The organism is Corynebacterium tuscaniense DNF00037 (genome assembly GCF_000759055.1).
GTDB classification, from domain to species: domain Bacteria; phylum Actinomycetota; class Actinomycetes; order Mycobacteriales; family Mycobacteriaceae; genus Corynebacterium; species Corynebacterium tuscaniense.
The window spans coordinates 1-54894 of sequence record NZ_JRNG01000018.1 but is presented as its reverse complement, the minus strand read 5'-3'; the positions used below and the strand labels follow the sequence as shown (position 1 = coordinate 54894).

The following is a 54894-nucleotide window of genomic DNA, read 5'->3' as shown; positions in this document are numbered from 1 at the left end:
GGGCGAATGTCATTGCGTGCCATGAGCTAGATCTTCTCCCCTCGGGCGCGGATCGCTGCAACGACGGATTCGATGCCGTCGCGGTCAATGATCTTGAGCCCCTTCGTGGATACGTTCAACGTGATGTTGCGGCCCTCAGAGGGCAGGTAAAACTTCCGCTTCTGCACGTTGGGGTTCCAACGGCGCGAGTGGCGGCGGTGCGAGTGGGACACGGTTTTGCCGAAAGACGGCTTCTTTCCCGTGACCTGGCAATGTGCCGACATGGTTACTTCTTTCTCCTAGCCGCTTCTAGTCGTGGGGACTGTAGATAGACGCCGCACTCGTTGCTGGTTAAAGGCCTAGAAGTGAGGATGGCCTGGTGGCTCGAGGGCGCCAGAAGTCACCGGTTGACTAAAGCGTTTACGTGTACTTCGACAACAGCGAGAGTAAACACTACACGCGCAAGGTCTCTTTTCATAATCGCTGCCTCGCTTACCGACGAGCCACTGGATCAGCCTAAGAAGCTGAGCGCAGCCAGCGGCAGTCCGACTGCGAACGGCGCAAGAACGGCTCCCCTCACAACCACTGTTCTCCAGGGGATGTCAATGCCGTTTCGGCGGAGCTGGTCATGCCACAGCAGAGTGGCGAGCGATGACCACGGCGTGACGATTGGCCCACAGTTGACACCTATTAATAGGGCGTTAATATGCTGCGGAGTCGGTGCCGACGGCTCAAGGAGGAGGAATGCCGGAATATTATTGAGGGCGTTGGCGGCTACTGCGCCCACCACCGAGAGTGTCGCCGGTCCGGCATCGAAGATGAGACGACCGTCGGCGAGAACGAGCACTGCGGCGACGCCGAACGACAATGCTGCCGCGAGTGCGAGTGAATCCCATGGAACGAGCGAGAGCGCCTCACGGAAATCCGGCTTCGTGAAAATAAGTAGAACAGCTGCCGCTACCGTGCTGACCAACCAGTACGGCAGCGGGGACACTAGCGCCGGCGGAAGCAGTGCTAGCACGATCAGGGATATCCTCAGCAGTGGGGAAGTGTCCACCCTGATCTCCGTATCCTGCAGCTTCGGTTCCGAGGGTGCGAATCGGTAAACCACCCAGGAAGCGACGACTGCGACCGTGATGGCTGCTACGGCCGGCACGGCAGTAGACCCGTACGGGTGGGCGAGCAAGTTGGTCAGGTTCGACACTGGAAGAGCGAGCGAACCGAGGTTCGCTATCCACACCACCGCGAACGACACGGGCACGACCTTCAGTCTGTTCCTGCGCGCGAGCGCCACCGCCATGGGCGTGATCATGATCGCGGTTGTGTCCAACGAGAGAAAGACAGTCGACACAATGGCGATGACGACAATCCCGAACCACAACGCCCACTTAGATTTCAATCGTTTTTCCATGGCCTGCGCGATTGCGTCGAATGCGCAGGCTCGGGCCGCCAGGTTGACCACTACGGACATTCCTGCGACGAAAAGTAGCACGGGCGCGAGCCGCAGCGCGGTGGTTTTCAACTCTTCTGGAGCCGCCGCAGCCAAGTAGAGAATGCCCGCCGCGAGCACTAGGGAGAGGCCGATCCGCGATTTCGGGAATGTATCCATCACCTGTACTATGTATCAAGTTGTCTGATCAGGCGTATTTGCCCTGCTCGGATGAAGGACCATTTTCGAACCCAACTCAGGCACGATCCGGTGAAAGCATTCCCGGAACCGACCTGAAGTATCAATCCTGAGGGAAACGAAGAGATGAAGAAAGATATCCACCCTGATTACCACCCGGTGATCTTCCAGGACGCAGGTACTGGCCACCAGTTCCTGACCCGTTCTACCGCAACCTCCGGCCGCACTGCCCAGTGGGAAGACGGCAATGAGTACCCGCTCATCGTCGTTGATGTGACCAGTGAGTCGCACCCCTTCTGGACCGGCGCACAGCGTGTCATGGACACCGCCGGCCGTGTTGAGAAGTTCAACCGCCGCTTTGGTGGGATGGCCCGCCGTAAGAAGAAGTCCGACAGCTAAAACCGCCTACTGATCCGGTCAAAGGAGGAGAAACACCATGGCAACCCCGAAGTTTCGTAAGTCCCGCTCGAATACGCACCACCGCCGTTCGCAGTGGAAGGCAGACAATGCCGCTCTGCAGGAAGTGAAGATCGACGGCCAGACCGTGCGCATCCCGCGTCGCCTGGTCAAGGCAGCTCAGGCTGGTCTGATCGACGTCGAGCAGTTCTAAACACGCTACGCGTTTAGTTGCCGCCGGAATACTTCCGGCGGCTATTTTTTATGTTTTTTACGGATTTTCACACGATTTGGGGGGACAAAGACAAGATTCTTTGGAGCCTATGGTCATAATAGGTGCATGAAAATTCTGGTCGTCGATGATGAGCAGGCGGTACGTGAGTCTCTCCGTCGCTCTTTACAATTCAATGGGTATGACGTGTTCCAAGCGCGCGATGGAGTAGAAGCTCTCGCTGTGATCAATCAGGAGCGGCCCGATCTGACAATCCTTGATGTGATGATGCCTAAGCTAGACGGGCTGGGTGTGTGCAGGGAGCTCCGCTCTACCGGTTACGACAGGCCGATTCTGATGCTTACGGCGCGCGACGGCGTTTCCGACCGCGTGGCTGGGTTGGACGCTGGGGCGGATGATTACCTGCCCAAACCCTTTGCTTTGGAAGAGCTTCTCGCGCGTGTTCGCTCGTTGCTGCGCCGCGCCCGGGCTGATGCGATTGCACAGACGGGCAGTGCAGCCACTGATCTTCAGTTCCAGGATCTGTACCTTGATGTGGCCACCCGTGATGTTCGTCGGGGTGACCGCCATATTTCCCTCACTCGTACCGAGTTCGCATTGTTGCAACTCCTTATGCAAAACCCCCGCCAGGTTTTGACGCGTCAGCGGATTCTGGAAGAAGTCTGGGGCCATGATTTCCCATCCTCCGGCAATGCACTTGAGGTGTACATCGGATACCTGCGCCGTAAGACTGAGGCAGGCGGTGAAATCCGCCTCATTCACACCGTGCGTGGCGTGGGCTACGTGCTACGGGAGACTGCCCCGTGATCCTGAGGGCGCTGAGTAGCTACAGCACAACCAATGGCGGATGGGTGGATGCGCACCCTAAATCGTCGTTACGCGCGCGCGTAGCTGCATTTGCGGCCACCGGTGTGGCATTCGCGGTGGGCATGACCGCATTGCTGTCCTTCTTCGCGGTGTCCGGAACAATCAAGCAAAACGAACTGCTTGAGTTAGATGCCCGCACAGTTGCACTTATGCGGCAGGCGCGGGACATTATCGACGGTACAGAGGTCAACGTCGAGGATGCTAAAGAGGACCTGGAGGTAAATCTCCGCGAGCAGCGCATTGGGGAGCTGGTTACGCACTTCCGCATGGATAATCCCGGTTATCTTGTAGCGGTGTCGCCGGGGTTGCGCGAGCCTTTCATTGGTGATGCCTTGCCGATTGACAAGTTAGCGGGACCCGAGCAGGAACCAGATTGGTCGCACCTTGATTTCACAGGCGAGTGGGTGTCTGTCCTACGCTCCGACGAAGCGACCGTGGCTCTTGGGCGTAGCTCGCGCACGCTGTCCTTGATGGAGAACCGGCTTACAGCCACGTTGATGGGCATCGTGGGGTTGGGTACGTTTGTCGCTACGCTGACGGGTCTGCTCATTGCGCGGGTAACGGTCCGTCCCTTGGAGCGTCTCAGGAGGTCCATCGATGGCGTGGTGTCGACGGAAGAGATTGAACCCATCGAGGTAATTGGTAACGATGAGTACGGGCGCCTAACTGAATCCATCAACGAGATGATGGAAACTCTGAATGATTCACGCGTGCGTCAGTCCCAGCTCGTTGCTGATGCAGGCCATGAATTGCGTACGCCGTTGACATCAATGCGCACCAACATCGAGTTGCTCATGATGTTGCACCGCACAGGCCAGGTGGGCACGATGTCGTCGGAAGATTTGATGGACCTTGAAAACGATGTCATTGCGCAGATGCAGGAGATGTCCACCCTCATCGGTGATTTGGTAGATCTTGCCCGCGAAGGCGCGCCGGAGCAGGAGCTTCAGCCGGCGCGCTTGGATGAGATCATTGCGGACTCGCTTGAGCGTGTGAAGCGCCGCCGTCCGGATGTTGAATTCCGTGTGCGCCTTGATCCGTGGGTGATTAACGCGGATGTGCCGGCACTTTCGCGGGCGCCCGTGAACCTGCTGGACAACGCCGCAAAATGGTCGCCTCCGGGCGGCGTTGTGCGTGTGAGTTTACGTGCCGCACAGCGTCGTGCTGTGCTGATTATCGACGACTCGGGGCCAGGCATCCCGCCCGAAGAGCGCGAGAAGGTGTTTGAGCGTTTCTATCGTGCAGCGGAATCACGCGCTATGCCTGGTTCAGGGTTGGGTCTTGCCATCACACGGCAGGTGTTGGAACGCCACGGCGCATCCATTTCCGTCGATGAATCAGATGATGGGGGAACCCGCATCCGCATCATTTTCCCGGGCAACCGACCAACGGATGAGCCCTCACAGTAAGAGTTCAGCAAGTACTACGCTTAGCCCTGAAAGCGGACAAGAGACGACACAGCAAGGCGGAGGACAATTTTCCACCATGACTTCACCTGATTACCACGGCTACAACCTTCCGTATGGCACTCCGCAGCAGCCATATCTTGCTCCCGCCCCGCCAAAGCAGAAGAAAGGGCTTGGCGTTGGGGCAGCCGTGGCACTCGCTCTGGCCACTTCTTTAGTGGGTGGTGCAGCAGCCGGATATACCGCTGGAGTGCTGGCGGGATCCGGCAACCGACAGCAACCCTCTATTGGTGCCAGCAGTGAACAGAACGCGCTGGAAGCGCCAGTGATTTCCCGCAAGGAACCAGCGCCTGAAGGCTCGGTTGAACAGGTCGCTGCCGCGGTGTTGCCGGCGGTGGTGTCCATTGAACTGATCAGTGGTTCGCGGGTGATGTCCGAAGGATCTGGTTCCATTATCTCCGCCGATGGCAAGGTGCTCACGAACCATCACGTGGTAGCGGAAGCCGGGGCGGGCCAAGCTGAGCTCGTGGTGACGTTGAATGATGGGACGAAACACCGGGCATCCTTCATTGCTTCGGACGTGAACACGGATGTGGCTGTGATTCAGATAGAGGGGGTCAGTGATCTACCCGTAATTCAATTCGGTGATTCGGATTCGCTTGCGGTAGGCCAGTCCGTCGTGGCGGTTGGATCACCCCTTGGCTTGTCCGCAACAGTGACCACGGGCATCGTCTCCGCCCTCAACCGCCCGGTCCGCGCGGCCCAAGGTAGGGGGGAGAGCTCCCTCATGGACGGCATTCAAACAGACGCAGCTATCAACCCCGGTAACTCAGGTGGCCCTTTGGTGGACATGAATGGCCACCTCATTGGCATGAACTCTGTGATCGCCTCGCTCTCACAAGGTAACTCCGGTGAGGGCGGTTCTATCGGTTTGGGTTTTGCCATTCCTTCGAATTTTGCGCGCCGGGTTGCTGATCAGTTGATCAATGAAGGGCAGGCCCGTCAACCAATGATGGGAGTGCAAGTGGACATCCGCCATGTCTCTGACGGTGCACTGATCAGTGCGGTTCAGCCGGAGAGTCCCGCGGAGCAGGCAGGTTTGAAGGAAGGGGATGTTGTCGTGCGGATCAATGATCGTCCGATTGAGTCCTCTGACGCCCTCGTTGCTGCCACGCGCTCGTTCGATTTTGGGGAGACTGTCACCCTGGTTGTTCGTTCCGCTGGATCTGAAGAAACCAGAACGGTAGATGTGACCTTAAGTTCAGAGTAGATTTCTCTATCAGAACTATTAAACGTGCATCAGTAACAACTGGTGCACCCACAACGAGGAGCCCGCCATGTCCAACACACTCGACGCGCTTGACATCAGTGAGCCCGATGAGGAAGTCCTCCTTGCTGCAGAGGCGGAAGAAGGACTGCCGGTACAGCCGTGTGCGATCGCTGTGCTTGTCAGCGACCACAAGCAGGGTGGGGCGATTGATGAAGGCTCGGATCGTTTGGTCTACGAGCTCCTGCAGGAAATTGGTTTCAAAGTCGATGGCGTGGTCAGCGTGAAATCGAAGAAATCCGAGATCCGCAAGGTCATTGAAACCGCTGTTGTGGGTGGCGTGGATTTGGTGGTCACCGTTGGTGGCACCGGCGTGGGTCCGCGCGACAAAGTGCCGGAGGCTACTCGGGCTGTCATTGACCAGATGGTTCCCGGCGTCGCGCAAGCTGTGCGCTCCTCCGGTCAGGCCTGTGGTGCCGTGGACGCGTGTACCTCCCGTGGTATTTGCGGTGTGTCCGGTTCCACGGTGATTGTGAACCTAGCGCCATCCCGAGCTGCCATCCGCGACGGTGTGTCAACCATTGCATCGCTTGTTGCCCACCTCATCGAAGAGCTACGCAAGTACAGCGTGCAGTAAGCATCCGGCAGAGGAACCGAGGCTCATGAAAAAGCGGCGCCGCGTGCGGCGGCTTTCCAGCGCTACTGATTACGACAGAACAGCGGACCGCCCCAACCCCCACCAGGTGGAGCAGTCCGCTGATTGGGACGGTGCCCGTGTGGTCCAATTGGATGAAGACGGCCCGCCAGAACTAGCTGAACTGGATGACGCTGCCCGCTACCGCGAGGAACGCCCCCCGCACTACGGGGATTAGAGCTTCTTCGCCACTAGATCGTCCAACGGTTCCGCAGACAGCAAGTACGGTGCTACCTCGAAAACGGTGCGTGCACCAATTTCACCAGCCTGCTTCATACGCCATGCAGCGCGACCGTAGGCAACCTGCACGGCAGCGGTGAAATCAGGGTTGCGCTCCAACTCCAAGCCAAACTCAATCACGTGGCCGGAGGTGCCGGACTGGCCACGGGTGATCACCTGACCGCCGTGTGGCATGCCTTGGTGGTCGCGCTCAAACTCAGCCTCGGTGATGAACTCCACGATTGTCTCGTACGGTGCGAAGTAGTCCGGCATGGTCACGATGGTTTCGCGGATCTGCTCCTTCAGCTTCTCATCCTTCGCAGCATCACCCGTCTCCTCAGCTACCACGAAGCAGTGGCGTAGATGGCACTCATTACTCTTCAGGTCTGCGCCCTCACCACGCTTGACGGCCTCAACCGCCTCCGGGTTCGGCTTGGTGTACTGCACCCCTTTAAGCACACCGGGCACGCGCCGCACAGCATCAGAGTGTCCCTGCGACAGACCCGGACCCCAAAATGTCATCTGGTTGGCGCCCGGCAGCACCGCACCACCAAGCACACGGTTCAAAGAAAACAGGCCTGGATCCCAGCCAGTAGAAATCATCGCGATGTTGCCACCATCGCGTGCGGATGTATCCATCGCTGCGCGGTATGCCGGGATCTCATGGTGGTTGTCGTATGTGTCCACCGTGGTGAAATGCTTGGCCAATTCAGGGCCCTGTTCCGGCACATCGGTGGCACTTCCCAGGCAGACGAACAGTACGTCGACCTCGTCTTTATGCTCTTGTGCATCCCCCGCCGGCAACACACGCGCGTCCGTATCCAGGGAGTCACGGCGTGAGAACACGCCGACGAGTTCCATGTCGGGCTGCGCAGCAATAACTTGTTCAACACTGCGGCCCAGGTTGCCGTAGCCGATGATGGCGGTACGAATCATGCGGGGGAGTCCTTCCTACATAACGATGTGTGAATTATTTGTGCGTAATGATTCTTCCAGAAATTCACCGTCTGCCGGAGAAAATCTGTAAAAGGGGAGCAAAAACGGACCGCCCCAAGGAGTGGAGCGGCCCGCAAACGTTTCCCGTATTTCAGGGATTAGAGCTGGCGGGTGCCTTTCTGGTTAGCCAGCAGGTCGCGGATCTCGGCGAGCAGTTCCTGCTCGGTTGGAGCCGGGGCATCTTCGGTGACGCCCTTGCGGCGCTTCTGAGCCTCATCCAGCTTGTTCATCGGTGCGACGATGATGAAGTAGACCACTGCGGCGATGAGCAGGAAGTTAATCACAGCGGTGATGAGTGCACCGAAGTCAACGAAGGTTGCATCGTTGCCACTGATGATGTGGACGCCCAGGCCGGAGAAGTCTGCGCCACCGAGGGAGGCAATCAGCGGGTTGATGATGTTGTCAGAGAACGAGGTCACGATCGCGGTGAAAGCAGCACCGATCACAACACCGACTGCCAGGTCGATGACGTTGCCACGCATGATGAAATCTTTAAAGCCCTTAAGCATTCTCTCTCCTTGAGAAATTGGTAGGTAAAAAATAGGTGGGAATATTGTTCCCCCCAACGGCGAAAGAAATTACTACATTGTGGGCGACAAAGCTAGGTGAGGGCTGCGATTGGCGGTGACTAACCGCGGTGACGCCCGCCGGTAAGCACCACTGTTAGTGGCAAAGTCAGGGAAGATGCGGCAACGTTCTCCGCGTCTTCATTTCGCAAAAGCAGCAGTACACCGGTCTGTGCCTCACCGCTGCCCGCGGTGATGACAGTGCCGCCCGTGGCAATAGTCCGCGCCGTCACATCAGCCGCAGCATCTGCTGTTGTGACCACGGACACTTCATCACCGTGGTGCAGCATGGGCACGATGTCGGGTTCAGCAAGTTTCACGGGCACGAGGGTGAAAGCGCTGGGATCCTCCCCACGTGCTTGGGCCACGGAGCTCACAAGGTCAGGGCCCGTGATGCGCGTCGTGGTGAGTACCTCACCAGCAGAAGCCGCCGCAGCAATCACCTGCCCTTCAGCTTTCGTTCGGTCCGCCAGCGCATTATCGGGGACAAACTGCCTGGGCAGGGAACGCAGCTCCACATCATCGGCGTCAAGCACATCACCGGGTCCGACGTCTCGGGCGAATACAACCACCTGGGGGTCTCTGGTTGCTCGCCCACTTAAGGCAAGAAGAGCAGCACAGACAACAAGCAGGATGGCCATGACGCGTCGCAGAAGCAGGGACCTCCGGTAGCCGGGAGTGGAAAGAACGGAGAAGGATGAAAAAAAGGTAGAAAGTGCCATACTCTCTTTGACTGCTTCAGCACCCGGTTTGGTTCCCCGGGACCCCAAAAATTTTTAGCAAACCCCTAATCATGCCCCGCTAGGACGGGAAAGACACCACCCCAGAGGGCGTGACTGCGGTGTTAACTGGCTGATCATGGGGGTCAGCTGGCAAAGAATCGTGCACCTCATTGTCATAGACCAACGCGATGCGTGGCCGGTGGGGTGCGTAGAGGAGCGCGCGATCGTAGTAGCCAGCGCCCTGGCCAAGACGCACCCCAGTCCGGTCCACGCCTAAGGCCGGAACAATGATCACGTCACACGTGCTCAACACAGTCGAGGGCAGGCGCGGGCCAGTGGGCTCGGCAATGTCATAAAACTCACCGGGAGCCAACTCACCTGGTATGTACACCGCCCACTGCAGCTCGCCGCCAGCAAGCGTGACCGGCAGTAGAACCTCATAGCCTTCCTCCACCAGTGCAGGCAGCAGCGCCGTCCCACCCGGCTCAGTGGGCAATGGGGAATAGGCGGCAACGCGGTGGGGGGACAAGGTGCGCAGGTGGGTGAGAAGGTGGGTGACCAGGGGGACGTCGATAAGCATCTTTTGCTCAAGCGCCTCACGCGCACCACGCGTGGTGGCGCGAACAGCAGTCTTTGAATCCATGACATCCCTCTTTCCCTACACACCCAGCTGATTCCAGGTTTAGTGCCGTCTCACAGGTAGACTATCCATTCATGCGCAATTCCTCCTCGGCCCCCCAGGTGGGCGTGAAAACCGTTGTTGTTCCCGCAGCTGGAATGGGTACCCGGTTCCTGCCCGCCACAAAAACAGTGCCGAAAGAATTGCTGCCGGTGGTGGACACCCCCGGAATTGAGCTCATTGCGGAAGAGGCCGCCCAGCTCGGTGCACAGCGCCTTGCTGTTGTGACCGCGCCGGGTAAAGGCGAGGTGATGGAGCACTTTGGCAATTTTGATCACCTGAAAGAGACCTTGTGGGCGCGCGGCAAGGATGAGCAGGCGCGAAAGGTTGCTCGTGCGGCGGAGATCATTACCGCCCAGGCAGTCGTGCAAGAAGAACCACTCGGTCTTGGCCATGCGGTCGGCTGCGCTGAGGCGATCCTGGATGATGATGAGGATGCGGTGGCCGTCATGCTGCCGGATGACTTGGTTCTGCCCACCGGGGTCATGGAAAAGATGGTGGATGTGCGCGCCAAGCTTGGCGGCTCGGTGCTGTGTGCCTTTGTGGTCAGTCCGGAGGAAGTATTCAACTACGGCGTTTTTGATGTCCGCGAGGTGGATGCCGCTGAGGGTGTGGACCCGGAAAAGGTGAAGCGTGTGGTGGGCATGGTGGAGAAGCCGGAGCCGGAAGATGCGCCGTCCACGTTTGTTGCCACCGGCCGTTACTTGCTGGATCGTGGCATCTTTGATGCTTTACGCCGTATCACGCCTGGTAAGGGTGGGGAGCTACAGCTCACCGATGCGATTGAGCTGATGATCAGTGAAGGTCACCCGGTGCACGTGGTAGTGCACGACGGTAAGCGCCATGACCTGGGTAATCCAGCGGGCTACATTCCAGCCAATGTTGATTTTGGTCTGCGCCATGAGAAGTACGGCCCAGCCCTGTATAAGTCAATCAAGCAGATCCTGAAGGATTTCGAGTCGGAGAACCCGCACCTCGCCGGCACCGACTAAATTGACGTGTAATTAAGTTGACGTGTAATTGAAAGATTGTCAGCGGCCAGCGGAAGGGTGGCGGAATGCGCAGCGTTGAAGAGCAGTTAGACATCATTGTTGATGCCACGATGACGCCTTCACCGATCCGCATTGGCATCACCGATGCGCTGGGTCTTATGTGCGCGGAGGAAGTGCAGGCAACGCGCTCGCTGCCTGGATTTGCGCAGGCTGCCGTGGATGGTTATGCGGTGCGTGCGGTTGATGTGGGTGGTGCGCAGTCGCTGAGTAATCGTGCACCGGTTGAAAGCGATGACGCTCCAGCCCAGAGCGACCCTGATACGTCCCTGCCCGTGGTGGGTGAAGTGGCTGCTGGAAGTCAAAAACCGTTGCGCCTCCAACCCCGCCAGGCTGTGCGCGTGGCTACGGGGGCACCCCTGCCCACCTTGGCTGATGCAGTTTTGCCCCTTGAGTGGTCCGACCGTGGCCGCCGCCGCGTGACCCCGCACCGCCCAGTGCGTTCGGGTGATTTCATCCGCCGTGAAGGCGATGACATTCAACCGGGGGATATCGCGGTGCGTGCCGGCGCTGTTCTTGGCCCGGCACAGATCGGTCTCCTGGCTGCCGCCGGCCGCGACAAGGTGCTGGTGTATCCGCGTCCCCGCGTAACTGTCATGTCCTATGGCTTAGAACTGGTGGATATTGATAGGGATCCGGGGTTGGGCCAAGTCTTTGATGTTGGTTCCTATGCTGTGGCTGCAGCTGCAAAGGATGCGGGCGCGGATGTCACCCGCGTGGGCATCATTAATGCGGAGCCACGCCACCTGAAAGAGCAGATTGCGGTGCACGCGCAGAAGAGCGAGTTCCTCATCATCACCGGCGCCGTGGGCGGTTCCAGCGCCCGAGCTGTCCAAGAGGCACTGGGTGCGCTCGGCGATATTGATACCACGCGTGTGGCTATGCACCCCGGTTCTACCCAGGGTTTCGGCTTGGTGGGGGAGGATCGCATTCCTGCCTTCTTGTTGCCGTCAAATGCTGTGAGTGCTCTCGTGGTGTTTGAGGCGCTCATTCGGCCAGCCATCCGATCGTCGTTAGGCAAGCGCGTGCTCAATCGACGCATTGTGAAGGCGCGATCCATGAACCGCATTGAGTCCATTCCGGGCCGCCTGGGTTTTGTCCGCGCTCGCCTCATGCGCGATGCTCAAACGCGGGATTACCTCGTTGACAACATCGGTGGCGTTTCTGGCGGTCCGGCGCATTTGCTTGCTGGTTTGGCTGAGGCGAATGCGATGATCCGGATTCCCACGGACGTGGTGGAAGTGCGCCCGGGTGATGTCGTCGACGTGATGTTCTTGCAGCAACGGGCATAACCATGCTGAGTCTCATCGGTTGGGCGCACAGTGAAGCCCACCCGGGGTGGCCCAAGGCGACTCCGACAGTTTTTGTTCGTGGTGACGTTGGTGATGTACCGGTACGGCTTCGTCCGTTGAAACGTTCAGATGGTGCTGCTTGGTCGCGCATGCGTATCACCGACGAGGCGCTGTTAAGGCCTGTCGAACCCACTGTGCAGGGCACGTGGCGCGACGCTCATTCCCCGGAAGCCTGGCGTTCCAATTGGTTGAATCTGCGGCGCTGCGCCAATAGCGGCATGGTCGTGCCTTTGGCCATTGAGTATGGCGACCACTTCATCGGCCAAGTCACCTTGGGCAACATCCAGCATGGTGCCGTGGGGGAGTGCTGGATTGGATACTGGGTGTATTCCCGTTTTAGTGGCCGCGGCATTGCCACGGTGGCCTGCGCTCTGGGCGTTGATCATGCCTTCGCGCGCGTGGGCATGCACCGCGTCACGGCAACATACCTTCCTGATAATCCTGCCTCGGGGAAAGTTCTGGCCAATGCCGGTTTCCGTACGGAGGGATACCTCAAGGAAAATCTCCATATTGATGGGCGTTGGCGGGATCACCATTTTGTGGCGCAGAACATTGATGACCTGCCTGGCTCGGCGGTGGAGCGTTTAGCCGCGCAGGGCAGATTGTGGATCTAAGAAAAACTGGCGCGTGTCTCGGCGTGGGGCGGTCAACTTCAGCCGGTGGATGGTTAGTGTCGAGCTAGCAATTTTCGCAGTAAAGGAAAGGTCGTGGACCCATGTCAGGCAGCCTCAGCCTGATCATTGTTCTCATCGTGGTTGTGTGGGCGATTGTTCTCGCCCCGATGGTCTTGGGGGATTCCAAGCCCATCCGTCGTAGCGGTGAGGGCTTTGATGAGACCCGTGTCCTCCACGAGGGCGGCACCGCCGCGCTTCAAACTCGTCGCCGTCCGCGAGTGACGGCCGCAGACATTCACCACCACGATGAGGTGGATGACTATGAGGTCGTCGTTCCCGAAGAAGAAAGCACAGAAGCGGTGCTTATCGACGACTCATCGGCTACCCCTGCCTGGAAGAAACTTTTCATTCGTTCCAACATTGTCGATGCTGTCCCTGCTGAAGAACCTGTAGAAGACTCTTCGAAAGACCGTGCAAAAGAAAGGGCAGAAGAACCAGCAGAGGCTGTAGACGCAGGCGTTGAACTCGATACTGAGCTAGGTGAGGCCGAGGGTATCTCTGCGGAGTATGACTATGACGACTCCTACCTTGCCCCTGAAGATTTCGGCTACGCCACTGTGGTGAACATCCCGGAAGCGGAGTCAGTTTCTGAGGACACAGCAAAGGACTCGGTAGAGAGCGTCGTAGAAGACAAAACAGACGACGTGGTCGAAGATTTGGACGAGGCCACCCTCGCCCGCGCGAGCCGTGGCCGTGGCGGTTGGACACCAGATGCGGAGAAGCGTGCTCGCGCTGATCGTCTACGTCGCCGTGAGCGCACCATGCTAGGGCTGATTACCATCACTGGTGTTGCCTTCATTTATGCACTGATCACTGGTGGTTGGGCATGGTTGGCGCCACTCGCCGCCGGTGCTTTGTTGGTCTGGTACATGGCTGCTGTACGCAGTTTGGTCAATCAGGAGCGTGCACTGCGTGAGCGTCGCCTGCGCCAGCTGCGCCGCGCCCGACTGGGTGTTGTCTCCTCGGATGAGGGCGCACCGCTGCCAGCCCACATGCGTCGCCCCGGTGCAGTGATTGTGGAATTGGATGATGAGAGCGCGGACTTTGCCAACCTGCCAGAGTTCTCCGGGGATGGTTTTGATGTCCACGGCCCCGAACGCGTCCGCGAGAGCGCTTAAGCCAGTAACATCACGGGGTATGACTCAAACTAATACCTCCGATTCCACCGAGGCCACTGCTGGAACGAAGCCAACCGCAACGAATGACAACCCGGGCCCAACGGCCCTTCTGTGGGAGAAGTTCAGCGATTCCACTATCAAGCGTGGGTTGTTCTCTGCCCTGTACATGGTGAAGGCCCCGTACTTCCGCACAGTTATGCCGCGCGTGCGGGAAGCGGTTCCTGGCCGTTGTGTTGTGCGTTTAGGTAAGTGGTGGGGTGTGCAGAACCACATTGGCACCTTCCATGTGATTGCCGGTTTGAACGGCGCGGAAGCAGCGATGGGTCTGCTGTGTGAGGTCACCGTTCCAGATACGCACCGCTGGATTCCACGTGGTATGCGTGCGGATTACCCGAAGAAGTCCACTGGTGGCTTGACCGTCGCCGCCACTGCAGACTTCCCGGATTTTTCCACCATTACGCGTGAGACCGGCGGTCAGCTGGTCACCATCGACTGCCAGCTTGTCGACGATGCTGGCGTGGAACCCATCACCGCCGAGATCGACGTGTGGGTGACCGCTAAGAAGTGATGCCGGTGCATTGCAATAGCGCAAACACCGTCACTGGCCCCAGCATGGTGAAGCCCCGCACCTTCAGTGCCTTCACCAATTCCTTGGTGTCCTCCACTGATTGGGGCGTGGGCTCAAAAGACCACAAGAATTCCGCCAAGTCCGTTCCTTCGTCCCGCAGTGCCAGAGCAGCCTGGGCATTTGTGATCACGGCGTTGATTTTGCGGCGGTTGCGGATAATCGTGTCGTCGCTAAGCAATGCTTCAACATCCGCCTCACCCCACCTGGCGATTGTTTCGATACTGTTGTTGAAAATCGCGCGGCGCAGCGCATCACGCTTGCGCAGAATCAGATTCCAACTTAAACCTACGACGAAAACTTCTAGGCCGAGAAGCTCGAACATTTCCTTTTCCGTCGTGACAGGGTTCCCCCATTCTGTATCGAAATACTCCTGAACTAACGGCGTCATGTGTCGGGTCAGGGCTTGCTGCTGGTTGTCTTGATGAGTGTCTAGTTCAAAGTGTGAAAGTGTCATACTTACTTTGACTGCTGTAGGGGCCCATTTGGTTCCACGTTGTAGGCTGTTTTTTATGAATACCCACGCTGTGCGCGATGCTGCGCTGCTTATCGCACGTGTTGCCCTGGGTGTTATTTTCATCGCACGGGGATATCAGCATTGGGTCGGCGACGGTATGGCGCGAACAGTGGCGACATTCGCGCAAGCGGGAGTGCCACAACCGAAGCTTGCGGCATACACCGCAGCATCATTGGAGCTCGTCGGCGGGGCGTTGCTGATTATTGGGCTGCTCACCACCATCGTGGCCACGCTGTTGGCGCTGCTCGTGGCCGGTGCCGGCTATTTTGTGCACATGGATGCGGGCTTCTTCGCGGAACAAGGTGGCGTGGAATACCCGCTGGTTTTGGTTCTTCTCCTGCTTTTCATAGTTGTGTTTGGAGCAGGTCGGGCGAGTTTGGACAAGGTGCTGATCGATGATTAGCCACGCAGAGGTACAAGCAGCACTTTCAGCGCGTATCGACGGTGAAGACACCGGGCTGGACAATTCCGTCATTGATGCGCACTTGGACCATTGCGCCGAATGCTCGTCCTTCTGGGAGCGTTCCTTGGCATTGTCACGCTCCTTGAGCATTGTCGAAGCAGATGGCTCTATGGCGCCGCCGGATGACCTGTCGGACGTGATTTACGCTGGCGTGGAAACCGAATTTCACAAACTCGCCTCGCGCCGGCTCCTTGGGGTGAGCATTGGCCGCGTGATCCTTGCCATCCTGGCAGTGCTGTACATCTTGTGGGCAGGTCAGCTCGTCGCTGGTTCCGGTGCAGCGGAGTTGGACACTGAAGTGGCCAGCTTGCTCATCGGCTCGGCTGCCGTCCGCGTGGGCATCGCGGCAGCACTCCTGTTGGTGGCGTGGAAGCCCAACCAGATTCCGGGTGTTCTGCTCATCGTGGGAGCAATGTTCGGGTTTACCGTGGGCTTCGCTGTGTTGGATGCCGTGTCCGGTGACACCCCAGCACAGTGGCTGCACCTGGGCATGCTGTTATTCACCAGCGTCGCACTCGTATTCATGTGGGTTGCGGACCGTGGGCCATCCAACCCGTTGCGCACGCTCAGCGCTGGGCCACAGTAATTATCTCCAGCTCGGCAGCCACATGATCTGCGAGTAATAGCCATCGGGGATGACAAAGCCGTAAAGGATCGGGGAGAAGTACAAGAACATACCCACAGCCACGGCAAGGTATACCACTACAGCTAGTTGCCCCGACGTCATGCCGTAGCCGGCGAGCTTTCGCATCTGTGGCAGGGGCTTGCCACGCTGAGCAAGGTTCCCCAACGCCAGGGCGATGAGCACGATAGTGAAGGGCACCAGGGGAGCGGCGTAGAAGAAGTACATTTGGCGGTCAAACGCAGCCAGCCACGGCAGGAAGCCAGCGGCGAAACCGATGAGGGGCAGGATGACACGGCGGTCACCGCGGGAGATCCACATCCAGATCGCCCACAAGAGGATGGGCACGGTGAGCCACCAGATTGCCGGGGTGCCAAAGAGGTAAATCATCCGGCGGCATTCTTGGCCGCCCGCGCAATCGATGCCGGTAGAGGAGTAGTAGAGAATCGGCCGGGAAGCCACTAGCCAGGACCACGGTTTGGAATCCCAGGGGTGGGAGTGGCCGCCGGAGCTCGTCAACTCGGAGTGGAACCGCAGCACGGAGAAGTGGTAGTAGAACCAGCCGGCGATTGGTTCGGGCAGCTGGGTGAGCCAGGACCAGTCGGAGCCTTCGATGGTGCCGTCGGCAAGCGAATGCCTGTATACGGATGTCTCAGATGCGAACCAAGCGCGCCAAGACCAGACGTACAGCACCGCGGGGATGAGTACGATGGAGGCCAGCGCCGAGGGGACATCACGCAAAAGCGTGCCCGCAACCGGCTTGGCCACCCCGTAGCGGCGGCGCAGCCACAGGTCGTAGAAGGACGACAGCAGGCCAAAGAACGCGATGTAGTACAGGCCAGACCATTTCACAGACAGCGCTAATCCCAGCAATACACCCGTGGCAAAGCGCCACCAGCGGAAGCCCAGGCGAGGGCCGAAGGGACCGGATTCGGCGATGCGTCCGGTCACATACGCGTCGTGCAGACGCTGGTGCACTTGCCGCATGTCACCTGCCAGTGTCCACGCCGCCATGACGATGGGAAGCAAGATAAACACGTCGAGCATGCCGAAGCGGCCGATGACGAGCAAGACGCCGTCGACAAGCGCGAGAATGCCCGCAAACAAAGCGATCAACCAGGATTGCGACAAGCGTCGCGCAAGCAACATGGTGAACACAACCACCGCAGAACCGAAGAGTGCGGCGACGACACGCCACCCCAGCGGGGTATAGCCGTAAATCGCCTCACCGAGCGCCATCAACTGTTTGCCCAGCGGTGGGTGCACCACCAGGCCATAACCAGGGTTGGATTCAATTCCACCCAAAACCGGATTGAACGAGGAAACGAAAATGTCCCATGCCTGCGGCGCGTAGTGCTTCTCGTCGAAGACCGGGGTCCCCTTAGAATCCGCCATGGTCAGGCCCACAAACCGGGTGAACAGCGCAATGACGCCAATCACAACGGTGGTGATTGTGTCCCGGCGCGTCCACGACACGGTGACGGGGGCGGTGGGCGCGGGGGATTTAACGGCAAGACTCACGGCAGAACTCACGCTGGTGATCTTACTGCCCACCCTTAAGCTTGTTGCCATGGATGATTCGCTTGTTGCCTCGGGCATTCTTGTTGCAGCCACTCCGCTAGGCAATATTCGTGATGCCTCGCCGCGTCTCGTGGAAGCACTTGAGCGTGCAGATGTCATCGCCGCTGAGGACACGCGCCGGACCCGCTCGCTCGCCGTAGCGCTGGGCGCGGAGATTCGTGGCAAGGTCGTGTCCAATTTTGATCACAATGAGGAACAGCGAGCTCAGGAGCTTATCCGCGTCGCCCGCTCCGGCCTCGTCCTGGTCATCTCTGACGCGGGCATGCCGCTTGTGTCTGACCCTGGCCATTCGATCGTGTCCGCCGCACATGACGCTGGGGTTCGGGTCACCTGCCTGCCGGGCCCATCGGCGGTGACTACCGCGCTGGCATTGTCGGGGTTGGGTGTTGGCCGTTTCATTTTTGATGGCTTTGCGCCCCGCAAATCCGGTGCACGCACCACCTGGCTGGAATCTCTGAAGGGGGAGAAGCGCGCAATTTGTTTCTTTGAATCGCCTCATCGCATTGGTATGACTCTGGCCCATGCAGCTGAGGTGCTCGGCTCCGAACGTCGAGTAGCAGTGTGTCGCGAGCTGACCAAAACCTACGAAGAAGTACGCCGTGGCACCCTGGCTGAACTTGCCGAGTGGGCTGCTGATGGCCTGCGTGGTGAGATCACCGTTGTCATTGACGGTGCGGACTCCACACCGGCCCCCGCGGACGAAGAAGACTTGGTGGAAGCGGTCCTCGCCAAAGTGGATGCCGGCGTGCGTTTGAAGGATGCCGTCAAGGAAGTGGCCAAATCAGCCGGAGTGAAGGTCGGTGACCTCTACGACGCCGCGCTCAACAAACGGGGGTGAACGTCAATCGCGTGAGCATGGACGTAAGGTAGAACCATGCAAAAAAACGTTCTCGTCTGCGTGGCATGGCCGTACGCCAACGGTCCACGCCACATCGGTCATGTGGCCGGTTTCGGTGTCCCATCCGACGTCTTCGCCCGCTACCAGCGCATGGTGGGCAACAACGTGCTCATGGTCTCCGGCACCGACGAGCACGGCACGCCGCTGCTTGTCCAGGCGGACAAGGAGGGCGTGACCGTCAAGGAGCTCGCGGACCGCTACAACCGCCAGATCGTCGAGGACCTCGCTGGCCTGGGTCTGTCCTACGACCTGTTCACCCGCACCACCACCCGTAACCACTACGCGGTGGTGCAGGAGCTGTTCAAAGGCCTGTACGCCAATGGCTACATGATCAAGGAGACCACCAAGGGTGCGATCTCCCCGTCCACCGGCCGCACCTTGCCCGACCGCTATATTGAAGGCACCTGCCCGTTGTGTGGTGCCACCGATGCACGCGGCGACCAATGCGATAACTGCGGTAATCAGCTCGACCCGGTTGACCTGATCAACCCGGTGTCCAAGATCAACGGTGAGACCCCCGAGTTCGTTGAGACCGAGCACTTCATGCTCGACCTGCCCGCGCTTCACGACGCGTTGAAGGCCTGGCTCGAAACCCGCGAAGACTGGCGCCCCAACGTGCTGAAATTCTCTCTCAACCTGCTTGAGGACATGCGTCCGCGCTCCATGACCCGCGACATAGACTGGGGCATTCCCGTTCCGGTTGAGGGCTGGGAGAACGACCCGGGCAAGAAGCTCTACGTCTGGTTCGACGCCGTCATCGGTTACCTGTCTGCCTCCATCGAGTGGGCAGCGCGCAGCGGTAACCCGGAGGCGTGGAAGGAGTTCTGGCAGGATCCGTCCACAAACGGCTTCTACTTCATGGGCAAGGACAACATCACCTTCCACTCCCAGATCTGGCCGGGTGAACTCCTCGGCTATGCCGGCCTTGGTTCTAAGGGTGGGGAAGAGCACAAGTACGGCCGCCTGAACTTGCCGACGGAGGTTGTGTCCTCTGAGTTCCTCACCATGTCTGGTTCGAAGTTCTCCTCCTCCAAGGGCGTTGTTATTTACGTGAAGGACTTCCTCGCCACGTTCGGCCCTGATCCGCTGCGCTACTTCATCGCCGTTGCCGGCCCGGAGAACAATGACACGGACTTCACGTGGGACGAATTCGTCCGCCGCATCAACAATGAGCTGGCCAACGGCTGGGGCAACCTGGTCAACCGCACCGTGTCCATGGCGCACAAGAACTTCGGTGAAGTTCCCGTTCCTGGCACGCTCAACGAGGCTGACCGCGTCATCCTTGACCTCGCCTCCCAGACTTTCGAGTCTGCCGGCAAGGATCTCGCACTTGCCCACTTCAAGGCTGCGATCACCAAGATCATGCACGTCGTTGGCGAAGCAAATGCTTACATTGCCGACCAGGAGCCGTGGAAGCTGGCCAAGGACGACGCTCAGCGTGAGCGCCTTGCCACCGTGCTGTGGACTGCACTCCAGGTTGTGTCGGACTGCAACGCCATGCTCACCCCGTTCCTTCCGCACATCGCGCAGAAGGTCCACGAGACCCTCGGCCGCGACGGCATCTGGGCCGCCACCCCGCGCGTGGAAGAAGTCACCGATGACGAAGACCTGGATCTCGTCGGCGTCGACCTGCCTGAAAAGGGCCAGAGCTACCCAGTCATCACCGGTGACTACACCACCCAGCAGGCCACATGGGGCCGCGTCGATGTGGTGCCGGGCACGAAGCTGGAGAAACCACAGCCGCTCATCGCCAAGCTCGACCCCGAACTGGGTGAAACTGGCCCGGAGTGGGCGCCGGTTCAGTAGTCAACCTCCGGTTCTTCCGGGAACGGTACGGGGTGGAAAGGAAATTCCATCCCGTACTCACGTTCAAGGGATGACAGTGATTTGAGGCATTCTTCGTAGTCAAAGTTTTCCTCGAAAACATCGAGCACCCGGTGGCATTTGGCAAAGAAGCGGGAGCGGGTGCGTTTGAGGCGCTCCACATCGTCGATGGTGTGCTTCCAGCGCGGCGTGGTTTCGGTGACCTGGCTATTGATGAATCCGGTTTGGTCAGCCAGCGCGTAGGTGCCGTCAGAAAAGAGCCAGACCACGTCACCTGTAGAGTGATCTACCAGGTAGAACGCCCTGCGATCGGTTTTAACATTGTGGTGCTTTTGACAGAGGCAGTACAGGTTGCTCGCTGTTGTTGTACCACCGAGGCCGTAAGCGATGCGGTGGTCGAGCTGGCATTCCCAGGCTGTGCGCTCACAACCGGGGTAGACACAGGTGCCGTCGCGGCCGCGAACGAATGCGGCGATGTCAGCGGGTGGGACATAGCCAGGGATGCTGCGCGTGGAGGCTGCATCCATGTCTACAAGTTTTGGCTCAAAAGAATGGAACATCTCGGTTCCTGTTGCTGTGGTGAAGCCATGGCCCGGAATGAAGACGGAGGCGGATTCATCGATCGTGCCGTCCCTATTCTTGGGTGCGTAGCCAAACACGCGAGCAGTCGGGGTAGGGGAGAGCTTCCCGGTGAGGAGAAGCAGTGTGGCTTCATCATCAGTGATGCCGTGCTCTTTCGCGGTTGCACCAATAAAGGCTTTGACGGAGGCTGACGTGGCATGGTCCGCAATCAGGGTCATGCCAGTGGTGCCGTGGTGGTAGCCATCGTGGAAGGTGACTTCGCACTCGCCCGGTAAAAGGGTGCGTCCCTGTTCGCGCTTCTCACGTTTCTTGGAGTCATAGGCGACGGAGGAATCCATGTCGCCGATCGCCTTGTTCAGGCGGGTGGTGATGGTGTTCGCGCCGGGGAGCGCCTGGTTCGGCTTCGTTGGAGTGAATAGCGCGACCAGCAGAGCATCCAGTACCGCGAACACTTCGGGGTTAGGGGTTTCGCCGAGCACGCTGATGGCACGGTCGATGGCTTTCAAGCGGCGGAGGTCAAGACGGTGGGTGGCCTCTTGGAGGGCATGCAGTATAGGGAGATCTTTGAGGGTGCGGTAGGCGTAGACGGCACTGCGGACCTCAATGAGGGATAAACCCGTGGCGGAGCACATGCGGGCGAGTTCAGTGTCGTGGTCTTTGGAGCCCTCAAACTCATCGGCGGTGGCGTAGTGATGGAACACCGCGTGGAATGCCGCGCGCATGCCCATCCCGGCAACGGCATCGATGTTGTCGGGGTTCTCGGTGGCAAAGAAGGCAGTTGGGCTCGAGGGCGGTGGTTGTGGCGGACGGTCGGTCAATTGGGTCATGGTTCCCCCGTGTTGATGTGTTTTTAAGTTCGTACGAACATATTTTCACATCACTACGACACGTCACCGGTATCATTCGAACAGATTCGAAAAGGGGTTCGAGTATAAGGTGTGAACCGAAAGCTAATCGCCCAAGAACTGCTCAATGAAAGCAGTCAGCTTCCCGGTCGCCTCGTCTTCGAAACGCGTGTCCACCACCACAAGGGGAGCGGTGTACATCTCTCGGTCGGGGGAGGTGACAACGAGGTCGGTGCCGTAGGCGTCGACAAGCAATTGCCACTCGAAACCGTGCTCGCGGATGAACGCGTCGCCGAGCGCGGTGCCGTACATGCGCGCGATGTCGCCGCGAGAATAGCTGCGGCGTAGGTCGGGGTCGAGGGCGAGGTATTCGCCCAAGGTCTCTTCGAATGCGGCGACGATGTCGTCGATAGATCCGTTGATTCCGGCGACGGCAGCTTCGGCGAGGTCACGGTCGATTTGGGTGCGGGTTGCAGCATCGATGTCGTGGAATGTCATGTGCTCGAGGATAGGCTGGAATTCATGTCGAAGAAGAAACCTCGCCCCATTCCCGTCCCGGCTGAGCGAATTGCTGGGCTTATCGACGCACACACGCACCTCGCCTCAACCGGTGCCCGCAACAAGGACGAGGTGGATGCGATTGTGGCGCGTGCCGTGGACGCCGGCGTTGAACGGATCTGCACTGTCGGCGATGGCCTCGATGAGGCGGAGCTGGCATTGCAGGCCGCGCACTTCAACGACCGTGTGTTTGCGGCATGTGCGATCCATCCGACGCGCGCGGGTGAGCTCGATGGGGCGGCGCGCGAGCGGCTCACGCAGATGGCTACGGATGAGCGCTGCGTGGCAATTGGGGAGACTGGCATTGATACGCATTGGATCAAGCATGACCCCGACCGCACAGCACCGCTTGATGTGCAGGAAGAGGCGTTCCGCTGGCATATTCAGCTCGCGGTTGATTCTGGCAAGGCGCTCATGATTCACAACCGCGAGGGTGATGCGGACATGATGCGCATTCTCGCGGACGCGCCGCAACCGGAACATGTCATGCTGCACTGCTTTTCTTCGCCTCTCGACGTCGCACGCGAAGCCATCGACCGTGGTTACGTCCTGTCCTTTGCCGGGAATGTGACATTCAAACGGAACGACGAACTGCGTGAGGCTGCTGCTCTTGCGCCGGCCGGGCAGTTGCTCATTGAGACGGATGCGCCGTACATGACCCCGGAACCATTCCGTGGTGCACGAAATGAACCTGGACTCATTGGGCACACGGCGCACGTGGTGGCGGAGATGCGTGGGATGGCTGTGGGGGATCTTGCCACGGAAGTGGGGGAGACATTCAATCGTGTTTTTGGTGTGTGAAATAGGTGCGCGAGTGAGTACTGTCAACAAGAGTGATTATTGTGGCGATGAGTAGGCTTAATTAATAAAGACGTACTTGTACGTTTTGAAAATCTGCTGGTCTTCCGCGTACCTTTATCGTATTGTTATACTTGCTTGTATTATTCGAGCTATATCCCCAACGCTGTAAGGACTGTTCTTTTTATGTCGCATCATCGCCGCATCAATAAGAGTTCAACCACCCGCGCTGTGATCACTTCTTCTGCTATCGGCGCAATTGCTATCGGCAGTGCTGCCACCGCCATGGCGGCTCAGAAGGACGTCACTGTTGACGTTAACGGTGATGCAGTTGAGCTGAGTACCTTCGCTGGCAATGTTGGCGGTGCGCTCAAGGCAGCTGGTGTTGATGTGGGGGACAAGGACTTGGTGTACCCCGCGCCATCCGAATCGCTGGCGAACGGTGATACCGTGACCGTGCGCACCGCCAAGCCGGTCGCAGTGTCTATCGATGGTGGTCAGGCGCAGGAATTCACCACCACGGCCGCAACCGTGGATGATCTGCTCGGTGAGCTGCCTGGTATCGTCGGCGGCTCCAGCCATAGTTACGGCGAGGGCCAGGCAGTCAAAGACAATATGACCATTGAGGTCACCTCCCCGAAAATCGTGGCTATCCGTGATGGTGGGAACGTTACTTACACTTCTGCTGCTGCCAAGACTGTAGGGGATCTGCTGGCAGCACGCGGTGTCCTCGTGGATTCCAATGACCGTGTGAGCCCGGCACTGGATACGCCGGTGACGGAGAATATGACGGTGGAGATTGAGCGCGTTGATGTAACAGAACGCGCAGCTACCGAGGCATACGATGCTGAGCCGAAGTACGTTGACGATGAATCCCTCGCCCCAGGCCAGGAGCAGGTCCGCGAGGAAGGTGCGAAGGGTGAGCGTAAGGTCATTCGCCGGGTAGTCACCGTGAATGGCGCTGTTGAGTCTGATGAGGAAGTTGGACGGGTAGAAACCCGTCCGGCCCGCCAAGCTGTCATTGCGCGTGGCAAAACCCCGGGCAATACCGGTGCGGCTGCACCGGCCGTGAGCGGCGGTTCCGTGTGGGATTCCATTGCGCAGTGTGAATCCGGTGGCAATTGGGCCATCAATACTGGTAACGGATACTACGGTGGCCTCCAGTTCGCAGCTTCCACTTGGTCTGCTTACGGTGGCGGCCAGTATGCCCCGACGGCGAACCTGGCTACCCGTGAACAGCAGATCGCCATTGCGCAGAAGGTTCAGGCATCACAGGGCTGGGGCGCATGGCCCGCCTGCACGGCACGCCTGGGTATCCGCTAATCTCTGCAGGGCATGACCGTAGAGGATGTTCGCCTGCTGAACCCGCCGGACATTCGTGCGCTGGCAGAAGAATTGGACGTTGCCCCAACTAAAAAATTGGGGCAGAACTTCGTCCATGACCCCAACACCGTGCGTCGCATTGTCGCCGCGGCGGAGTTAGGGGAGGCAGAGACTGTCCTTGAGGTGGGGCCTGGTCTTGGTTCTCTCACATTGGGCCTTATTAATGTTGCCGAGCATGTCACCGCGGTGGAAATTGACCCGCGGTTGGCAGGTCGCCTCGCGGTGACAGTGGAGGGGCGTGCCCCAGCCCATGCCCACAAGCTTGAGATTGTGGGTATGGATGCCATGAAGATTAAGGCCGCAGATCTCAGCCGTGACCCCACCGCCTTGGTGGCAAACCTGCCCTACAATGTCGCGGTTCCGGTGCTGCTGCATTTGCTGGCGGAGCTGCCGTCAATTCGTACGGTGCTCGTGATGGTTCAGCTGGAGGTTGCACAAAGGCTTGCGGCGAAACCAGGTTCCAAAATTTATGGCGTGCCGAGTGTGAAGGCGTCTTTTTATGGGGACGTGCGTACCGCGGGGACGATTGGTAAAAACGTGTTCTGGCCAGCGCCGAACATTGAATCGGGGCTCGTACACATTGATGTTAAGGAGAAGGACTGGTCGCGCTCGGCGCGTGAGAAGGTTTTTCCGCTTATCGACGCAGCTTTTGCCCAACGCCGCAAAACCCTCCGTGCCTGCCTCGCCGGTGTCTATGGTTCGGCTGCTGCCGCTGAGGGTGCACTCCGAGCGGCGGGGATTGATCCGCAGTTGCGTGGGGAGAAGCTGTCGGTGGAAGACTTTGTACGACTGGCTGAGGTGAGCGCGCTGTGACGGTGAAACCATCTGCCGCGCGGGCGAATGGCAAGGTCAACCTTCACCTTGGGGTGGGGGAGGCTCGTTCGGATGGCTACCATGAGTTATCCACGGTGTTCATGGCGGTTGACCGGCAGGAAATAGTGGCGTTGATCCCGGAGCCGGGTGCAGATGTCACCTGTGGTGTGGTGGCGGGTATGTACACCAGTTTTCACGTGTCGGAACCGGATGAGGATTTGGATACACCAAATAATTTGGCCTGGCGTGCTGTGAACGCAATCTGTGCGGGGGCGGATGTGGAGCCTGTCCGGATTGAGGTGGACAAGGCCATCCCTGTTGCCGGTGGTATGGCGGGCGGTTCGGCCGATGCTGCGGCGGCAATCAAGGCTGCCGTGGGCTATATGGCACAGCATGGCGTGGACGTGCCGGCGGATCGTGTGCAGGCCGTGGCAGCGGAACTAGGCGCGGATGTGCCTTTCGCTCTCATGGGCGGTATTGCGCTAGGGACAGAACGGGGAGATGCGCTCGTGCCTATGATGGGGCGAGGTGAGTACTGGTTTGCCTTTCTCAACCCTGGGGTTGGTCTGTCCACCGGTAAGGTTTTTGAGCACCTTGATGACATGCGCTTTAACAGTGCCTCGGTGGTGCCTAAGATGGACACCACTTTGCTGTCCCGGGCGCTGCTGTCGGGGGATCCAGTGCAAGTGGGCGCAGCAATGCACAATGATTTGGAGGCGGCAGCATTATCGCTGCAGCCACGGTTGCACACACTAATTCGTGATGCGGAGAAAGCGGGGGCGATCCGGGCGATGGTGTCAGGTTCTGGTCCAACGGTGGCAGCATTGTGCCCCGACCGTGAAACTGCGCTGGCGGTAGTGGAAGAGCTCACGCGTGACGGCTCCGCCGAAGGGTTTGCTGCGTGTGGTCCGGCCACAGGGGCGACGCTGCTGTAGTCGTGCCTAGACTAGTTGCATCATGGCAAACCTGATCAACCTGGAAAATGTGTCCAAAACCTGGGGTTTGAAGACCCTGTTGGACAAGGTGTCCCTTGGCGTTCAAACTGGCGACCGCATTGGCGTTGTGGGGCTTAACGGCGGTGGAAAGACAACGCTGCTGGAAGTGCTCACCGGTATTGAATCTCCGGACGAAGGGCGTGTGTCGCACGCCAATGATCTGCGCATGGCGGTGGTGACTCAGCGCTTTGACTTACCGGAAGATATGACGGTTGGCCAGGCCGTGGTGGAACCTCTCGGTTTGGAGGTCTACGAGTGGGCGTCCAACGCCAAGGTGCGTGAGGTGCTCGCGGGCACGGGCGTGGCTGAGCTGGGGTTAGAGACTCCAGTGGGGCAGCTTTCTGGCGGGGAGCGCCGCCGTGTGAATCTGGCTGCCGCGCTGGTTCGTGATCTAGACCTGATCGTGCTGGATGAGCCCACGAACCATCTTGACGTTGAAGGTGTGCAGTGGTTGGCGGACCATTTGATGAAGCGCAAGATTGCTCTCGTTGTGGTCACGCACGACCGTTGGTTCCTGGACACTGTAGCCACGTTGACGTGGGAGGTCCACGATGGCAAGGTGGATGTCTACGAAGGTGGCTACAACGACTGGACGTTTGCCCGTGCGGAACGTGCGCGTCAGGCGGATGCGATTGAGCAGCGGCGCCAGAACTTGGCGCGAAAGGAGCTAGCGTGGCTGCGACGCGGGGCGCCGGCGAGGACGTCAAAGCCCCGGTATCGCATTGAGGCAGCGGAGGCCCTGATCGCTGATGTGCCAGCGCCGCGCGACACGGTTGAACTCATGGCCTTTTCCAAGCAGCGTCAAGGACGTGTGGTCATTGAGTTGGAGGATGCGCGGATTGATGCGCCGGATGGGCGGACGCTAGTGGATCACCTGACGTGGCGTTTAGCACCGGGTGAGCGCATCGGTCTGGTTGGGGTGAATGGTTCCGGAAAGACCACCTTGTTGCGCACCTTGGCGGGGGACTATCCGCTGGCGGGCGGCAAGCGAATTGAAGGACTGACCACTAAGGTTGGGTGGCTGCGCCAAGAATTGGATGACTTAGACCCCAGTCGTCGCGTGATTGATGCAGTGGAGGACGTGGCCACCTACATCACGATGGGCAAGAAGGAGATGTCTGCCTCCCAGTTAGCGGAGCGCCTTGGCTTCAGCCCGAAACGTCAGCGCACACCAGTCGGCGATTTGTCGGGCGGTGAGCGCCGTCGCCTTCAGCTCACTCGCGTGCTCATGGGCGAGCCGAATGTGTTGCTTCTCGACGAGCCTACGAACGACCTCGACATCGACACCCTCCAGGAACTCGAAGACCTGCTGGATAGTTGGCCGGGAACACTCGTGGTTATTTCCCACGACCGCTACTTGATTGAACGCATCGCGGATGTCACCTATGCGCTGTTTGGGGATGGCAAGCTGACCAACCTGCCCGGTGGTATCGAGCAATACCTCAAACAGCGTGAGGGGATGGAAGCGCGGGCAGGCGTGCTTGATCTGGGAGAGGTCGATGGGAAGAAGGGGAAGAAGGATGCGCGGGAGGCGTCGACAAGCGAAAAGGCCTTGAGCCCGCAGCAATGGCGCGAAGTGTCGAAGAAAATGAGCGCGCTGGAACGCAAGCTTGAGAAGCTGGATTCGCAGGTGGAAGCCCTGGAAGCGGAGATTACGGCGATGTCGGGTGAGGGTGATCCTGATTTTGAGGCCATCGGCGCGAAGTCAGGGGAGCTTTCGCAGTTGCGTGAACGGCGTGAAGATCTTGAGCTTGAGTGGCTTGAGCTGGGGGAACAGTTAGAAGCGTAAAGCAATCTAAATTTTTCTTTCATTTTGCTTACAAAAAAGTAAGTCCCATGTAATCTGCCTGCTATGACTCAGATCACATTCGGACGACGTACGTTTATGGCTGGGGCTGGTTTGGCAGCGGCTGGGGTGGCAGCTTCGCGAGTGCCCAGAGCGCACGCGCAAGAGGATTCGGGGCCAGAGCTCATTGTTGGTCGCGGCATGGCAGACATGACGGGCGAGCCACTTGGCGCAGGCATGAATGGCTATGCCGTGATGGCGCAATCGACAACTGGTATTCGTCTACGCCAATTTGCACGAGCATTCATTTTTGAGGATGCCGCCGGTGTGAGCACCGTTTTTGTTATCGCGGAGATGGGGCTGATGTTCCAGTCCATTCAGCTGGAGGTTCTGCGCAGACTTAAAGAGGAATTCGGTGCGGCGTATAACGAATCCAATGTGTTCATTTCCGCTTCCCACACGCATGTGGGGCCGGGTGGAACGTCCGGGCACCTCATGGTGGACTTGACCACGCTGGGTTTCCGGCCCGTCACGTTTGAGGCAACCGTTGCTGGCATTGTTGAGGCCATCAAGCGAGCACATGCTGATAAACAGCTCTCCACATTGCGACTCGTCCGTGGTGAAGTGCGGGAGGCAGGAGTGAACCGCTCTTTTGAGGCCTTCTCGCGCAATCCGGATGAGGAGAAGATTGCATTCCCCAAAGGGGTGAACCCGGAGAGCATCACGCTATTCATCGCGCGCGGCGGCAAAGACGTGGGCCTGATCAACTGGTACGGGCTGCACGCCACGAGCTTTGGTCACAAGCACACGCTTATCGACGGCGACCATAAGGGCTGGTCCTCCTGGCGCATGGAACGTGAGAACGGCACAGTACACCGTGAGGCGGAAAATGCGCCGTTCGTGGCGGCCTTTGCCACGGCGCCACAGGGCGACATCACTCCTAACATGGGGCTGCAGCCACAGACGGGGCCTGGCTTGGAAAATGAGGCACTATCCGCGCAGGTTTTGGGCGACCGTCAGATCGATGCCACCCGTGGGCCAGGCACGCGCGTCATTGACATCACGGGGAAGAATGGACCGACGATCCGCAACCGCTACAAGTGGGCGGACATGCGGGATGTGACTATTGACGGGCGCTTTACCCCCGACGGCACTGAGCAGAAAACCGGCCCGGCGATCTTGGGCGCGGCGTTTGCCGCTTCCAGCCAGGAAGATGGTGGCGGACTGGACGTGCCCATCTTCAACGAGGGGGAGCGCGGTGGAACGCCCTGGGTGAAGGAGCTCGGTGATGTTGTCGTTCCGGAGGACTGGAGAGAGATCCACGGCAACAAAGAAATACTGCTACCCCTTGGCTTTATTGATGGGATGATCCAGCAAGTGCTGTTGTTCTCTGTCACGCAGATTGCGGGCCTGACCATCATCACCAACTCCATGGAACCCACCTCCATGGCGGGCTACCGGATGCGCCAGCACGTCGCGGAGGTGCTCGACGTTCCGTTAGAAACCGTCATCTGCATGGGCTACACCAGTGGCTATGCCCACTACGTGACAACGCCGGAAGAGTACGACAATCAGGATTATGAAGGAGGTGCCACCATCTTCGGGCGCCATCAACTCTGCGCCATGATGCAGGTCTACGACGAGCTGGCTGAGTCCTTGCGCGATGGCACCCAGATTGATGTTGGTGCCGCTGGCGGGGACCTCACCGGATTGATCCCCACCTCGTTATCCGGCCAGCCTGGGATTGACCAGCCGGCATGGGGCATGGAATTCGGTGATGTGATTACCGCCAGCAGTACCGTTGTTGTCGGTGCCAGGGCAACAGCCACTTTCTGCTTTGCCAACCCCAACTCGGATCTACGACACGGGCAGGGCTACGTGACCATTACGAATGCGGCGGGGGAGATCGTGGCAGATGATTTCCACGCTGACACCATCATCGAGTTTGTGAAGAACGCGGGGACCACCAACGCCCGTGTTTCTTGGGACACGAAGGATGCCGCACCGGGCATGTACACCATCCGTGTGGATGGTTCTTCCCGCGATGTATCCGGAGGCCTAACGCCGTTTACGGGCTCGGCCACAGTGACCGTCGCATAGCGCTCGGACTAGCCGAGCGCAAAAGGTGACCACTTCACCGGGAAGATTGTGGTGGGGACTACCGTTAGGGATATGACTTCCAATAAGCCTGAGACCGCAAGCAAGCCCCCGAAGCTATCCAAGAAAGCCTATGAAAAGGAGCTGCTCCGCCTCCAGGCTGAGTTGGTGAAGATGCAGCAGTGGGTTGTAGCCACCGGCGCTCGCATCGTCGTTGTGATGGAAGGCCGCGATGCTGCTGGTAAGGGGTCCGCCATCAAGCGCATCACGCAGTACCTCAACCCGCGCGTGTGTCGCATCGAGGCTCTGCCGAAGCCGACGGAGCGTGAGCAGACCCAGTGGTACTTCCAGCGCTACATTGAAAAGTTGCCGGCTGCCGGTGAGATTGTCATCTTTGACCGCTCCTGGTACAACCGCGCTGGTGTTGAGCGTGTGATGGGCTTTTGCACCTCGCAGGAGTACCGCCGCTTCCTGCACCAGGCGCCGATCTTTGAGCGCCTGCTAGTGGAGGATGGGATCCTTCTGCGCAAGTACTGGTTCTCCGTCTCTGATGAGGAGCAGTACGCACGCTTCAAGTCCCGTCACAATGATCCGCTGCGTCAGTGGAAGCTCTCGCCGATGGATCTGGAGTCCATTACGAAGTGGGAGGATTACTCCCGCGCGAAGGATGAGATGTTCATCCACACCGACATTCCGGCCGCGCCCTGGTACACGGTAGAGTCGGAGGACAAGAAGCGTTCACGCATCAACGTGATCTCGCACCTGCTGTCCACCATTCCGTACGAGCATCTTGAACCGGACCTGCCGGAGATTCCCGAGCGCCCCACCTCGGTGGATTATGAGCGTCCGCCACGCGATGAGTTCCGCTACGTGCCGGATGTGGCTTCCAAGCTGGAGCGTGGGAAGAAAAAGAAGAAAGACGCTTAAGCTTTCTTTTTCGGGTAGCCGCGCGGTGTGCTGACAGTTTTGTCACCCGGGATCCAGAAACGGTAAGGCGCATCCACGTTTTTACTGATCCCGATGCGCGGCCCCGCCACCCATTCGGGTTCATCTTCGCGCAAGGTCAGCTGCACTTCGGTGCCGTTGTCTGCGAGATCCAAGCCCAGTGCGCGCCCTAAATTGCCAGGTCCGCGCGCCAAATTTTCGTCGACAATAGGCTTGCGGTTTTTCGCTTGTCGACGTTCCCTGGCAAGCTCTATACCCTCCACCACCTCTCCACCCCGCATGAGGCAGCCCTGGCCGGTACCTTCAGGGGCGCACACGATGTTGCCATTGAAGTGGATGCCATAGGACAAATAGACATAAAACCGCCCGGGCGGGCCAAACATAGCTGCATTGCGGGCGGTTTTACCGTTATATGTGTGCGCTGCTGGGTCCTCCGCGCCCAGGTACGCTTCCACTTCCGTCAGCCGAATAGTCACACCACGGTGGGTGACATAGCAGCCGAGCAACTGTGGGGCGACGATGTGAGCTGGTGCGGAGAAATCGACCATTGGGTGGGCTTAACGTGCTGGCAGCTCAATCTTGGGCATGTGAGGCGCCAAGATCTCGCCGAGACCCTTGAACAGTGCAACGAGCACCAGGCCCACACCACCAATGGCGAGGATGAGTGTGAGCCCGTGCGTTGCTTTCTGCATCGGGGAACCCTCACCAGTCGAGGAAAGATCTAAAGACTTCAGATCCTGGAAGCTGCTCTTCTCCGAGTCACCCGCAGCGTCGGACGACGACTGTGTCTCCGCGGTAGCGACCGGAGCTGAAACAGCGCCTGTTGCCAAGGCCACAGCGGTGGCTGCAGCGATGGTGGTTGTAGAAAACAGGTGACGGTGCTTCTTCATAGCGTTCTATCCTATTGAACGTTGGCTTCAAGTGGGCCAGGAGGGGGATTACTTCAGGAAACCAGCCTGGTGAGCTAAGAACGCGCCACCACCGATCAGAGCCAGCAGAGCAACGATGATGCCGATGATGCCGCCGGTGCTCAGGCTGCTGCCGTTCGGCTCATTCGGGTTGCTTGGCTTATCCGGGTTGGTCGGGTTATCCGGCGTGCCCGGCTGCTCAGGGTTGTTCGGCTCCTCAGGCTTGACTGGTCCACCGAACTTAATGTTGAAATCGGCTGCGGAAGTGTCAGCGTTGGACTCCTCGTAGAAAATAAACGCGTCTAATCCGCCTTGGAGAAGTCGTCCCTTTTCTGAGGTTGAAGTGACCGACTGGTTCGCAGCAGGTTTGATCGGTGTGGTGAGTGGCAACTTAGCAAACTCGACGTCGTTGCCCTTACGGTCCTCCAGCGGCTCTCCGTCTGGATTCGAACCCTTGCTGAGGTAATCTACGGTGACGATTGCTTCTTTCTCGGTCACCTTGACCTTGAAATCTGACAGTGCGACGTCGAGGCCGTAGCCACCTTTGGGGCCATGTCCCTTGTGCCCAAGGAAGTGAACAGCACCGTCGAGGTCAATAGTGCCTACACCAGCAGCATTGATGGACGTGTTCTTGGTATCGACAGGGAACTTTAGGTTAGTGATCTTGCCTTTGCCGTCCTTGACGGTTTCCAGCCCGTCAGTGGCATCAACGGTGCCTTTGGCGATTGGGCCCTGGATGTACCGCAGGAATGAGTCCTTGATTGACCACGTGACATATCCAGATTGCACGGACGGGGCCGGCTGCGATTCTTCTGCGGATGCGAATGGGGTGAGGGTGGATGTGGCTGCGAGTGCGGTGGCTGTTGCCACTGCGGTGAGAGAAGTGCTTGCGAGACGCATGAGCATCCTTTCTGAGAGCATCATTAGGAACCTCTCAGAGTTTAGGGTCATCTCGCCCTAAATACAACCTTTGGATGACATTCTTTAGGTTGAAGGGGTGAAGAGGAGGGAGCCTCCCTCCCACTTCTCGGGTTCAGGATGCACAAAAAGCCCGGTGGAAGTCTTTTCAACGCGTATCGGCCACCCATAAACACGGGAGAGAATCTCGTCGATATAGACCTCCTGAACCGTTCCAGCGGCCTCGACCTTGCCACGGCTGAGACACACGACGTTGTCGCAGTACGTCGCAGCTGCCTGAAGATTATGAAGAACCACAACGACCGTGCGGCCAGCTTCCGCGAGGCGACGTACCGTGCCCATAGTGCGTTCCTGGAAGCGAATGTCCATGGCAGCCGTGGGCTCGTCGAGGAAGACGATAGGGGTTTGTTGCGCGAGAATTCGTGAAAGCGCCACGCGGGCACGCTCACCGCCGGAAAGGGTGGTTATGTCCCTGTCCTGCAAATGAATGACTCCAGTGGCCTCGAGCGCGGCATCAATGATCGCATCATCGTGCTCAGGCGTGCTGGTTTTACTCCATGGACTACGGCCCATCTCCACAACGTCTCGTACGAGGAAGGAAAAGGCGACTGAAATGTCCTGCAGCATGACGGAGCGCGTTCGTGCCAGTTCAAGGGGAGTAGCAGTGAGCACATCTACGCCACCAAGGTCTACTAATCCGGTGTGGGGTTTTTCGTCGCCGGAAAGAGCAGCTAACAAGGTAGATTTGCCAGCGCCGTTGGGTCCGATCAGTGCGGTCACTTTTCCTGGTGGGGCAGTGAACGACACATCCTCGAGGATCCGGTTGCCGTTTTTGATGACCGTGATGTTGTGTGCTTCAACCGTCATAGTGTCCTACGCTTCCGAAACATCTGCCGCAGCAGAACGAAGAACGTCGGCCCGCCAATGAGTGCGGTGAAAATGCCGATGGGAAGATCCGCGTACGGAATCAGGGTTCGCGCGAGAATGTCTGACGCACCAATGAGCAATGCGCCACCGAGAGCGGAAGCTGGCAACAAAACTCGGTTTGATGGGCCAGCCACCGTGCGCACAATGTGAGGAATAATCAAGCCAACAAAGGTGATGATGCCGGCAAATGACACTGCCGCAGCCGTCATGAGCGTGGACAACGTAATTGCAACGATGCGCAAACGTTGAACATTCAGGCCAATGTGTGAGGCCGCTGTATCGCCCAATGCAAGAAGATCGAGCTTCCGGCCAAGGAACATGGCAGCAAAAGTAGCGGTTGACACCAAGACTGCCACGATGCCGGTGTGCTCCCAGCTGGCACCGGCTAGCGTGCCCATTTGCCAGAAGATAATCTCCTCGCGGGCTGTAGTCGGTGCAAGGAACACCAGAATAGAAATCGAGGCACCAGCGAGAGCATTCGCAGCAATGCCCACCAGGACGAGGTTGATCACCTGAACTTTGCCAGCCGTGCGGGAAAGTTGGTAGACAAGCATCGTAGTCAAAACACCAGCGACAAATGCACAGGCCGGAACAGCCCAGGCGCCTAATAGGCTTGAGCCGAAAAGGCTGGCACCAAAAACAATCGCGAATGCTGCGCCCACACCTGCACCGGTTGTTACACCGATGATGGAGGGTTCTGCCAAAGGGTTAGAGAACACCGCCTGCATCAACGCACCACCTAAGCCGAGCGCGGCGCCGACAAATAAACCCAGCACGAGGCGTGGTAGACGGATCTGCCAAATCACCGATGAATCGAGGTCGGTTGCGACCAGTGGGCCTGCTTTCAGGATCGGCCATAGATCCTTGAGCGCAAGCTGATACTGGCCAACCATGACGGAGTACACGCAGGCGACGGTGAGCAGCACGATCATGGTGCAAAACAACGTGATGCGTCGCCTGCGTCGCTTACGAAAAGTGACAGAGTGGGTGGGTTCTGCCATCAGTTCTCGCCAGACCCACCGTAGAGAGCGTGCGCAGCGCGCAGCAACATCTCAGGAGTCTGTGGACCATATGCGAGCGAGTCTCCATCCGGTAGAGCGAGGATGCGTCGGTTCTTACCGGCATCGGTTTGTGCCACACCTGGGCGTGCAAGCAGACCCTCAACGTCGCCCGTGGAGCCAAGACCGTTTGTCATCATGACAAACAGTTCAGGGTTTACTTCAGCCAACGCCTCAGGGCTGGCCGGGACAGGACTGCCAATGCCGTGTTCACTGTTTGCATCCACTCCGCCCAGGGCTTCAATGAGGTCTTGGGTGTGTGACTCTTGACCGAGCAGGTAGAAGATCCCGCCGTTGCCACGTGCGTACAGGAACGACATACGCAATGGCACTTCCGGGGCAACCTTCTTGATGGCAGTGAGTGCCTCGTCGAGTTCCTTCTCGGTGCGGCTAGCTAAGTCTTCACCAGCCTTGGGAAGACCAACCACCGCTGAAACATCGCGGATGTCCTGGCCAATCGAATCCATCTGACGCTTCGGATCCATCACCACAACAGTGACACCAGCATTACGGATCTGGTCAATGGCTTCCTCTGGCCCAATAGAGTGATCCACAATGACGAGCGAGGGCTTGAGGTTCAGGACAGCTTCGGCGTTCAGCGTATGGCCATCTTGTGACACTTTGGGCAGGTGCTCGAGTGACTTCTCAGTCGACGACACCGTGCGACCGACAATATTGTCCGTAAGGCCCAAACCGCGCAGGATCTTCGTGTATGTGCCGTAAATGTCGAGCGCCAAAATACGGGAGGTGTCCGTTACCGATACTTCATAGCCATCAGCATCTGTCAGTTCGACTGGTAGAGCAGGCTTCGGGTCTGTGATGACAGGTTCGACCTCACTTAGAGCTTCAACGTGTGCGACACCTTGCATCTGGTGTGGATCTTGTGTTCCGCTAAGAGAATCAGCCAGCTCTTCAGTTTGGGACTGGGTCGGGCTATCCCAAGACGAGCATCCGGAGACAAAGGCGAGGGACGTAGCCATGGCGAGGCCAATGAGTGTTCTTTTCATTTCAGATCTTTCCAACGTGTTCTAACAGGTCAACTTCCAACGGACAAAGCTTCTAGTTCTTCAGAACGAAGCGGGTGAGTGCGCCACCGGAGGTGACAAAGGAAGCGAGGATAAGGAGCATTTGTGCAACCGAGCTATCGTCCCAGGCCACGCCATCTTCACCAGCGGACTTGATCTGGAACTGGTTCTCCCCAAGGCTCTTCGACTTCGATGTGCTGTCCACACCATCTTGTTCGTCAAAAACAGAGCCACCGTCGGCCGATGCGCCTGGACCAGAAGCGTTGGTACCCCCCGATGCTCCACCACCGGAAACTTTGCTGGTTGCGGCACTTGTTCCACCGCCTGAGGAGCGAAGTGCGGCCGCCTGGCTTGCACTGCCGCCCTGGCCAGTGCCTGCACCGGAATTGGCTTCGCCTTGGCCGGAAACACAGTTCGGTGCACCACCGAGCTGAGCGGTGAAGGAGATCGGATCGAGTGCGGTGCCTGGCTCATAGAACTGCCCAAATGCTTCGGCACCGGCCGCTGTCAACGTGGTGGTCGCCTGGCCCTGAACAGAGCTTTCGCTGATGTTGAGCTGTGTGAAAGCCAGGTCCGCAATGGTCACGCGACCATAATCATGGGGGTTGCCCTCAACATCATTGGACTTTGCGTTGAGAACCAGCTGGCCAGAATTACCGGAGAATTGGATCTCCATATTGGAAAAGCGGGTGTCTAGGATGCCACTGTGGCCGGTGAAACGTATCGCACCGGGGAACAGGATCGATCCAGACTTATTGTTCACGTTCACGGCGCCAGCAGTTCCGGTCCACTGGAATGCGTTATTGGCATCGCTGACACCGCTCAACTCCCAGCCGCCCTTAGCAATGGAGCCCTTGATGTAGTTGCGGAAGGACTGACGTATGCCCCACGCTGCGTTTGCTTGCTGCACTCCACGTGCGCCATCGTCTGCGCATACTTCACCGGAGTTGGATCCACCACCGGACGCCTGCGCGTTTGCGGCACCTTCGTTGGCCCTGGCGGTGGGGGAGACACCGGTCCCACCGACTGGGTTAGTGTTATTGCTCCTCGGCAGTGTGCCCGTACCTGTTCCAGCTCCAGTGCCCGCACCACCGCCAGCTTTGTTGGTGCCAGCATTGCTGTTACCGGTGTTGGTATTGGCCGCGCTGTTCGCCAGGGCTGGTGTTCCGCCAGTTGTCGTGCTGGTAGTGCCGGAAGGATTACGGTTAAACAGTTTGTCCGCATTGGTCAACAAAGAGTTTGTGGTGACCATGAGATTGTTGATCTCGTTGAGCGTTTGGTTCACATCGTTCACGAGGGCTGCAGGGGTGCCTTCCTTGGGGCGCCCACTCTGGTTCGAGGTGCCCCCGCCTGCTCCGGTCCCATCCCAACCTTGGATGTCAAGGGGAAGTGCTGGTGCTTCACCAGATTCGTCGTCAAGCCGAAGCACGATATCAACAGGCGACAGCTCCTCACCCGCTTCATAGAAACCGCCAAACATATCAATGGCTTGTGTGTCATGGCTCAATGATGTCGGTCCCGAAATGCGGACCGTGCTAGCTGTGAAATCGAGCGGGTTGCTCAGCTCAATATTGGCGAGACGGGCATCTTTCCAAATGGTGTGCGGGCCCTTAGTGGTGGTGTCCACGAATTTGGTGCCTTCGCCATCCACGATGATTTGAGCCTGGGTGCCCTTGATGAGCAGGCGGAAGTTGGAAAGTTTGATGTCCAGCTTGCCGTCGTGGCCGTAGAAGTGGACCTCACCGCTGAAGGGAATCACACCTTCACTGGTTGAGCTCATGCCTGCTTTTTGAGCATTGAACCTGAAAGGCTGGGATCCGGTGAATGGTTGGCCGTTGTAGGTGATATTGCCTTTAGCGATCTTTCCTTGGATGTAGTCGCGGAAGGAGTCCCTGATAGCCCAATCCATCTCACCGCTGACAACAGCACGGTGAGTGGTGGGGGTGGCAAACAGCTCCATTGAATCTGGATCCTGGGCGAGAGCTAATGGTGACAATGCGACCATTGGAGCGCCAGCACCAAGTGTGGCAATAGATGCCGCAGCGGCGACTGCGGCGAACTTATTCCTGAACATGAGCGTCCTTTGGGTGTGAAAAGAGCCTGGATAGTTGCCTAGGTGTAAGGGGTAGGCTAACTTGAATCTTCGAAAAGATCAAACGAAAGGTTGATTGTGTACTCGCCCTATGATGACGCCACCCAAACCATGCGCCGTGTGTCCACGCCATCAGTTGTTGATCCTGTGAAAGACCCGAATCGGCGCTTGAAGTTTGAGGCGTGGGAGAGGGGTGCAATTGTCCTAGCAACCGCTGTTCTAGCTTTCGGTGGTGCTGCGGGGAACACGATCGTTGCGATTGTTGGGGCGCTTGGTTTGTTGCTTACCATCGTGGCTATGTCGTACATGCCTGATCGCCGGGCACGTAAGGCCGAGAAGAACAGGCACCCGGAGTATGAGTGGGTGGAAGACAAGGGCCGGGGGGCAGCGGGCGTCGTGCTTGGAATCGCATGGGCGTTGGTTTTGGCTGTTGCCGGCGCGGTACTCTTCTTGGCCCCGGGTGATTACGCCATGACGGGGGGCGTGCTTGCAGCAGGGGTGAGTGCGGTGATCATGATGATCGCGCTCCTCGTGGTGGACAAGTAGTTTTTAGAGCCCCTGGAGGACAGGGCTGATATTTGCCAGGTCGGCAAAAACGGCACTGTTTAGACAGAAAGCGTTTTCCGCGTGGGTGAGCAAGGAGACGCGCTCGGTGTAATTGAAAGGCAGTGCATCGAGTGCGTCTTTGTAGTTTTTGCGGAATGGGGGAATCTTGCCGATGGCGGAGAAGTCATAGAACGCGAGTTCTTCGGGGGTGAGGCCGTAGTGGCCTTCGAGCATGCGGGCGATCACCTGGCCACCGGCGATATCACCCAGGTAGCGGACGTAGTGGTGAGCGATGATGGCCGGGGCATTATCGGGGGAGATGGCTTCCAGCTTGGCAACGTAGCGGGTGGTGGCTGGCAAAGCAGTAATTTCTTCACGCCAATTCGGGCCGATCATGGCGGCCAGGTCGGATTCAAGGGCCTGGCGGCGATCCAGGCGGGCATCGGCGATGGTGGCAACTGCTTCACTGGTGGTACGGCCGCGGTGAGCGATGTCTTCGAGTGCGGTGTAGATGAAGTAGTACTGCGCAGTGAGGTTCACTGCGTCCTCGCGGGAGAGTTCTCCTTTGGCTAGATGTGCCATGAACGAAGTGTTCTCAGCCTGCGCGTGGGCTGCAGCGGTGCCTTCGCGCAGGAGGGTGGAGATTGAGGGCGCCTCGGCGGTAGCGGTAGTCATGGTGGGTTGTCCTTCCATTACGATGGGGTTAGGTTTACCTAACCTTGCTACAGTAAGGTTTGCCTTAGAGGCAAGGGTCAGGAGGGTTTCCCAAGGATCGCGGGGGGAATTAGCAAACGTTAGTATGACCTAATTGGGGAATAGGGCTTAGCGGTGATCGTCGATAAGCAATGCGCAAAATCCACGCCGTCCTTCTGTTAACTGTGGAACACTGTTTTCATGGCAGAAACAGTGAATCCACCAGTGCGGACTGACGTAGTGCGTTCTACCGGCGTGATCACGCTTGATCGGCCGAAGGCGCTGAACTCGCTCAACCCGGACATGTTGTATCCGATCATTGATGCGCTCAAGGCGTGGCGTGAGGATGACGCGATTGAGCAGGTGCTTGTCGTCTCTTCGGGCAAGCATTTCTGCGCGGGCGGTGATGTGCGTTATGCGCGTGAGGCGATTATGGCGGGGCGGCATGAGGAGGTGGATGAGTTCTTCCGCCGCGAGTATGAGATGAATTTGATGATCGCGGAGTACCCCAAGCCGTATATTTCACTGGTTTCGGGTGTGGTCGTGGGCGGTGGTTTGGGGCTGTCCGCGCATGGTGATCGTTTGGTGGTGACGCCGGATGCATTCGCATCCATGCCGGAGATGAACATCGGCTACTTCACGGATGTAGGCATGAGCTGGAGGTTGCAGAACCTCCCCGGGCACCCCACGCTGGGCCTGGGCATGTTCCTTGCGCTCACCGGTTACCGGCTCAACGCGCACGAGATGGTCGCCACGGGGCTGGCTACGCACCTGGTGGAGTCTCTTGACGGTCTCGCTGAGCGGATCATCAATGAGGGGGTAGAAGTGCTCGACGAGGTTGCGGTGGAGCCGGAATTCGCGAAGTTCGAGGAGCTCGAAGAGCTTTATGTGCTTATCGACGATGTCTTTACCCACCCATGGCCCGAGATCAAGGAACGCCTTGATGGACGCCTGGCTGAGGTCGTCGAACCGCTGATCGCCCAGGCATCGCCGTCCTCCCTTGTTGCTTCTGCGGAATTGATGCTGGCTAACTCCCACTGCGATCTGGCCACGGCGCTGCAGAATGAAAACAAGTTGGGTCTAATGCTGCGCCGAGAGAACGATTTCTTGGAAGGCGTTCGAGCCGTCTTAGTGGATAAAAGCAACGATGCGACCTTTGAACCGGAGCCTGAGCCCGAAAAATATCGCGACGCGATAGAGTAAGAGCTGCTGGTTATTAGACCCTTCGAGTAGTGCACAAGGACTGATTGTGAACGCTGAAAACCCGATCAACCCGAACTCGCCAACCAACGCGATGGATGACTGGAACCATAAACTCACCCTCGCTCAGGAGATGCTGCCGCTAATTAGCCAGCTTCACCGCGAGAATAATGCGGTGACCTCCATCTACGGTCGCCTCTTGGTGGGTATGACTGACATTGAGATCATCAAGGCTCACCGCTACGCACGTCGCGTGGTGGAGCGCGAGCTGCCGTTGGATGCAACGCTGCCGATTCTGCGTGAGCTGACCACCATGAACCTGGGTACTTCATCCATCGACCTGGGGCGTCTGGCTAAGAATTACAGCCGCACCGAGGGCGTGGAACTGCGCACCTTCCTGGAAGAGGAGCTCGCTGAGGTCATCGGTGGGGACAGCCACCGCGTGCCACGTGACGTAGTCCTATATGGCTTTGGTCGCATCGGCCGCTTGCTTGCACGTATCCTCATTGCCCGCGAGGCCCAGTATGGTGGCGTGCGCCTGCGCGCCGTCGTGGTGCGTAAGAAGGGTGATGAAGATGTGGTGAAGCGTGCTTCGCTGCTGCGCCGTGATTCCGTGCATGGCCCGTTCAACGGCACCATCACCGTGGACAAGGAAAACGAGATTATCTGGGCTAACGGCACCCCGATCCAGATGATCTACTCCGATGATCCGGCAACGATTGACTACACCGCCTACGGCATTAATGATGCAATCGTGGTGGATAACACCGGCCGCTGGCGTGACCGTGAGGGACTCTCCCAGCACCTGAAGTCCAAGGGAGTGTCCCGCGCGCTGCTCACCGCGCCTGGCAAGGGCGATGTGAAGAACATCGTCTACGGCGTAAACCACGACATGATCGACGATTCGGATCAGGATCGCGTCTTGTCCGCCGCATCCTGCACCACAAACGCCATCACGCCGGTGCTCAAAGTCATCGGTGACCGTTGGGGAGTGAAGCACGGCCACGTGGAAACGGTTCACTCCTACACGAATGACCAGAACCTGGCTGACAACTTCCACAAGGGTGCCCGCCGTGGTCGCGCGGCTGCGCTGAACATGGTTCTCACCGAAACGGGTGCTGCCAAGGCAGTGTCCAAGGCTTTGCCAGAGTTTGAGGGAAAGCTCACCGGTAACGCCATCCGCGTTCCTACGCCCGATGTGTCCATGGCTGTGTTGAACCTAGATCTGGAATCTGAGGTCACTCGCGATGAGGTGAACGACTATCTGCGTCGTGTGTCCACGGACTCCAACCTGCGTCAGCAGATTGATTACATCAATTCCCCAGACGTTGTCTCCACTGACTTCGTTGGCAGTACCCACGCTGGCATCGTTGATGGCCTGGCCACCATTGCTTCCGGGAACCACCTTGTGCTGTACGTCTGGTACGACAACGAGTTTGGTTACTCCAACCAGGTGATCCGCATTGTTGAGGAGATTGCAGGGGTTCGCCCGCGTATTCTGCCGACACGTAAGGCACCAGGTGAGATTCGCTAGTTTGTAGAGAGTTTCACAGTGAAAGTGGCGCGGCCTCAAGGGAAGGTCGCGCCGCTTTCTCGTGCGCTAGCTATGATTGCGGAAAGACTAGCCAACCACACAGAAAGCGTTTTTGGCCATGCTTAAGCTCACTGGAATCCTGCAGCACTACGCGTGGGGTGACACAAGCAGCATTGCCATGCTTCAAGGGCGTCAGCCGGATGGTCAGCCGGAGGCTGAGTTATGGTTCGGTGCTCATCCGAGCGCGCCGTCGGCCACGGCGGAGGGTCCGCTTGATGCGGTCATTGCCACGGATCCCGCGAAGTTATTGGGGGCTCAGGCGGCTAAGGAGTGGGAGAATCATCTGCCGTTTTTGGTGAAGTTGCTGGCTGCAAGGCAGCCGCTGTCCATTCAGGCGCATCCCTCGATTGTGCAGGCCAAGGGAGGTTTCGCGCGAGAGGATGCGGCGGGCATCCCCCGGGACGTCGCCCACCGCAACTACAAGGACGAGAACCACAAACCAGAAATTCTGATTGCTCTCACACCGTTCCGCGCGATGGCGGGTTTCCGCCCCATCGAGGACACCGCGCATGTGCTTGCTGCGTTTGAGATGCCGGAACTTGATGAAGCACGGGGCATGCTTATCGGCGAATCCCTGGAGGCCCTGCTTCGCCACTGGCTCAGCCTGGAAGACCCAACACCGCTGGTGGATGCGGTTGTGGCCCGTGCAGAGGTGATGGCACGGGCAGGGCAAACTGATCCGGACGTGGCGCGCCTGGCGGAGAACATCGTGTTCATCGGGCAGGAATTCCCCGGCGATGTGGGGATCCTGGCTGCGCTGCTACTCAACCACATTGAGTTGGAGCCGGGTGAGGCTGTGTTCCTGCCCGCCGGCAACTTACACGCCTACCTGGAAGGTTTCGGTGTGGAGGTCATGGCCAATTCTGACAACGTGCTGCGCGGGGGATTGACCAGCAAGCACATAGACGTAGATGAGCTGATGGACGTGCTCATCTTCTCGTCCATCGAGGACCCCACCTTGGACGCTGTCACGCATGTGCAGGAGACAGCGCGGGGAGAAGTGCGCTGCACGGAATATCCGGTGCCGGTGAAGGACTTCGCGGTCATCCGGTATAGCAGCCAGGAAGTGGGGGAAATTTCACTGGACAATGGTCCGGCGATTGTTCTGGATGTGGCAGGGCAACTGGAACTGGGTGGCTCCGTATCGCTTGGTCCCGGTGAGGCCGCATTCATTGCTGCCGATGATGGGGCAGTGCCTGCCACCTGGGATGGGGCAACAGATTTCTTCGTGGTCCGCCCCGGCTAGGTGCGTGATGTGGCTGCGCGGGTGATGCAGTCCTCGTAATATCCGACGAGTGTCTCCGTTGCTGCACGCCAGGACCACCGCTGCGCCTCAGCGCGGGCGGCGGAGCTCATAGTGTGGCGCCGGGAGCCGTCGATAAGCAGCTGTGCGAAGGCTTCAGCCCACACAGCTGGCGGGGCTTGCTTGTCCACGAGGACACCTGTTTCACCATCGTCGATGACAAAGGGGATGCCGCCGGCGCGCGCACCCACGACGGGGAGACCTGATGCGAAGGCCTCGAGCGCGACCAGCCCGAGGGTCTCTGTGAGTGAGGGGAAAGCGAACACATCCGCGGAGGCGAACGCCTGCGCGAGTGGCTCGCCCGACATGTAGCCAGTGAACACGGTGTATTCAGGATCAAAGGTTTGTTTCAACCGCTCAAGCTGTGGCCCGGCACCCACCATGGCTAAGCGCGCGCCGGGTACTTTCTGACGCACAAGTGGCATCACGTCGGCGAGATGCGCAAGGTTTTTCTCCGCGCTCATGCGGCCAACGTAGATGAGTAAAGGAGCATCCGGATTGCCGTCCGTGAGCTGAGAGCGCATAGCGGGATTGGCCTCGTCTGGGTGATAACCCACGGTATCCACCGCTTTCGGCCACAGCGCGAGGTTGCGCAGACCGTAACCGGCGGCTGTCTCCATCATCGGGCCGGATGTGACCAGATTGAGCTGGGCGCGGTTGTGTAGAGCACGAATGATTGCGGTGGCGGGTTTCTGTGCAAACCCGATACCCAGCTCCTTCGTGTACGCAGGCACATCGGTGTGAAACGAAGCGAGTAGTGGAATGTTGCGGTGCTTGGCTAGCAGACCGCCGTAGCCGGCGAAGAAAATCGGGTTCACCGCATGGACAATGTCCGGCTGAAAATCGGTTAGCTCTCGCGCCACCGACGGGGCGGGAAGACCCACCTTTACCTCGGGGTAAATCCTGTGCAAGGAAAAGCTCGGCGCACGCACAACCCGGAAGCCGGCATAGGTGTCCGGCGCATCACCGGTGGCAAAGATGATCACCTCATGGCCAAGTTCCGCCAGCTGCTCAACGGTGCGGAGGATGCGGGTGACCACACCGTCGACCTTTGGGAGGAATACCTCGGTGAAAATGGCGATGCGCATGGTGTTAGTGGTTGTAGTGCTGGTTTAGCGCTCCGATTCCGGCACACCCTCGGACTGGTTGCGCGTCCACAGGGAGCGGGCCGGGATCTTGGTGCGGTCCACGCGGTGGGCGTACTTCTTGGCTACGTCCTCGACTTCTTGGAGCAGGCCCTCAGCGAGCTTGGTGGGCTGTAAACCAAGGCTGAGGAAAGTGTCGTTGGTGACAAACAGCTCATTCTCATCTGCTTCCTTGCGCGGGTTGGGAACAAGTGCAAAGTCCGTACCGGAGATTGTGGCCACGAGCTCGGCCAGATCGCGCACGCGGTGAGTCTCTGTCATCTGGTTGAAGATCTTCACGCGGTCACCCTTGGCCGGCGGGTTTTCCAAAGCCAACTGGATGCACTTGACCATGTCTCGGATGTGAATAAAAGCACGGGTCTGTCCGCCGGTGCCATGCACAGTGAGCGGATATCCGATGGCGGCCTGCATGAGGAAACGGTTGAGTACGGTGCCATAGTCGCCGTCGTAATCAAAGCGGTTGATCAGGCGTTCATCGCGTTCCGTCTGCGGGGTATGCGTGCCCCAAATGATGCCCTGGTGCAAGTCCGTAATTCGCAGCTCATCGTTCTTGGCGTAATAGGCAAACAGATTCTGGTCCAGCACCTTGGTCATGTGGTACACCGAACCCGGGTTGGTGGGGTAGAGGATCTGCTGGTCAATGAGCTCCTCGCCGGTATCCACCTTGATGTCCAGGTAACCTTCCGGGACTTTCATGCCGGCGGTGCCGTAACCATACACGCCCATGGTGCCCAGGTGGACGATGTGGATGTTCAAGCCGGATTCCACTACGGCGACCAGGAGGTTGTGGGTGGCGTTGACGTTGTTATCCACGGTGTAACGCTTGGTCATCGAGTTCTTCATGGAATAGGGGGCAGCGCGCTGCTCCGCAAAATGGATGACTGCGTCTGGCTGGAAGTCTTCGATGAATGCGAGCAGTCCGTCATAATCGCGCGCGACGTCAATATTGTGGAAGTCAATTGTCTTGCCGGACACTTCCTGCCAGGCGGCAAGACGGTCCTCAATAGTGGCGATGGGGGTAAGGGATTCCGCGCCCAGCTCCTCATCGATCCGGCGCCGCGAAAGGTTGTCCACGATGGTGACATCATGCCCGATATCTGATAGGTGCAGGGATGCTGGCCATCCACAAAAGCCATCGCCGCCGAGGACTGCAATTTTCATTGTTGAATTCAACCTTTCTTTGTGGCTTGCCCCTGTTTCGTAGGGGGAAGTCTCCCGCTCACGTTACCGTGGCTGTGGGACACGCGCCGGGGGCCGTGGGGGGGATGAGGGAAGAAATCTCGTGCGATCTGCTTCCCCAATGTTTTGCCCCCGCTACTATTTGGCCCATGAAATTAACTGAACCAATTATCATTGTTGGCGCAGGCCTGGCGGGCCTGGTGGCAGGGCATGAAGCCGTTAAAGCGGGCCGCAAGGTCGTCTTCATTGAGCAGGAAAGTCGAGCAAACCTTGGTGGCCAGGCGTTCTGGTCCCTCGGTGGATTGTTCATGGTGGGAACACCGGAGCAGAAGCTAATGGGGGCTAAGGATTGTGAGGATCTGGCCTGGACTGACTGGCAGAACTCAGCGGACTATGATGATGGGGATCATGATTACTGGCCGCGAAAGTGGGGCCGGGAATACGTTCGCTTCGCGTCAAATGAGATGCACGGGTACCTCAAGGAGCTGGGGCTGCGTGTGCTGCCCACCGTCGGTTGGGCGGAACGTGGTTCAGGTGATGCGTCCGGGCACGGCAACACGGTGCCACGTTTTCACCTCACCTGGGGTACCGGCCCGGAGGTTGTACGGGTATTCCGTGAGCCGGTGGAGGGCGCCGAAAAGGCCGGCCAGGTGGAGTTCAAGTTCCGTCACCGAATGGATGAGATCATTGTGGAAAACGGTCGCGCGGTGGGTGTGCGGGGAATGGTGTTGGCCGATGATCCGCGGCCACGCGGTGAGGCCTCGAATAATGATGAGCTCGAGCCTTTTGAAATTCGTGGAGATGCGGTGGTGATTTCCACTGGAGGTATCGGTGGCAACGTGGACAAGGTCCGTGAGATGTGGCCGGAGGATCGTTGGGGGCCGTGCCCAAAGGATCTGGTTACGGGTGTGCCCGAGCATGTCGACGGCCGTGGCATCACCATCACTGAGAAAGCCGGCGCGAACCTGGTGAACACGGACCGCATGTGGCACTACCCGGAGGGCATGATCAACTGGGATCCGATCTGGCCGGGCCACGGCATCCGTATTATTCCGGGGCCGTCCTCAATGTGGCTCGATGCGACGGGCAAGCGTTTGCCCACGAACCTGTTCCCGGGGTCTGATAACCTCGCGGCGCTCGCCCACATCGGACGGACGGGCCACGGCTACTCCTGGTTCGTGCTCAACCAGCACATCGCGGATAAGGAGTTCATCTTCTCCGGCTCGGAGCAGAACCCGGACTTGACGGATAAATCCATCAAGAAACTAGCGGGCAAACTCGGCCCCGGCACGCATCCAGCGGTGAAGGCGTTCATGGATAACGGTGCTGACTGGGTCATTGCGGACGCTTTGGAAGAGCTGGTGGCCAAGATGAATGAGCTCGGCGATGACAGTATTGAGGTGGATGTGGAACTGGTGCGCAAGCAGATTATTGACCGTGATGCGCAGCTCACCAACTCCTTCTCCAAAGACGCGCAAATCAACTACATCCGTACCGCGCGGAACTTCCTCGGCGACAAGATCGTGCGTTGCGCGGAGCCTCATAGGCTTCTCGACGAAAAGAAGGGTCCCCTCATCGCCGTCAAACTGCACGTTCTCACCCGTAAGACCCTCGGCGGCGTGGAAACCGACCTGGATGGTCGTGCACTGCACAGCGATGGTTCCGTGTTCCCCGGCCTGTACGCCTGCGGTGAGGTCTCCGGATTTGGTGGGGGTGGCTACCACGGTAAGAACGCTTTGGAGGGAACCTTCCTGGGCGGCTGTATCCACTCCGGTAAGCGTGTGGGTGAGGCTGTGGCGAAAGAGTGCGCTTAACGCGTGCTCCACTGCAGTGCGGCTGTTGCGGCTTGGCCGCGCAGCCGGTCCCGGTCACGGTCGGGGATGAGGGAACCGCCGGTGAGCCATACAAGGTGTGTGGTCTCATCAGGGATGTCCTCGGCCGGCAGGCGCCATGGGATGGGCAGCCCGGCGGCGGCTGAAGGTTCCACGGAGATGCCCGCAGTGCGCTCCAACCAGTTGACGCTGGCGAGAGTAGTCACGTCGTCGACAGTGTGGAATCCGCTGATCAGGTCGGCGGCATGTTCAAACGCAAAAGGTGACGGACTTTGTACCGCTAGGCCATCGGCAACGGTGCGTCCGCTCAGCCCATATTCGGTGCAGTTCACCGCCGCGCCTTTCCCGGTTGCGGCGCCGAGCATGAAGCAGGGGCTAGCTACCGGTTCGACGAAGTGGCAGTTGACACTATCCCCGAAAGCCAACTTCAACCCGAAGGTGACACCGCCGGGGCCTCCGCCCACACCGCACGGTAGGTAGACGTTGAGTGGATTGTCCGGGGTGAAGGTGCGCCCAAGGGCGTCGAATTGTGTTTTCAGGCGCTGACCAGCAACGGCATAACCGGCAAAAAGGCCGGGGGAGTTTTCATCATCGATGAAGAAGGTGGCTGGATCGTCGGCAGCGGCATCGCGCGCGGCTGCGACAGTATCGGTGAACAGTCCGGGGTGCTCAACCACGGTTGCGCCACCTGCGCGTAGCGAATCCTTCTTCCACTGCTTCGCTTCAGTGGACATGTGCACCACGGTGGGGAAACCCAGGCGGGGGCCGATGGTGCCTACGGCTAGACCGAGGTTGCCGGTAGAGGCAACGGACAAGGTGAGGTTAGCGCGTTGTTCAGGGGCAGGGTAGTTCTCCGCAAGGCGGAGAACCTCATGGATGCCACCGCGGGCTTTGATGGAACCGCTGATGGGAAGGCTGTCATCGCGTTTGACCCACAGCTCACCGGGCAAGGAGAAGCCTATGAGTGAGGAGACATAGTCCTGCGTGTCTGCGATGGGTTCAAGCGCAGATTCGATTCTGCCTGGATGGGGCGATTGAGCGGTCTCGGGGAAGGCTTCGGCGATCCAGGGTGCGAAGCGGTCTAAGCGCGCCGCAGCTTCTTCTACAGATGTGATGACGGTGCGGTCCAGCGCATCAGGTGCATGCTCGGGGGTGCATGTCCAACTCATTTCCTGTTGGGCCTCTAAGGCGCCGAGCAGTGAAAGCGGTTGTTTCGGGGTGGCAGCGGGGCGGTCCCACGGCATCATCGGGGAAGTCATAATGCCCAATCCTAGGAGTTCGGGCAGGTAAAAGATGTATAGTAACGCAGGTCACAATTTTCGCTGTGTGTCGCAGTATTGCAACTGTCAATCTCAGCTATGAGTGAGGAGGAGCTACCGAATGCCAACCAGCATGAGTGCGGGGAAGTCGTCGCCGAACATTGTGTTCGCAAGCGTCATCGCTTTTTTGATTAGCGCGGGATGGGCCGCGAACCACTTTGCTTCCGTGCTGGTGGTACTGCGCGAGGACTGGGAGATGTCCACGCTACTGGTCAACAGCGCCTACGGTATTTATGCTCTGGGGCTGTTCCCGTGTTTGATTGCTGGTGGCCTGGTGGCGGACCGGTTTGGTTCTCGTCCGGCGGTGTTGCTGGGGTCCACGGTGGCCATGCTGGGCAACGTTGCTCTGATGTTCTGGCAGCAGAACACGGTGGTGCTGTTGACAGCCCGGTTTGTTATCGGCCTTGGTGTGGGCCTGGTGGTCAGTGCCGGTACTGCGTGGGCAGGGCGCCTGCGTGGGGCGTCTGGTACAACGTTGGCCGGCATTTTCCTGACGTCTGGGTTCATGCTCGGGCCGATTGCCTCCGGCATTATCGCGCACCTGGTCAGCGCGCATTACGCGATTTATATTCCGTACATCGCCTCCATTGCACTGTCCGTCGCTGCGATTGCGTACTCTTTCCGAGCGGGGGATGTGCCGAACTTTCATGAGGTTCAGGTGGTGCCGGAGCATGATGCTCCGGCAGGTGTTGAGGCAGAAGCACCTGCACCGGTGATTGAGAAGTCTGGGGCGAAGGCATTGTTCACGGCGTTCCCCATGGGCCTGTGGGTGTTTGCGTCCATGACCAGTGCCGTGGTGGTTCTTGCGGGGCGCGTGGGCAATCACTTTGAATCCAGTGCTTTTATGCCCGGTGTGGCTGCGGTGGTGGCCTTCGGTTCGGGCCTGATCATTCAAGCACTGGGCCGCCACTTCCACTTTGGTCCCGTCTCCGGTGTGATCGGTGCGGTGTGTTCTGCCACCGGCTTTGCACTGACAGCACTCGGTGGGGCCACGCCGTCGCTCGTTGTATTCGTGGTGGCCGCGATCTTCCTGGGCTTGGCGTATGGCCTGTGCTTGCGTGAAGGTTTGTTGGATGTGGATACGTTCTCTCCACCGGAGAAGCGTGGCTCCGTCATCGGTGTGTACTACGTGGCCACCTACATTGGCTTCGGCTTTCCACCACTCATTGAGTGGCTGGATGGCTATGTTGGACCGTCGCTGCCGTACTGGGTGCTGGCGTCACTCGCGCTCGTATCCGCGGTGATTCGCACTGTGCAGATTCGTTCGGGTTACCTGGTGCGTAAGTAGCGTTATTCCACAACGATGGCCACGTTTACCGTGGCTAGTTCATATTCACCCGGCTCCGCCGGAAGTGCATGCAGTTCAGCCTTTGTGGCAGCGGTGACTGGAATGGTCCACCCAGTATTCGGATCAAGGGTTGGTGCGCCACCGCGGACTCCAGTTTGGAATGTTACTGGGCGAGTGGTGGGGGAGGTGAGGCGACAGGGGCCGTCGATAAGCAAGAGTTTGTTAAACGTGTCTTCGTCGACCGTGATGATCACAATGATTTCATCAGTATCCGGTGAAAGATTCGCCGTGTGAACTTTGAGGGTGTGCGCGACGATCTCTTGCGGGGTGCGTTTGCGTCGCAGCAACACCATGACAATGGTGAAGATGAGAATTGCTGGTGCGAAAAGCAGTGCCAGAATGAACAGGGACTCAGCAGGGCTCGCGTTGAAGCCAAGCTCGCCGTTGGGTGTAAACAGGCCAGCCACAGTCACAGTAGTCATGGCCACACCTTACTCACGTTAGGGTGACATCATGGAGGATTCGCTTATCGACGGCCCCCGGCGCCCCGCCCTCATCCAGCCTTACGGCCCGGGCCTGATCGATGCCCTTGACCCCGAGGTAGCCGACAGCAATGTGCTGCAATGCGGCAACCGGTTGGGGTGGAAAGGGTGGAAGCTCGTGTTTGCACGCACGGTGTTTGACTTTGGCCCTCTTGCCATTATGGACCGTGGTGCATCCATGACATTTTTCAGCGTCACAGCATTCGCGCCGATGCTTCTGGCGTTTTACTCCACCGTGACCTTGCTCTTTCCCACCGATCAAACAGAGCTGCGCAACATGATCGGCGGGTTCATTGGTAACACCGTGCCCGAAGCCCTGCAACCACAGGCAATGGACCTTTTCCTCACCGTGGTGGGCACCCCGGCGAAAAGTACCATCGCGCTGACAATATCCATCATGATTTCCCTGTTATCCGCTTCGGCCTATGTGCGTGCGTTTTCGCGCAGCACCAACGTGATTTATGGCCGGACGGAGGGCCGTAGTTTGTGGGTGACGTGGCTGACCATGTGGGCGATCACCTTGCTGCTGGTGGCTGGGCTCGTTGTGGTGATGGCGGCGCTGGTCTTGCGCGAAGACATCATCAACGCTGTGGTTGGCCCCATCGCGGAACCACTGAGGCTGCAGGCAGTGGTGAACTACCTCAACCAAATCCTGTTGCCGGTGTGGGAATGGTTGCGCTACCCAGCTGTGGTGGCAACGGCTGTGGTCCTGCTGTCTTGCCTGTTTTACTTTGCGCCGAATGTTCGGCCCGGTAAGTTCCGCTTGCTTACAGTTGGGGCGGTTTTTGCCATGCTGGTGATCGGTGCCGAGTGGGCACTGTTCGGGTGGTACATCTCCACCTTCGGTGTGCGCAGCGCCTACGGGGCGTTTGGTGCGGTGCTCGCTGTCTTGGTGGCCATTTGGGTGATGAACATCGTGTTGTTGCTGGGAGTCAAGCTCGATGCGGAGATCCTGCGTGCCAAGGAGCTGCAGATGGGGCTTGAGGCTCAGACGATGATTCAGGCCGCGCCCCGCGCCGATAAAGCCGTGCAGTTCCAGCGCAAGATCGGGGTTGTTCTAGAGCGTTTGGCGGAGGACGTTTTAGAGGACGTTGTGCCTGAAAAGAAACAGAAAGTGATTTCTGGCGGAAAATCAGTTGGTTCACCGTTAGAGTAGTGAACCATGATTGACGCACGCGATACCGCTCTGATTATTGAGGGCGGAGGAACCCGTAACTCGTACACGGCCCCAGCGATCATGAAATTGATCAACGAGGATGTGCAATTTGGTTGGGTTGGTGGCGTTTCTGCTGGTGCGATTCACGCCGTGAATATGCTTTCTCGCGATGCGCAGCGCACTCAGGAGGCCTTTACCACTTTCATGGGGCACCCGAAGATTGGTGGGCTGCGCTCCCTCGCACTCGGCCGTGGCCTGCTCAATGCCGAGTTCATGTTCCAGGACCGTGATGGTCTTCTGCCCTTTGATCTGGATAGCTTCAATGCGAGTGAATCAACAATTCACGTTGAAGCTGTGCGGGCGGATACGGGTGAAACCGTGGCATTTAATAATGAGCAGTTGACAGATGAGGACTTTATTAACTTGGTCATTCGCTGTTCTTCCACCATGCCCATGCTCATGCCCATGGCATATATTGACGGCGTGCCGTATGTGGACGGGGCGCTAGGTGATGGTGGCGGTTTGGTGATTGATGCGGCGGAGCGTGCTGGCTACTCTAAGTTCCTCGTCTTAGCCACCAAGGGCCGTGACTATGTTCGTGAGCAGCCAAACCGTCCAGCCATGATTCGCCGCATGTTCCCCAAGTACCCCGAGGTCGCGCGTCGAACGATTGAGCGCGCTAATGAATACAACCGGTCCAAGGACCGCATTATTGAGCTGGAGAAGGAAGGGCGCGCCTACGCTTTCTTCCCAGAAAACATGAAGGTTGAAAGCACAGAGCTCAAGGTACCCAAGCTCGAAGCAAATTTCGCTGCGGGTGAAGATCAGCTGGAGCGTGAGTGGTCCGCGATGAAGGCGTTCTTGCAGGGCTAAGAGTGGGGCGCGGGGGACGCCGATAAGCGGTATAGCTCCCGCAGCCCTACAATCGGGGACATGATTGATGCATCCGACACAGCCTTAGTTATTGAAGGTGGCGGGATGCGCAATTCATATACCGCACCGGCGATTGTGAAACTCATTGAGGAAAACGTGCGCTTCGGTTGGGTCGGCGGTGTATCGGCGGGTTCCGTGCACACGTTCAACTACGTATCGCAGGATGCACATCGGGCACGCGAATCCTTCACTACCTTCGCTGCGCATGAACAATTCGGCGGGTGGATGTCCTTTGCGCGAGGACACGGATACTTCAACGCCGAATTCATCTATGAACGTTCCGGCGATGTCTTGCCCTTCGACTGGGAGACCTTCCGAGCCAACAGTGATATCGAAGTTCACGTTGAAGCCGTTCGCGCCGACACGGGGCACACCGTCCAGTGGACACGCCGCACCATCGACTCGCCGGAAAGCATCGGCCTCATCGCCCGCGCATCCTCAACAGTGCCGAAAGTCATGCCGATGGGCTTTATCGACGGTATTCCGTATGTGGACGGTGCGCTGGGATATTCAGGGGGCTTGCTTATCGACGCTGCTGAGAAAGCCGGCTTCCAAAAATTCCTCGTCCTCGCCACCAAAGAACGCTCCTACGTCCGCCCAACCGTTACGCGGCCAACAGCCACGCGCAGACTTTTTCCTAAACACCCCGCAGTGGCTGAAGCGCTCATCGTGCGACCTGGACGCTACAACGCAGCAAAACGCCGCATCCTCGAACTGGAGGAGCAAGGCCGCGCCCAGGTGTTCTTCCCAGACGCCATGAGCGTGGACGCATCCGAGCGGAACCTAGCTAAACTCACCGCCAACTACGCCCTGGGTAAGGCACAAGTTGAGCGCGAGTGGGAGCAGTGGATGAAGTTTCTGGGGGACTAGTATGCACAACTTCGGAGTCTGAGTCTCTACCACGTTTTTGCATTATCGCCCACGAGTTGGATTTATCGGCTGGTTGCTGATGGGGAGCAGTTCGGGCATGAGTTCAGAGGGTATTCGTGGAATGTTTTCTGATTGAGCCGTGCTGTTCAAGCAGCGGGTTTCATGGATGTCTACTTTAGTGGACACAAAAAGGTTTCCTGCGTCTTTGAAACGTGGCATTGTTGTTTGTGTCCGATGAGATTCGGACTGACCTGGGGAACACAAGAATCGGGGGTATCGCAGCGTGTACAAGCAGATAGCAACTGTCATCACGGCTGTAGCCACTGCGAGCTTACTTTCAAGTTGCACGGCGACGGGCTTATTCGGGCAAGCTGACCAACGGCACGAGGCAACCCCAAAAGAAGAAGCACCCGCGCCATCAGCGCCTGACGCTGGATCGGAGCCGACGCAGACGGAGGTGCCCGCTTTTCACTTTGCCAGCGGTGATCTCATTCTCGGAGATTTTGACTACGAAGCGATCAAGGACAACTTATTCAATCCGTGTGAGGAAATCTCAGAGACTGAGTTCGCGACGGTGGGATTGAAGCGTATTGAGGCGAATTTCACTGTACCCGGCGGAGGAATTACGTGTCCTCTGCTCGGAAACGAGCCGGGGATAGGACTTGCAATTGGTATTTCCCCAGCTGGTCGGGAAGATGTTGAGGGGCAAGAAGGCTCTGCTGTGAGGGATGCAGATTCGTCTGTGATTCCCGGAATGATGTTCTATCGGGGCGCTGAAAGTGGAGACGAAAGCTGTGTTGCTGCCGTCGATACAACGCGCGGACAGTTTTCAATCGTTGTCGGGGAGGCAACAAATCCGGTGAGTGAACAGGAATTGTGTGCCACTGCACAAAAAATAATGGAAGCATTTTACCAGCTATAACTAAGAAAAGTATTAATCGGGGGCTAATGATGGGTATGTATTTGAGCACTGACGATGTTGCACAAGCAGCGCGAATTCTTGATGGCACTGCGAGTATTTTGAAGAGCACCACGGCAAGCCGAGAAGTACGTGGCCTTGGAACCTATTCTCAGGTTTCTGGTTTGGATCAGGCGGGGCGGATGCATCAGGCGATTAGTTCGGTGAGTGAGCCTGAAGCAACCCGGGGGTTAGCTCAATTTTTTGCTAGTGCTGCCGAGCTGTTACACCAG

57 protein-coding genes (1 of these 57 only partly in view) are annotated in these 54894 nt (G+C 58.4%); 34 read left to right on the top strand and 23 right to left on the bottom strand.

The annotated features are described in order from the left end of the window. The 3 genes from rpmG to HMPREF2129_RS05220 all read right to left on the bottom strand — a co-directional run. Nucleotides 1–23, bottom strand: the beginning of a protein-coding gene (rpmG, locus tag HMPREF2129_RS05230) for a 50S ribosomal protein L33 (RefSeq protein WP_006841072.1). It extends 142 nt beyond the left edge of the window; only the first 23 of its 165 coding nucleotides appear in the window; its start codon is at nt 21–23; the stop codon falls past the left edge of the window. Between the two features lie 3 nt (nt 24–26). Next, nucleotides 27–263: a 50S ribosomal protein L28 gene (gene rpmB / locus HMPREF2129_RS05225; protein WP_034664010.1), complete on the bottom strand. Its 237-nt coding sequence runs from the start codon at nt 261–263 to the stop codon at nt 27–29. Between the two features lie 227 nt (nt 264–490). Further along, entirely contained in the window at nt 491–1588 is a 1098-nt protein-coding gene (locus HMPREF2129_RS05220; RefSeq protein WP_052092810.1) for an ArsB/NhaD family transporter, read from the bottom strand. A gap of 144 nt (nt 1589–1732) precedes the next feature. Between HMPREF2129_RS05220 and HMPREF2129_RS05215 the strand changes: the two genes are divergently transcribed. The 7 genes from HMPREF2129_RS05215 (at nt 1733) to HMPREF2129_RS05185 (ending at nt 6646) form a co-directional block, all read left to right on the top strand. Further along, on the top strand, nt 1733–2005 hold the full coding sequence (locus HMPREF2129_RS05215) for a type B 50S ribosomal protein L31 (RefSeq protein ID WP_034664008.1): 273 nt from the start codon (nt 1733–1735) through the stop codon (nt 2003–2005). A gap of 37 nt (nt 2006–2042) precedes the next feature. Further along, nucleotides 2043–2216 carry a 50S ribosomal protein L32 gene (rpmF, locus tag HMPREF2129_RS05210; RefSeq protein WP_034664006.1) on the top strand — a complete coding sequence of 58 codons (174 nt, stop codon included), beginning with the start codon at nt 2043–2045 and terminating at the stop codon, nt 2214–2216. 126 nt (nt 2217–2342) lie between these two features. Beyond that, nucleotides 2343–3041, top strand: coding sequence for a response regulator transcription factor (locus HMPREF2129_RS05205; RefSeq protein ID WP_034664004.1), 699 nt, complete (start codon nt 2343–2345; stop codon nt 3039–3041). 44 nt (nt 3042–3085) lie between these two features. Then, on the top strand, nt 3086–4510 hold the full coding sequence (locus HMPREF2129_RS05200) for a HAMP domain-containing sensor histidine kinase (protein WP_052092809.1): 1425 nt from the start codon (nt 3086–3088) through the stop codon (nt 4508–4510). Beyond that, nucleotides 4446–5777, top strand: coding sequence for a S1C family serine protease (locus tag HMPREF2129_RS05195; protein ID WP_408605822.1), 1332 nt, complete (start codon nt 4446–4448; stop codon nt 5775–5777). Before HMPREF2129_RS05200 ends, HMPREF2129_RS05195 begins: the two co-directional genes overlap by 65 nt. Nucleotides 5778–5844: 67 nt before the next feature. After that, complete coding sequence (locus HMPREF2129_RS05190) at nt 5845–6411, top strand: MogA/MoaB family molybdenum cofactor biosynthesis protein (protein WP_034663999.1); 567 nt, start codon at nt 5845–5847, stop codon at nt 6409–6411. 25 nt (nt 6412–6436) lie between these two features. After that, the gene (locus HMPREF2129_RS05185) at nt 6437–6646 is read left to right on the top strand and encodes a hypothetical protein (RefSeq protein ID WP_034663996.1); all 210 of its coding nucleotides are present in this window, start codon (nt 6437–6439) and stop codon (nt 6644–6646) included. On the opposite strand, the gene HMPREF2129_RS05180 is transcribed toward HMPREF2129_RS05185, so the two are convergent. From HMPREF2129_RS05180 to HMPREF2129_RS05165, 4 genes are all read right to left on the bottom strand, one after another. Then, the gene (locus HMPREF2129_RS05180; protein ID WP_034663994.1) at nt 6643–7623 is read right to left on the bottom strand and encodes a diaminopimelate dehydrogenase; all 981 of its coding nucleotides are present in this window, start codon (nt 7621–7623) and stop codon (nt 6643–6645) included. The genes HMPREF2129_RS05185 and HMPREF2129_RS05180 overlap by 4 nt on opposite strands. 158 nt (nt 7624–7781) lie before the next feature. Then, nucleotides 7782–8192 (bottom strand): large-conductance mechanosensitive channel protein MscL, encoded by a 411-nt coding sequence (gene mscL / locus HMPREF2129_RS05175; protein WP_034663992.1) that lies wholly within the window; start codon nt 8190–8192, stop codon nt 7782–7784. A 119-nt stretch (nt 8193–8311) separates the two neighbouring features. Next, a complete protein-coding gene (locus HMPREF2129_RS05170; protein WP_034663990.1) occupies nt 8312–8971 on the bottom strand; it encodes an SAF domain-containing protein in 660 nt (219 codons plus the stop codon). A gap of 79 nt (nt 8972–9050) precedes the next feature. Continuing rightward, on the bottom strand, nt 9051–9614 hold the full coding sequence (locus HMPREF2129_RS05165) for a 5-formyltetrahydrofolate cyclo-ligase (RefSeq protein WP_034663986.1): 564 nt from the start codon (nt 9612–9614) through the stop codon (nt 9051–9053). Between the two features lie 71 nt (nt 9615–9685). Here HMPREF2129_RS05165 and HMPREF2129_RS05160 point away from each other — a divergent pair, with 71 nt between their 5' ends. The 5 genes from HMPREF2129_RS05160 to HMPREF2129_RS05140 all read left to right on the top strand — a co-directional run bounded on the left by HMPREF2129_RS05160 (nt 9686) and on the right by HMPREF2129_RS05140 (nt 14411). Next, complete coding sequence (locus HMPREF2129_RS05160) at nt 9686–10642, top strand: UTP--glucose-1-phosphate uridylyltransferase (protein WP_034663981.1); 957 nt, start codon at nt 9686–9688, stop codon at nt 10640–10642. Between the two features lie 65 nt (nt 10643–10707). After that, entirely contained in the window at nt 10708–11991 is a 1284-nt protein-coding gene (gene glp, locus HMPREF2129_RS05155) for a molybdotransferase-like divisome protein Glp (RefSeq protein ID WP_034663977.1), read from the top strand. Nucleotides 11992–11993: 2 nt separating this feature from the next. Next, complete coding sequence (locus tag HMPREF2129_RS05150; protein WP_052092808.1) at nt 11994–12665, top strand: GNAT family N-acetyltransferase; 672 nt, start codon at nt 11994–11996, stop codon at nt 12663–12665. A gap of 101 nt (nt 12666–12766) precedes the next feature. Beyond that, nucleotides 12767–13843 (top strand): divisome protein SepX/GlpR, encoded by a 1077-nt coding sequence (sepX, locus tag HMPREF2129_RS05145; RefSeq protein ID WP_034663974.1) that lies wholly within the window; start codon nt 12767–12769, stop codon nt 13841–13843. A gap of 19 nt (nt 13844–13862) precedes the next feature. After that, nucleotides 13863–14411 carry a hotdog fold domain-containing protein gene (locus HMPREF2129_RS05140; RefSeq protein WP_052092807.1) on the top strand — a complete coding sequence of 183 codons (549 nt, stop codon included), beginning with the start codon at nt 13863–13865 and terminating at the stop codon, nt 14409–14411. On the opposite strand, the gene HMPREF2129_RS05135 is transcribed toward HMPREF2129_RS05140, so the two are convergent. Next, on the bottom strand, nt 14401–14925 hold the full coding sequence (locus HMPREF2129_RS05135; RefSeq protein WP_232218104.1) for a DNA-3-methyladenine glycosylase I: 525 nt from the start codon (nt 14923–14925) through the stop codon (nt 14401–14403). The genes HMPREF2129_RS05140 and HMPREF2129_RS05135 overlap by 11 nt on opposite strands. 55 nt (nt 14926–14980) lie before the next feature. Between HMPREF2129_RS05135 and HMPREF2129_RS05130 the strand changes: the two genes are divergently transcribed. Beyond that, on the top strand, nt 14981–15388 hold the full coding sequence (locus HMPREF2129_RS05130) for a DoxX family protein (RefSeq protein WP_034663972.1): 408 nt from the start codon (nt 14981–14983) through the stop codon (nt 15386–15388). After that, nucleotides 15381–16034 carry a zf-HC2 domain-containing protein gene (locus HMPREF2129_RS05125; RefSeq protein ID WP_034663970.1) on the top strand — a complete coding sequence of 218 codons (654 nt, stop codon included), beginning with the start codon at nt 15381–15383 and terminating at the stop codon, nt 16032–16034. Before HMPREF2129_RS05130 ends, HMPREF2129_RS05125 begins: the two co-directional genes overlap by 8 nt. Here the strand turns inward: HMPREF2129_RS05125 and HMPREF2129_RS05120 are convergent, their stop codons facing one another. Then, a complete protein-coding gene (locus HMPREF2129_RS05120; RefSeq protein ID WP_408605821.1) occupies nt 16035–17750 on the bottom strand; it encodes a dolichyl-phosphate-mannose--protein mannosyltransferase in 1716 nt (571 codons plus the stop codon). On the opposite strand from HMPREF2129_RS05120, the gene rsmI reads away from it, so the two are divergent. Continuing rightward, nucleotides 17641–18489, top strand: coding sequence for a 16S rRNA (cytidine(1402)-2'-O)-methyltransferase (gene rsmI / locus HMPREF2129_RS05115; RefSeq protein ID WP_034664040.1), 849 nt, complete (start codon nt 17641–17643; stop codon nt 18487–18489). The two genes, HMPREF2129_RS05120 and rsmI, sit on opposite strands and share 110 nt — an antisense overlap. Nucleotides 18490–18525: 36 nt before the next feature. Beyond that, a complete protein-coding gene (metG, locus tag HMPREF2129_RS05110; protein WP_034663967.1) occupies nt 18526–20355 on the top strand; it encodes a methionine--tRNA ligase in 1830 nt (609 codons plus the stop codon). Here the strand turns inward: metG and HMPREF2129_RS05105 are convergent. Together HMPREF2129_RS05105 and HMPREF2129_RS05100 are read right to left on the bottom strand one after the other, a co-directional pair. Further along, nucleotides 20349–21782 carry an HNH endonuclease signature motif containing protein gene (locus HMPREF2129_RS05105; protein ID WP_034663963.1) on the bottom strand — a complete coding sequence of 478 codons (1434 nt, stop codon included), beginning with the start codon at nt 21780–21782 and terminating at the stop codon, nt 20349–20351. The two genes, metG and HMPREF2129_RS05105, sit on opposite strands and share 7 nt — an antisense overlap. A 123-nt stretch (nt 21783–21905) precedes the next feature. After that, the gene (locus HMPREF2129_RS05100) at nt 21906–22298 is read right to left on the bottom strand and encodes a DUF3806 domain-containing protein (RefSeq protein WP_034663959.1); all 393 of its coding nucleotides are present in this window, start codon (nt 22296–22298) and stop codon (nt 21906–21908) included. A 24-nt stretch (nt 22299–22322) separates the two neighbouring features. On the opposite strand from HMPREF2129_RS05100, the gene HMPREF2129_RS05095 reads away from it, so the two are divergent. From HMPREF2129_RS05095 to ppk2, 7 genes are all read left to right on the top strand, one after another. Then, on the top strand, nt 22323–23159 hold the full coding sequence (locus HMPREF2129_RS05095) for a TatD family hydrolase (protein ID WP_034663957.1): 837 nt from the start codon (nt 22323–22325) through the stop codon (nt 23157–23159). Nucleotides 23160–23342: 183 nt separating this feature from the next. Further along, nucleotides 23343–24479 carry a resuscitation-promoting factor gene (locus HMPREF2129_RS05090; protein ID WP_034663955.1) on the top strand — a complete coding sequence of 379 codons (1137 nt, stop codon included), beginning with the start codon at nt 23343–23345 and terminating at the stop codon, nt 24477–24479. 12 nt (nt 24480–24491) lie between these two features. Next, entirely contained in the window at nt 24492–25352 is an 861-nt protein-coding gene (rsmA, locus tag HMPREF2129_RS05085; protein WP_034663953.1) for a 16S rRNA (adenine(1518)-N(6)/adenine(1519)-N(6))-dimethyltransferase RsmA, read from the top strand. Next, nucleotides 25349–26287 carry a 4-(cytidine 5'-diphospho)-2-C-methyl-D-erythritol kinase gene (locus HMPREF2129_RS05080; RefSeq protein ID WP_034663951.1) on the top strand — a complete coding sequence of 313 codons (939 nt, stop codon included), beginning with the start codon at nt 25349–25351 and terminating at the stop codon, nt 26285–26287. Before rsmA ends, HMPREF2129_RS05080 begins: the two co-directional genes overlap by 4 nt. Before the next feature lie 22 nt (nt 26288–26309). Next, the gene (locus HMPREF2129_RS05075) at nt 26310–28136 is read left to right on the top strand and encodes an ABC-F family ATP-binding cassette domain-containing protein (protein WP_034663949.1); all 1827 of its coding nucleotides are present in this window, start codon (nt 26310–26312) and stop codon (nt 28134–28136) included. A 63-nt stretch (nt 28137–28199) separates the two neighbouring features. Further along, nucleotides 28200–30233 (top strand): neutral/alkaline non-lysosomal ceramidase N-terminal domain-containing protein, encoded by a 2034-nt coding sequence (locus HMPREF2129_RS05070; RefSeq protein WP_084576567.1) that lies wholly within the window; start codon nt 28200–28202, stop codon nt 30231–30233. Nucleotides 30234–30305: 72 nt separating this feature from the next. Then, nucleotides 30306–31157, top strand: coding sequence for a polyphosphate kinase 2 (gene ppk2 / locus HMPREF2129_RS05065; protein ID WP_034663947.1), 852 nt, complete (start codon nt 30306–30308; stop codon nt 31155–31157). On the opposite strand, the gene HMPREF2129_RS05060 is transcribed toward ppk2, so the two are convergent. The 7 genes from HMPREF2129_RS05060 to HMPREF2129_RS05030 all read right to left on the bottom strand — a co-directional run bounded on the left by HMPREF2129_RS05060 (nt 31154) and on the right by HMPREF2129_RS05030 (nt 38085). After that, complete coding sequence (locus HMPREF2129_RS05060; protein ID WP_034663945.1) at nt 31154–31723, bottom strand: DNA-3-methyladenine glycosylase; 570 nt, start codon at nt 31721–31723, stop codon at nt 31154–31156. The two genes, ppk2 and HMPREF2129_RS05060, sit on opposite strands and share 4 nt — an antisense overlap. Nucleotides 31724–31732: 9 nt before the next feature. After that, on the bottom strand, nt 31733–32065 hold the full coding sequence (locus tag HMPREF2129_RS05055; RefSeq protein WP_034663942.1) for a hypothetical protein: 333 nt from the start codon (nt 32063–32065) through the stop codon (nt 31733–31735). A 48-nt stretch (nt 32066–32113) separates the two neighbouring features. Further along, nucleotides 32114–32983: an HtaA domain-containing protein gene (locus tag HMPREF2129_RS10600; protein WP_052092804.1), complete on the bottom strand. Its 870-nt coding sequence runs from the start codon at nt 32981–32983 to the stop codon at nt 32114–32116. Nucleotides 32984–33067: 84 nt separating this feature from the next. Further along, nucleotides 33068–33868 carry a heme ABC transporter ATP-binding protein gene (locus tag HMPREF2129_RS05045; protein WP_034663940.1) on the bottom strand — a complete coding sequence of 267 codons (801 nt, stop codon included), beginning with the start codon at nt 33866–33868 and terminating at the stop codon, nt 33068–33070. Beyond that, complete coding sequence (locus HMPREF2129_RS05040; protein ID WP_034663937.1) at nt 33865–34929, bottom strand: FecCD family ABC transporter permease; 1065 nt, start codon at nt 34927–34929, stop codon at nt 33865–33867. Before HMPREF2129_RS05040 ends, HMPREF2129_RS05045 begins: the two co-directional genes overlap by 4 nt. Then, nucleotides 34929–35993 carry a heme/hemin ABC transporter substrate-binding protein gene (locus tag HMPREF2129_RS05035; protein WP_034663935.1) on the bottom strand — a complete coding sequence of 355 codons (1065 nt, stop codon included), beginning with the start codon at nt 35991–35993 and terminating at the stop codon, nt 34929–34931. Before HMPREF2129_RS05035 ends, HMPREF2129_RS05040 begins: the two co-directional genes overlap by 1 nt. 52 nt (nt 35994–36045) lie before the next feature. Then, complete coding sequence (locus HMPREF2129_RS05030; RefSeq protein ID WP_034663933.1) at nt 36046–38085, bottom strand: HtaA domain-containing protein; 2040 nt, start codon at nt 38083–38085, stop codon at nt 36046–36048. 96 nt (nt 38086–38181) lie between these two features. Here HMPREF2129_RS05030 and HMPREF2129_RS05025 point away from each other — a divergent pair, with 96 nt between their 5' ends. Continuing rightward, on the top strand, nt 38182–38649 hold the full coding sequence (locus tag HMPREF2129_RS05025; RefSeq protein ID WP_034663931.1) for a hypothetical protein: 468 nt from the start codon (nt 38182–38184) through the stop codon (nt 38647–38649). Between the two features lie 3 nt (nt 38650–38652). On the opposite strand, the gene HMPREF2129_RS05020 is transcribed toward HMPREF2129_RS05025, so the two are convergent. After that, nucleotides 38653–39324, bottom strand: coding sequence for a biliverdin-producing heme oxygenase (locus HMPREF2129_RS05020; RefSeq protein WP_034663930.1), 672 nt, complete (start codon nt 39322–39324; stop codon nt 38653–38655). A 219-nt stretch (nt 39325–39543) separates the two neighbouring features. Between HMPREF2129_RS05020 and HMPREF2129_RS05015 the strand changes: the two genes are divergently transcribed. From HMPREF2129_RS05015 to manA, 3 genes are all read left to right on the top strand, one after another. Continuing rightward, nucleotides 39544–40545 (top strand): 3-hydroxyisobutyryl-CoA hydrolase, encoded by a 1002-nt coding sequence (locus tag HMPREF2129_RS05015; RefSeq protein ID WP_034663929.1) that lies wholly within the window; start codon nt 39544–39546, stop codon nt 40543–40545. Between the two features lie 91 nt (nt 40546–40636). Continuing rightward, nucleotides 40637–42076 (top strand): glyceraldehyde-3-phosphate dehydrogenase, encoded by a 1440-nt coding sequence (locus HMPREF2129_RS05010; RefSeq protein WP_034664035.1) that lies wholly within the window; start codon nt 40637–40639, stop codon nt 42074–42076. 118 nt (nt 42077–42194) lie between these two features. Continuing rightward, nucleotides 42195–43382, top strand: a complete 1188-nt coding sequence (manA, locus tag HMPREF2129_RS05005; protein WP_034663928.1) for a mannose-6-phosphate isomerase, class I — start codon at nt 42195–42197, stop codon at nt 43380–43382. Here the strand turns inward: manA and HMPREF2129_RS05000 are convergent. Both HMPREF2129_RS05000 and HMPREF2129_RS04995 read right to left on the bottom strand, forming a co-directional pair. Next, a complete protein-coding gene (locus tag HMPREF2129_RS05000) occupies nt 43379–44527 on the bottom strand; it encodes a glycosyltransferase family 4 protein (protein ID WP_034663927.1) in 1149 nt (382 codons plus the stop codon). The genes manA and HMPREF2129_RS05000 overlap by 4 nt on opposite strands. 24 nt (nt 44528–44551) lie before the next feature. After that, nucleotides 44552–45745, bottom strand: a complete 1194-nt coding sequence (locus tag HMPREF2129_RS04995) for an NAD-dependent epimerase/dehydratase family protein (RefSeq protein WP_034663926.1) — start codon at nt 45743–45745, stop codon at nt 44552–44554. Nucleotides 45746–45912: 167 nt separating this feature from the next. Here HMPREF2129_RS04995 and HMPREF2129_RS04990 point away from each other — a divergent pair, with 167 nt between their 5' ends. Further along, complete coding sequence (locus HMPREF2129_RS04990; RefSeq protein ID WP_034663925.1) at nt 45913–47577, top strand: FAD-binding dehydrogenase; 1665 nt, start codon at nt 45913–45915, stop codon at nt 47575–47577. Here the strand turns inward: HMPREF2129_RS04990 and HMPREF2129_RS04985 are convergent. After that, complete coding sequence (locus HMPREF2129_RS04985; protein ID WP_052092802.1) at nt 47574–48854, bottom strand: D-serine ammonia-lyase; 1281 nt, start codon at nt 48852–48854, stop codon at nt 47574–47576. The genes HMPREF2129_RS04990 and HMPREF2129_RS04985 overlap by 4 nt on opposite strands. Before the next feature lie 121 nt (nt 48855–48975). Between HMPREF2129_RS04985 and HMPREF2129_RS04980 the strand changes: the two genes are divergently transcribed. Beyond that, nucleotides 48976–50202: an MFS transporter gene (locus tag HMPREF2129_RS04980; RefSeq protein ID WP_408605820.1), complete on the top strand. Its 1227-nt coding sequence runs from the start codon at nt 48976–48978 to the stop codon at nt 50200–50202. A gap of 2 nt (nt 50203–50204) precedes the next feature. Here the strand turns inward: HMPREF2129_RS04980 and HMPREF2129_RS10595 are convergent, their stop codons facing one another. After that, nucleotides 50205–50684 (bottom strand): hypothetical protein, encoded by a 480-nt coding sequence (locus tag HMPREF2129_RS10595; RefSeq protein ID WP_052092800.1) that lies wholly within the window; start codon nt 50682–50684, stop codon nt 50205–50207. Between the two features lie 31 nt (nt 50685–50715). On the opposite strand from HMPREF2129_RS10595, the gene HMPREF2129_RS04970 reads away from it, so the two are divergent. The 5 genes from HMPREF2129_RS04970 to HMPREF2129_RS11230 all read left to right on the top strand — a co-directional run. Further along, entirely contained in the window at nt 50716–51900 is a 1185-nt protein-coding gene (locus HMPREF2129_RS04970; protein WP_052092799.1) for a YihY/virulence factor BrkB family protein, read from the top strand. Nucleotides 51901–51906: 6 nt separating this feature from the next. Then, nucleotides 51907–52773, top strand: a complete 867-nt coding sequence (locus HMPREF2129_RS04965; protein WP_034663924.1) for a patatin-like phospholipase family protein — start codon at nt 51907–51909, stop codon at nt 52771–52773. Between the two features lie 60 nt (nt 52774–52833). Beyond that, nucleotides 52834–53703 (top strand): patatin-like phospholipase family protein, encoded by an 870-nt coding sequence (locus HMPREF2129_RS04960; RefSeq protein ID WP_034663923.1) that lies wholly within the window; start codon nt 52834–52836, stop codon nt 53701–53703. Nucleotides 53704–53986: 283 nt separating this feature from the next. Further along, the gene (locus HMPREF2129_RS04955) at nt 53987–54625 is read left to right on the top strand and encodes a DUF3558 family protein (protein ID WP_034663922.1); all 639 of its coding nucleotides are present in this window, start codon (nt 53987–53989) and stop codon (nt 54623–54625) included. 26 nt (nt 54626–54651) lie between these two features. After that, a partial coding sequence (locus tag HMPREF2129_RS11230) for a hypothetical protein (RefSeq protein WP_034663921.1) occupies nt 54652–54894 on the top strand: 243 nt, incomplete at its 3' end.

Bases quoted from the DNA above. Each gene is read 5' to 3' on its own strand.
- rpmB (WP_034664010.1), bottom strand. From the start codon at position 263: ATGTCGGCACATTGCCAGGTCACGGGAAAGAAGCCGTCTTTCGGCAAA.
- HMPREF2129_RS05220 (WP_052092810.1), bottom strand. From the start codon at position 1,588: ATGGATACATTCCCGAAATCGCGGATCGGCCTCTCCCTAGTGCTCGCG.
- HMPREF2129_RS05215 (WP_034664008.1), top strand. From the start codon at position 1,733: ATGAAGAAAGATATCCACCCTGATTACCACCCGGTGATCTTCCAGGAC.
- rpmF (WP_034664006.1), top strand. From the start codon at position 2,043: ATGGCAACCCCGAAGTTTCGTAAGTCCCGCTCGAATACGCACCACCGC.
- HMPREF2129_RS05205 (WP_034664004.1), top strand. From the start codon at position 2,343: ATGAAAATTCTGGTCGTCGATGATGAGCAGGCGGTACGTGAGTCTCTC.
- HMPREF2129_RS05195 (WP_408605822.1), top strand. From the start codon at position 4,446: ATGGGGGAACCCGCATCCGCATCATTTTCCCGGGCAACCGACCAACGG.
- HMPREF2129_RS05190 (WP_034663999.1), top strand. From the start codon at position 5,845: ATGTCCAACACACTCGACGCGCTTGACATCAGTGAGCCCGATGAGGAA.
- HMPREF2129_RS05185 (WP_034663996.1), top strand. From the start codon at position 6,437: ATGAAAAAGCGGCGCCGCGTGCGGCGGCTTTCCAGCGCTACTGATTAC.
- HMPREF2129_RS05180 (WP_034663994.1), bottom strand. From the start codon at position 7,623: ATGATTCGTACCGCCATCATCGGCTACGGCAACCTGGGCCGCAGTGTT.
- mscL (WP_034663992.1), bottom strand. From the start codon at position 8,192: ATGCTTAAGGGCTTTAAAGATTTCATCATGCGTGGCAACGTCATCGAC.
- HMPREF2129_RS05170 (WP_034663990.1), bottom strand. From the start codon at position 8,971: ATGGCACTTTCTACCTTTTTTTCATCCTTCTCCGTTCTTTCCACTCCC.
- HMPREF2129_RS05165 (WP_034663986.1), bottom strand. From the start codon at position 9,614: ATGGATTCAAAGACTGCTGTTCGCGCCACCACGCGTGGTGCGCGTGAG.
- HMPREF2129_RS05160 (WP_034663981.1), top strand. From the start codon at position 9,686: ATGCGCAATTCCTCCTCGGCCCCCCAGGTGGGCGTGAAAACCGTTGTT.
- glp (WP_034663977.1), top strand. From the start codon at position 10,708: ATGCGCAGCGTTGAAGAGCAGTTAGACATCATTGTTGATGCCACGATG.
- HMPREF2129_RS05150 (WP_052092808.1), top strand. From the start codon at position 11,994: ATGCTGAGTCTCATCGGTTGGGCGCACAGTGAAGCCCACCCGGGGTGG.
- sepX (WP_034663974.1), top strand. From the start codon at position 12,767: ATGTCAGGCAGCCTCAGCCTGATCATTGTTCTCATCGTGGTTGTGTGG.
- HMPREF2129_RS05140 (WP_052092807.1), top strand. From the start codon at position 13,863: ATGACTCAAACTAATACCTCCGATTCCACCGAGGCCACTGCTGGAACG.
- HMPREF2129_RS05135 (WP_232218104.1), bottom strand. From the start codon at position 14,925: ATGACACTTTCACACTTTGAACTAGACACTCATCAAGACAACCAGCAG.
- HMPREF2129_RS05130 (WP_034663972.1), top strand. From the start codon at position 14,981: ATGAATACCCACGCTGTGCGCGATGCTGCGCTGCTTATCGCACGTGTT.
- HMPREF2129_RS05125 (WP_034663970.1), top strand. From the start codon at position 15,381: ATGATTAGCCACGCAGAGGTACAAGCAGCACTTTCAGCGCGTATCGAC.
- rsmI (WP_034664040.1), top strand. From the start codon at position 17,641: ATGGATGATTCGCTTGTTGCCTCGGGCATTCTTGTTGCAGCCACTCCG.
- HMPREF2129_RS05120 (WP_408605821.1), bottom strand. From the start codon at position 17,750: ATGACATCTGCACGCTCAAGTGCTTCCACGAGACGCGGCGAGGCATCA.
- metG (WP_034663967.1), top strand. From the start codon at position 18,526: ATGCAAAAAAACGTTCTCGTCTGCGTGGCATGGCCGTACGCCAACGGT.
- HMPREF2129_RS05105 (WP_034663963.1), bottom strand. From the start codon at position 21,782: ATGACCCAATTGACCGACCGTCCGCCACAACCACCGCCCTCGAGCCCA.
- HMPREF2129_RS05100 (WP_034663959.1), bottom strand. From the start codon at position 22,298: ATGACATTCCACGACATCGATGCTGCAACCCGCACCCAAATCGACCGT.
- HMPREF2129_RS05095 (WP_034663957.1), top strand. From the start codon at position 22,323: ATGTCGAAGAAGAAACCTCGCCCCATTCCCGTCCCGGCTGAGCGAATT.
- HMPREF2129_RS05090 (WP_034663955.1), top strand. From the start codon at position 23,343: ATGTCGCATCATCGCCGCATCAATAAGAGTTCAACCACCCGCGCTGTG.
- rsmA (WP_034663953.1), top strand. From the start codon at position 24,492: ATGACCGTAGAGGATGTTCGCCTGCTGAACCCGCCGGACATTCGTGCG.
- HMPREF2129_RS05075 (WP_034663949.1), top strand. From the start codon at position 26,310: ATGGCAAACCTGATCAACCTGGAAAATGTGTCCAAAACCTGGGGTTTG.
- HMPREF2129_RS05070 (WP_084576567.1), top strand. From the start codon at position 28,200: ATGACTCAGATCACATTCGGACGACGTACGTTTATGGCTGGGGCTGGT.
- ppk2 (WP_034663947.1), top strand. From the start codon at position 30,306: ATGACTTCCAATAAGCCTGAGACCGCAAGCAAGCCCCCGAAGCTATCC.
- HMPREF2129_RS05060 (WP_034663945.1), bottom strand. From the start codon at position 31,723: ATGGTCGATTTCTCCGCACCAGCTCACATCGTCGCCCCACAGTTGCTC.
- HMPREF2129_RS05055 (WP_034663942.1), bottom strand. From the start codon at position 32,065: ATGAAGAAGCACCGTCACCTGTTTTCTACAACCACCATCGCTGCAGCC.
- HMPREF2129_RS10600 (WP_052092804.1), bottom strand. From the start codon at position 32,983: ATGCGTCTCGCAAGCACTTCTCTCACCGCAGTGGCAACAGCCACCGCA.
- HMPREF2129_RS05045 (WP_034663940.1), bottom strand. From the start codon at position 33,868: ATGACGGTTGAAGCACACAACATCACGGTCATCAAAAACGGCAACCGG.
- HMPREF2129_RS05040 (WP_034663937.1), bottom strand. From the start codon at position 34,929: ATGGCAGAACCCACCCACTCTGTCACTTTTCGTAAGCGACGCAGGCGA.
- HMPREF2129_RS05035 (WP_034663935.1), bottom strand. From the start codon at position 35,993: ATGAAAAGAACACTCATTGGCCTCGCCATGGCTACGTCCCTCGCCTTT.
- HMPREF2129_RS05030 (WP_034663933.1), bottom strand. From the start codon at position 38,085: ATGTTCAGGAATAAGTTCGCCGCAGTCGCCGCTGCGGCATCTATTGCC.
- HMPREF2129_RS05020 (WP_034663930.1), bottom strand. From the start codon at position 39,324: ATGACTACCGCTACCGCCGAGGCGCCCTCAATCTCCACCCTCCTGCGC.
- HMPREF2129_RS05015 (WP_034663929.1), top strand. From the start codon at position 39,544: ATGGCAGAAACAGTGAATCCACCAGTGCGGACTGACGTAGTGCGTTCT.
- HMPREF2129_RS05010 (WP_034664035.1), top strand. From the start codon at position 40,637: ATGGATGACTGGAACCATAAACTCACCCTCGCTCAGGAGATGCTGCCG.
- manA (WP_034663928.1), top strand. From the start codon at position 42,195: ATGCTTAAGCTCACTGGAATCCTGCAGCACTACGCGTGGGGTGACACA.
- HMPREF2129_RS05000 (WP_034663927.1), bottom strand. From the start codon at position 44,527: ATGCGCATCGCCATTTTCACCGAGGTATTCCTCCCAAAGGTCGACGGT.
- HMPREF2129_RS04995 (WP_034663926.1), bottom strand. From the start codon at position 45,745: ATGAAAATTGCAGTCCTCGGCGGCGATGGCTTTTGTGGATGGCCAGCA.
- HMPREF2129_RS04990 (WP_034663925.1), top strand. From the start codon at position 45,913: ATGAAATTAACTGAACCAATTATCATTGTTGGCGCAGGCCTGGCGGGC.
- HMPREF2129_RS04985 (WP_052092802.1), bottom strand. From the start codon at position 48,854: ATGACTTCCCCGATGATGCCGTGGGACCGCCCCGCTGCCACCCCGAAA.
- HMPREF2129_RS04980 (WP_408605820.1), top strand. From the start codon at position 48,976: ATGCCAACCAGCATGAGTGCGGGGAAGTCGTCGCCGAACATTGTGTTC.
- HMPREF2129_RS10595 (WP_052092800.1), bottom strand. From the start codon at position 50,684: ATGACTACTGTGACTGTGGCTGGCCTGTTTACACCCAACGGCGAGCTT.
- HMPREF2129_RS04970 (WP_052092799.1), top strand. From the start codon at position 50,716: ATGGAGGATTCGCTTATCGACGGCCCCCGGCGCCCCGCCCTCATCCAG.
- HMPREF2129_RS04965 (WP_034663924.1), top strand. From the start codon at position 51,907: ATGATTGACGCACGCGATACCGCTCTGATTATTGAGGGCGGAGGAACC.
- HMPREF2129_RS04960 (WP_034663923.1), top strand. From the start codon at position 52,834: ATGATTGATGCATCCGACACAGCCTTAGTTATTGAAGGTGGCGGGATG.